The following is a 57,213-nucleotide window of genomic DNA, read 5'->3' on the forward strand; positions in this document are numbered from 1 at the left end:
ACGAACCATTCGCCGGTCGTCTCTTTCTTTATCGTGACTTCTTTGATGTCCGCGTGGTCAGGAATCGGGCGGTGGTAGTGAATCCGTATGTCTCCGACTTTGGAGAGTTCTAACGTTGCACGTCGGCCACTCGTGTTTTTGAGTTCGAAGCCGGACTGCGAGTAAGTCATACTCTGGTACTCGGTCGGAGACTTCCACTTCAACTTCCCAACCTTGTGCCCGTTCTGTTTCTTCTCGGAGAGGTTCGAGAGGTTCTGATAGAACCGCGTGACGGTTCGTTGCAGAGCCTTCGAATTGACCTTGGAGAAGACTGGGAACTGGTCTTTCCAACCGGGGAGTCGGTAGTGGTGTTTGTACGCTGACCCGATATTGTCGGCGTCGACGTTTTCGTACTCGTATCGGGTGTAGTTGTACGCTTGGCGATGAACGTCAATATGGTATTCTAGTCGATCCGCTACTGCTTGTGTCGGATAAGCGTGGTAGCGGTGACTGTATTCCATCGCTGTCTACTGGTTAGAATTGTATCAATTTAATGGTTTGTTTCACAGTTTGTCGGATTCATCCCCGAGGTCAAGTCTTTCGAGAATCTGTGATTCTCGTGATCACGGAAACCAAAGGTTTCCGAACAACCTCGGGGCATTCTCCTTGCACTTCCGTAAAACTGTGGACAACCGATCGGTTGACATCCTCGAAAAGAGGTACGGATCACTCCTTGGGTGCGTATAGGTGCTCCGCGTGGACAGAAGGCAACCGATGACGATCTGTGAGTCCTCCCACGCCTGTTTGATGCCGCTGAAGAAGTCCAGTTGACATTCTGTGCGGTGTACCTGCGAAATTGACTCCCGCCAATAGAGAGTCGGCAAAAGGTTCATTAGGTCCCTCGAAGGAGTTCATATATGACATACCGGAAGGTAAACTACGAAGAAGTCGATCGCGTTTCCGGGGCGATGCATTTTCTCCGCGAGCCACTCGACTCCGAACAGGTTGGTGTGACAATTGCAAAGTGTGAACCCGGCTGGATCGGTCAGCGCCACGATCATACCGAAAACGGCCACGAAGAGATCTACATCCTCATTGATGGGCGCGCAACGGTCGTCGTCGATGATGACCCGGTGAAAATGAAACAAGGTGATGCATTGTGGATTGACCCAACCTCTGATCGACAGATCCGAAATAGCGACCAAGAGAGCACATTTGTGCTTGTCAGTGCTCCAGAGTTGGTTGATGGTGATGGAAATACAGGCGGTAATTGGTCCTTAACCGGATTTCAAGGCTGAGACAGCTCGATTATACACGTAGCTTTGTACGTTGAACATTTCAGCATTGCATACAGGTTATTTTTATCACCAGACGTGTAGATACGAGTATGCTGTCTCTCGGTGGTAACGGTATTTTGCTTTTCATCGACACTATTGTCTCACTTCTTGCGATTCTTGGGTTTCTTTTCGCTGTCGTATCCTATTACATACTTCGTACGACTGTGCTCCCCCGAATTGGCCAGTTTCAGGTCACGTCAGACCCGACAGGGACGATCGTCACGCGAATACGACAAGAGAGACATCCGGGAGAATTTAGCAAACCAACGACTGAACTACACGTGAGCCTTCAAGCACGTAATCCAACACATGGTTCAGTGTATATTTATGCGATTGAGCTCACACTTCCCGAACTAGAGTGGCCAAAACAGCTGCTTGAATCTGAGGTCGAACTTCCGCCGCAACAGCTCTTTACGGAAACGTTTGTCCAACCAATTCACGACGCAAAATCGTTTTCGGGGACCGTAGAGGGTGAGATTAGATTTAAAACATCTGCAGGTGACGCTCGCCGACCGATCCGGTTTTCCAAACATACGATCGACAAATACCAATGACATCCTCCTCGCCGTGAACGGCGAGGTTTCCTCACGCTGGGGGTATCGCTTACCGACCCACGGAGGCAACTTGCGGGTTCGTATGCTCCTCGTTGGGAACTGAGCGTGGTGACTCTGACCATGAATGGTCGTCCCACTTGAGACATACAGGCCGTGCCATCGACCGTGTTACCGTCGTCTGCCGTTGACGAGACGCGAAACGTCTCGTTCGCCAACCAGAACTCGTCGAGTTCTGGTGACGTCGAAGGAACGTCTCTAACGCTGTGAGGTCGGCGTGCCCCTCGAATCCACACGGACACGTCAGCGTGTCGCGGTGACGTGTCGTGTCCTCCGTCGAGCCGCAGTTCGGACACTCCTGACTCGTCCACGCTTCAGACCGTACCTCCACCGATATGCCGTATTCTTCAGCGGTACACGCCAGTCGCTCCACGCACTCGCTTTACACTTGATGTTTTCCCGATGGATGCGAACGGCTTTCGCGCTAAGTGCGAAGCCGTTCGATCCCTCATAGAAACCGCACGTGAGTACGTTTCGATTCGACAGGTCTACCTTGATCGTGGGTTCTATCAAGTTCACGTTGTCTCAGAGCTGGAACAGCTGGGGGTTGATTACATCGTTCGTGCACGTGCGAGTAGTGGGATGAAAGGCCGTCTCAGCGCCGGTGCTGAGACGGTCGTCGATGACTATACGATGCAGCGAAACCGTCCGCCAACAGCGACAGTTGATGTGACGGTTTTCGCGGTTCCTCACCGTTCGAACGATGACGAACACGTGTGGTTTGTCACGAGCTTGGATGTAGATAGTTCAACAGCGAAAGCGTACGCGGCGGCGGCGTTCCGCCGCCGCTGGGGCATCGAAACCTCATATCGGTAGATCGGTGACTTTCTCCCGAGAACGTCGTTGAGGACGTTCTTGGTTCGGTTATTCTACTTTCTGTTCGCTGTTGCGCTGTACAATCTGTGGGTGCTCGCAAACATCCTTGTTGGTGGAAAAATCCAACCGAAGAAACCGCCGATTTCGACGCGGCGCTCCCTCACTCCCTTCGAGTATCTACTGCTGGGAGAAGAGCCACAGTCGGTTCGATTTCGGAGCAAATTCTGTCGTGGCTTGCTTCGGCGAGAATCTGATTCGGCAACTACTGTAAACGGCGGGACTCTCTCCTTGAGTCAGGTAGTCTATCACTGTCGATATTCACGACCGCTTATTTATTAGTAATCGTGACGTTCTGTCTATCATGATCTTCAAGCACCGCCCGTCGTCGACCGAAGACTCGACGTCACGTGGACAGTCAGAGGTGCTTGGATTTGTTCTCCTTATTGGATTGACAATGGCTGTGATCGGTGCAACCGTTGCTGTTGGGTCGGTTGCGTACTCGAGTGCAACCGCGGATGCGGAGTATGCAAGTGTGGAGAATGCAATGTCAAAACTCTCCTCACAAGCAAGTCTTGTTGCACTTGGCAGTCACGAATCGCGATCGTTCGACCTCGGCTCAATGCGGGATGGGAGCGTCCATGTTGACGAGTCACAAGGGTCGATCCAGATGTACTACGATGAAAATGCAACGTCGATCGCAAATGCCACACTGGATGAACGCACCCGATTCTACGATGAGTCTCTTGGTGCAGTTGTCTACCGCGATGGAGAGAGGGAGCTTGCAATGCAGGGTGGTGGCGTTTGGAAACTTGAAAATGGTGTTGGATCGATGGTCTCCCCACCGGAGTATCACTACCGACAGACAACACTGACATTCCCGATTGTCCGTGTCACTGGTGAGGGCTCAACGAGTGGCCGTGTTGGTGGCTCTGTCGAGAAAGTGTCTGCCGATCGAATCACGAATCCAAATGCGCCGTCGAATCCGATCGATAACGGTACCGTTGTGATCACCGTTCAGAGCGACTACTATCAGGGATGGTACAACTTCTTCCAAACGCGATCGGGTGGAAGTGTGAGTATTGACCACGAAAATCAGACAACAACGGTTGATCTACAGTATCCACAAGAACTCTCATTCAAAAGTGAAACTGGGTTGTTACTTCCGTTCGATGCCGAAATTGACGGTGATTCTGGACAAGGAAACGACTGGAGAGACAACGTTGATGGATTTGATCAGACTGCACTTCCATCAATGGAGCCGATAGTATCCTCACAGATTGAGAGTGCACGTAACAACGAAGACACGATCGACCTCACAGAAGCGGACCTCTCTGAGGGGCTTGAGGCCGGAGTCTACTATGCGGATGATGACTTTACGATCTCAGATGAGGTGACAATCAACACAGATGATGGAAATGTAACAATTGTAGTTGATGGCGATCTTACTATTGACTCACCGATCACGGTGACTGGTAACAGCGAAAATGGCGTCCGCTACTACGTTAACGGGTCGTTACAAGGCGGCAATCAAGATATTACCACCGATAACGAGAGCCCAGAGTCACAGAGAAACGTCTTTTTTGTTGGCGGTGATGCATTCACTGATACAAGCGGAACGCTGGGAACAATACATGCCTATCTCATCGCAACGGACGGAACCGTCGCATTTGGACAGGGTGGAGGTAATACCGAGTTTATTGGTGGTGTCGCAGCAAATGAATTTAATCCAGGACAGTCCGCTCAATGGAACCTCCGCGCACCAGCAGATCAGAGTGATGACTTTGTCATTGATTTGGGAGTAAACCCAAACACAATTACGTATCTTCATCCGAGCGAAAACACGGTCCGTATCGAACTTTGATCGGTTTCGATTTTCAACTGGCAGTGCTGAACAGCCCGGATTGAATTATAATTATTATCGTGCTATGGTTCAAGCCACACCCGTGTTGTTTTTCGAACCGTTGTCACGCTTGTTTCTTCAATCGTCACAATGAGAACTTCATCTGACTTCCGCTCCGTCTCAAATCCGTGCGATGTCAGCGTCTCATTCCAGACCCCTACGTGTGATGACTCAATGCGAATGGCGATCGGTTCGTCTGATTCGAGTGTTGTCGTTCTTGATAGCGACGTGGTACTCGCGACCACTCGTGCACTACTGCTTTCGGTGATTCGTTGTTCACCACCTCCCCGAACCATTTGCAGTAACGGTATTGTGACTGCGTCATCTGTGCTAACGATCGGTGGTTCCCGCACGACCCATGACGAATCAGTGCTCTCTTGATAAACTAACCCTGCTTCGTACACCACTTTTCGATCGTCAACCTGATACACAACTGTGCGCGTCGTGATTGTCCGGTTATTCGCTGTGAATGCATCAAACTCTCCATCCGATTCAGTGAACGTTCCAACCGTTATCGATACTGGGTCGCCGATCCGAAGTTCACCGTCTAGCACACGCATCTCGGTGGACCGACTCCGATCGCCATGCCGCTGGATATCTCGCAGGTTATCCGCTAATACGTCAAAGGATCGCTCCACATTATTGAGTTGCTCTGCCTGCTGTCTGTCCATGAGGGTACTCATTCCCAGCACAGTGACAGTGCCAATCGTTGCAATGACAAGCGAGAAAATCAGCACATAGCTCACTAATTCTGTGACACCACGATCATCAGTGCTCAGGGACCGTCTCTCACCAGCAATCATACTGATCGAACCTCCACTGTCGCATCAGTCGTGAGCCGGAGTTGGAGTTCACCACCGGGGAGTTCAAACTCCGTCTCCCCGTCAGCATTTACCAGCGGTAGCTCGCTTCGATATGGAACCACCACAGACAACGGGTCGTTCCGTGGAGAGAGCTCGATCGTATTCTCTGTAATCGAAATTCGATACTGTTCGTCACTGATCCGCTCAGGGAGCCTGACTTGTTTTTGAACAACAGTCTCATCGCCACCAGCTCGTGCAAGGCGATCGACACTCATCACTTCTGCTGCAAGTTGGTTGCCTGCAACGTCCATCTCCGTCGCCGAAACGCTCTGTCGTTCGCTCTGAATAACGCTTCCAGCAGCAGAGATCAGTCCAATGAAAATCACGGTCATAATTACAATATTAATTGTATATCCAATGTTGACAGACACTGCTCGATCTGTCCCGCCGTTATACATCTGGCTCACCTGGGGCAACCCGTATCTCTGTCGCGTATTCAAGCTGGTCAGTAACGTATGTGACCGAAGTGTTAATTGAATAAATTGCGTCAAATGTCGATATTCGATCGTCTGTTGTGTTCGTATCTCCGGACTCGTGTGTTACAAAAGATAGCTCACCAGTCGTTGCCGATCCGTTCACGATCGAAATCGAATGTGTGCCAACAGCGGGCCACTGGACGGTACACTCCTCACCGCTAAACACCCCCGCTGAAATGTCGAGCACTGGCTCTGAAGCGCTGGTTGTACACACTTCATCATCGGATTCAACAACAAACTCTCCCGCTCCATTCTGATAGAGGTTGATCTCCGAGATTGAAGCTGTCTCAGTATCTTCTATCAAAACCCGTGTCTGTTCGCTCTCACTTGGAAGATCAGTCAGCCTGAGTTGAAATGACCGTGTTTCGCTAGTGGCATTGACAATCTCAACCGGATCTGTACTAGCGGTTAGCTGTCCCTCATCTACACTGGTGACTTTTGTCCCATTTGTCTGAGAGAGATATTCAATAGAGAGCGACTGTCCTTGGCGAAGCGATCGCTCTTCATGAGGGTCACGCAACGAGACGAAGTCCGATTCCGCATCCGCTCGCGAATGAGCGCTATTATCCTCTGCAATCGCCTCATTTTTCCGCTCAATGTAAGATGCAACTGTGGACTCCACGGTCGCGTGTATTTCAACTGCTTCTCGCGTATCATCCGCTGTCGATCGTGTTGCAATATTTTCGGTATAAATTGCGGTATTTAATAATAGCACGAGCGCAAGGAGGACGACTGCAATGGCAAACCCTGTGACGAGAATGAGCTGGCCACGGTCTACGTTTTCGTCACCGTCAGACGACTGCTTGCGTAGGGTTCTTACATTCGCCATACAACCACCTCTACTGTCACCTGTGTGGGGTACGACATCTGGTCAGGCCGGTCTTCTTGATACAGGCTCGTCTCATCAAGACGTGTTTGCTCACCTGCCAATACACGATCGTTCGCAAACAGTGGGACTGTTCGGCTTGCAGCGACGGCACTGTCGCTTGGGTCACCCATGCTAATGAGAGGCTGCCGTTTTGTCTGTGCGGTGCTGTTTTGGTAGATGATATGGACCGAGTATGCGATCTGTCGATCGCCAAATGTCTCTTCAAGCATCGCACCAAATGACCCACACCCAGCAGTGCCCTGTTCGATTCCATCACTGTAGGCACCCGTTGGCAGTGATGACCCATTGAATCCCCCTTGGGATTCATCCCAGCAGAGAACTGCCGCTTCTAGATCACCGCGCTCCGCAGCGATCGCTAATACATCGTTCGCCTCTGCCCGTTGCTGGTTCTCAATGTGTTGATTTGAGGTACTTGCAGACAGTGGTGTCACTGCAGTCGCCTGCAGTGCAAACAATACTGCACTCACAAGAAGGAGTGCAGCGACAAACGCTTCAAGCGTGTGTGCTTGGCCACGATCAGTAGTCCGGTTACGTTCACGATCACGATCGGCTGGTGTCCATCTACTCATTACCATACCCTCACAGTCAGTCTGAACTCCGCACTCTCTGAAGCGATACGTGATGTGTCTCCAATTGTGACTACCCGTGAGGAGACGACTGCATCGGATGGTGGATCCGGGTCCCCTCCAGTTAGTGGTTCTCCATCTTCGGTCTCGATCGGTGTTGCTGGACCTGTCGAGAGTTCATGTACGGTGATATTCACCGATCGATCGACCGGTTGGCTTCCATGCACACCAACAACCGCTCCAATCTCGCCATCCATCTCAAACCGACAATCATCTCCTGAAGACTGACTAAAGAAGGCAATCGTACACCCTGCATCCAACACTGCAGGCTCAGATACAGCATATACCAGTGCATCTTCCACAAGGTAGCCCGCTGTTCGATCGGCGACAATAAACAGTGCCCCATCACCACCTCTGAATGGCTCAAACATTGACGGAATAAACGCAACGACAAATGCAACTGCAAGCAAAAACACGCTTGCACCGATCGCAAAATCAAGCGTTGTCTGCCCACGCTGTTCATCTATCATCCAATCACCACCCACGTACCAAGTGCAATCGTCGAGAGGACGACAACAAATTTGACACCGGCAACGATGTCTGCATTTCGAATGTACCCACAGATCAACCCAGCCAGTACCGCTTGGATAGTGACCGCGTGGAAAAACAGCAGTGACAACAGTGCTGGATCAAATCCACCACCAAAGTCAGGACCACCGCCTACGCCTTCCAATTCCGCTTGTGAGCCTTCTCCCGCAATTCCGGTCATTGCCTCAATAAACTGCGTTTGCAAAATTGCCATCACCGCAAGCAATGTTAAATATGTCATAATAATAATCGTTACCTGCATCCGGGTCCGGGAAATCCGCTCTCGTTCAATATCATCTTGGTTTTCGCTTGCTTGTGCTGCTGTTGAGAGTACATCTGTAATCTGGCTGGACGCCTCCTGTGCTTCGGTGATGAGTTTCACTGTCCGTGCAAGCCGTGGGATATGGTATTTGTTGTTAAACTCAACAAGTGCATCCCGGATACTCATTCCATAGTTTACTTTTGCGTACATAATCTCGAACTCATCTGCCAACTTTCCAGATGAGGTATCCGCAACCGTATAGATCGACTCAACAAGCGTTTGTCCGGTATCGTTCGCACTGGAAAGCTTTCTGAGTGTATCAGAGAGTTTTCCAGTTACAGCATGGCGCGATCGCACATTCCATTCATGGAAGATTGCGAGCGGTGTGAATATGAAGTAGATCGGCAGGTAGACCCAGATTAGTGTGCTCCAGATTGGTTGCTCAATCCATTCGCTGTAGGCAATCGGCGCTCTCCCACCAACAATTGCAATCAACAATAACACCATCGTTGCTGGGACGGTCAGTGCAAGCGTAAACAGCGGGTTGTCACGGAAGAAGATGTGTGGCGCTTTGAGTATCTCCGTTGTTTTGTACGTCCCTTCACGTGATTTAATTCGATCGAAAATCTGTTTGTCACCAACAAACCGCTCAACCAACCCAAGGTGAAGCAACCCTTCTTTCGAGACGTCTTGTAGTCGTTCGCTGGCCCCTTCAGCACCAAGATAGCCGTTTCCAGGCTCATCCTGCTTCACCGTCGAAATAAGCACCAAAAATCCGACCCCAACCAACGGAATAAGCGCATAGATCGTTGCATACAGCAACGTTACGTCCGCATCGCCCATCATCCCCATGATCACGAGGATGATGACCAACAGAAGCGGGAACAGCGAGAGCGTCATATACATCTCGCCGAACAGCTCTAAGGTTTCAAGCGTCAGCTCTTGTTGCTGTTTTGCTGTTCGCATATGCGCGTCTTTCTTATCATCAAGAAACGACTCCATATCGCCACCGGAGTTGACGATCGAGAGCATATCCGTGAGAAACTGCGACAGATCGCTGCTTGGAGTTTCAAGCGCCTGCTGACGGATTGCGTTCCGATAATCCGTCCCAAAATACTCCGTCTCTCGGACAATGCTCTGGAACTCACGAGACACCTCCCCGTAGGTATCATCTGCTTCGGCCATTGCTTCGAGAATCTCTAGTTGATTGAGGCCACCAACAGAGAGCGCATACATGAACGCGATTGCATCCGGAAGCAACATATTGATCTCTCGTTTCCGGGTGTCCGCCCGAGAGTACGGAATCGCAAGCAGTGACCCGAATCCAGCCGCAAACCCGATCGATCCAAACACAATTCCGGTAATCCCAATAAACGCCGGCATTGCAAGCGAGCGAAGCAGGGTTCGGATCTCCGGTGACGAAACCGGGATTCCGAGGCTCAATGAGGCAGGATTGACAACCCCTGCCCAGAAGAGTCCATACCCAAGTACAGTCCCGAGGACCCAGAGGATACCGCCTGCAATAACCCCAAGTGCAAGCGATCGGGACATGTATAGCTCAACCGGATCACCCATCCGTGCTTCAGTGAGTTTGCGGTCAATGTCTGCGACAAAATCGCCATCTGGATTAAATACAACGCGAAAGAGCGGATAGAACAGGTCTGAGAGAATATCACTATCAGGGTTCGATCCAGGCCTGTCGAACTGTTCAGACACGATTAGCCCTCCGTTCGATCGTCTGCATCTGTTGAGCCGCGCTCATCCTCACTCTGGCGCTCATCCACATTCGAATCTTCAGCGTTGGCTTCAGCTTCATCAGCAGCAAGATATTCATCAAAAACGCCTGCATCATCCGATGCTACTTCGTCTCTGTCGGCTTCGGAATCGGGCTTCATATCCATATCAGCGTCGGGATCGGGCTCTGTATCCGTAGCCGTCTCGTCACCAGTGGCTCCTTGCTCATCAACCTCTTTTGGTGTAACAGTGATCTCTTCTGCTACCGCTAGCCCTTTGAGTGCGCTTGCAACGGATTCGGTAACCGTTCCACGGTACGACGGGAAGAGTGACTCTTCGGCTTTCTTCAGTATCCGTGTTGCCGTCTCAGATTGGAGCGTCCCAGGGTCTGGCCGTGGCACTAACGCCTCTGTATCCGGGTCAATATCAATGAGAACAGACTCCATCTCCCGGAGGTCCTCTAGACTTGCCTCCAGCTCATCGTTTGCCATGAGTGCCAAAATTGTATCAGGGTCATTCATAAATGCCTGAATCGTCGCTGCAACCTGTGTGTAGGTGTTGAGACCGCGATCGATCAGATATGCAAGTACCACTTCACGCTGGAACTGCTCGCTTTTTAATTCCTCGTGAGTCCACCCGCGATCGAATTTGATGCTCTCTAAGGTGTTTGATGTGCCAAGCCGGAGGAACTCATCCGTTTCCGCCTGCCATTGGAACACATCTTGTACGTTGATTTCGTCATTTTCCGCATCATAGTGATTGATTTCGGTGATCGACTTGTTCCGTCGTACCTTTTTGCCCTGCACCCGCGTCGAGGTCTGGATTGAGACCAGGTCTAACGCGGTAAACATCGTTTTCGAAACGTTGATCGGCTCAGTCGTAAACCGTTTTAAGACCTCGCCAACCGTGTCCGCGTGGAATGTGGTGTATGTGGTGTGTCCCGTGGACATGACCTGAAAGAGCGTTCGACCCTCTTCACCGCGGATCTCACCCATCACGATGTAATCCGGTCGCTGTCGGAGCGCTGCCTCAAGCAGGTCGAACTCATCAACATCGCCTTTGTCATCGTCAGAAAAGGATGGCCGAGTCACTGAGGCAATCCAGTTTCGCTGTGGGAGTTCGACCTCTCTGGTATCTTCGATCGAGACGATCTTTGAATTCGATGGAATGAACAGTGAGACTGCGTTCAGACTTGTTGTTTTCCCGGATGCAGTCCCACCGGCGAAAATGAGGCTTTTGTTGTTCTCGATGCAAAGCCACAGATACGCCATCTCCTCCAGCGAGAACGTGTGCCAATTGATGAGGTCGATCGGTGTGAACGGGACTTCCTTGAACTGCCTGATGGTATAGTTTGTCCCGTGATCCGAGACTTCACGACCAAGCGTAAGCTGTGCACGGGAGCCATCCGGGAGCGTTGCATCCACCTGTGGCCGACGTTTTGAGATCCCCTTCCCCGATCGCTGTGCGAGCTTGACAACGAAGTCGTCCAGCCGTTTTTCTCCGTGGGTAATATTCGAAATAAGCTGCTCGTATTCCGAGTGATAGACAAAGACGGGTGAGTTGTACCCATCACAGGAGATGTCCTCAACATTGATGTCGTGTTTGATCGGGTCAATTCGCTCGTACCCAATAAAGTCGCGTTTGAGAATGTACAGCAGCTTTTCAACTTGGTACTCGGTTAGTGTCTCCGAATTCTCCGCAAGCACAGCAGGCTCCGGGCGAGCAGCGATGCCATCTAGCTGTCCATCATCTTCGACAGCATCTCTGTACCCGATCTTTCGTAGTGCCTTTCCAATGGGCGTGTCTGGCCGTGTATTGAGTGCGAGCTTCGGTTCAAACTCCGCAAATGCCGGTTCCCGATCGAACCGAGCAGCAAGTTGTTTCATCAGCGACAAGAGCTTTTGCCATCCCGTTTCGAGTTGATTGCCCATCGGCTCACTCGGCGTTTGGCTATACAAACTGTATCGCTCCAGCAAGCGGTATGCCTCATCAGTGATGACCCCAAGGCGATGTTGGTCATCGCTTGCTGCTGTCCCCTGCTCGCGGTACTTGATCGCCGTTCTAAGCTTCTCTGTTAGATACTGGGTTACGTCACGCTCGATCGAGTTTTGGTACGGCTCAATAACGTAGTATTTTTTCTCGTTCTCTTTCTGTGAGTGAAAAATAATAATGAACGCATATGGTTTGTTCACCCAGTAGCGTTCGATCTCTTTGAAATGCAGTTTCTTCGCCATGGGGACTGCCTTTTCGAGATCATATCTGTTTGCGACAGTTGTGATCCCGTTTTCATCTGAAAAGAACGTATCCTCATCAATATCATCCTGTATATTGACCGTGCGCTCATCCACTACTTCAGAGAGCTCTTCGGCTCGTGACGCTCCGAGCGAAAGCATCGCTTCGAGATTGTTCGGATCAAATCCAAGCGCTTCCTTTTGTTCAAACCGAATAATCTCGCCACCCTCATCTCGTGGACGGCTTCCATCCGCATTGTAGTAGTAGAGCCGTTTGTAATGCTCCCACATCCAGATATCCTTCACGACTGGTGTCGTGTGTGGGTTACAGAATTCCTCAAAATAGTCGTCTAAGCCGACGATCCGTGGTGCTGCATCATCAACCGCTTCCTGACCGGTAACAAGCCCAATTCCAAGCGCTTCTCGCTCACTGAATGGGAGCACCATCCCATCATCTCTCCGCGGTCGAGTGCCGTCCGCTTCGTAGTAGTATGCTCGCTTATAATGTTCCCACAGCCACTCGCCACGGCGTACTGGTGTTGTATCTGGATCGCAGAACTGTTTGAAATATCGTTCAAGACCACAGGCAGCCTCCGCTGCGGTGGTCGCAACATCGGTTATCTCCGCAGGGTGAAACCCAAGCGTTGATTGGATAGATTTGGTCTTCCCAAGTTGCTCCCACTGTGATCGAGTAAACGGCGGTTTTGACCCTCCCGATCGGATTTGGCTCACCCGCTGGGCAGACTCAGTCTCTCCGATCGTTTTAAAATAGTCTTCCCACGTAAACTCTCCGACGGAAACTGCTTGCTGATCCTTCTCAGTAGACGACACCACAGCGGCGACATCCTCAACGTTACTGGTGTCGTCAGTTGCCATAGGAATATCTTGCTCCTTTTCGTTTAAAGGGTTCCGGGTAAGTTATCATATTTGATATGTTTTGGTCATCTGAACAGTACACTGGTAGTACATGAGTTTTGATTGAGCCGAGAATCATTCACGATAAGTAATATATCATATTCTGTGAGTTTCATATCGTAGAGGGGGGTGGGGCCTCTTGGTTACTAAGTGGCTACTTGCGTTCTAGGCACTTCTTTCTCCCCGTTGTTACGGCAATATGGCTACCTTTGAGCCATACGAGTAGATAACCGGCGATGAGGCGTAGTATGGACGTTTCAAGGGTAAACCTCGCCCTTCAGGGCGGGGAGGATGTCAATAGTACAAAAGAAGCCACAGTGAGCAGACCTGTCTCTTATTGGCCCTCGGGTGGTCGATTGCGATCGGCTCCAATCTCGACATTAGTACCGTGATCGTCCGTCTCAAATTCTATGATATGAAGTATAAAAGCCCCGGGCTGCTGATTTGACGGTCATACATCTGTTTCCTTGAAAATCTTAATTATACACTTCCCGATCAAGGTACTACCATGAGCTCCCGTGTGTTGGTCGCCATGGATCACTCTGATATGAGTGAGAAGGCCCTCAGATATGCACTTTCAGTACATCAAGATGCGAAAATAACCGTCCTACACGTCGTTGGGGAACCCTCTTCGATGTGGGGGCAAGCAGTTTCACTTGCGCTCGAAGATGACATTGAACAGGCTGCACGCGATCGGGCGAAAACGGTAATCGAAACCGCGGAAGCGATCGCTGCAGAATACGACACAACAATCGACACAAAAGTACTGGTCGGTCACCCTGCCAGAGCAATCATCAACCACGCCACAAACTACGACACTGTGATTATTGGCTCACATGGTGGGACGCTTGCAGAACGCCTGTTTGTCGGAAACGTCGCTGAGCAGGTCTTTCGTCGATCGCCAATTCCGGTAACTGTTGTTCGATGAGTGTGGTGTGGCTCCGATCAGAAACCGATCTCAAGTACAGTAAAGAAGGCGTATGAGAGTCCAAGCGAGACAGATGGCCCAATAATCCACATTGAGACGTATTTTGCAACTGCTTTTGGATTAACCAATTCACCTGAGCCTACCACTTCTTTTGGCTCTTCTTCACCAATCTTTCGTACAGGCGCCCCTGCCTCTGCACCGATCGCCCCGGGAACAATTTCTGCATCCACATCCCCAGTCACTACGTCACTCGCTTTGATCGGGCGTGTTGCACGACCCCATCCAAGGCCGACAATTGTCATCACCATTGCCATCACAAGACTGATTGGGATTCCAATGTAGGAGAGCGCTGTTGTGATTGTGGCGGCAGTGAGCATCACGATGAGCGCTGCAAGCAGTGGAATATCGCTTAGTTCGGTTCCAACAGAGTCCATCGTTCGTCGAGCGATGGTAAATCCACCCAATCCGATCGCAAGCGTGGCAATAATAATCGCCGTATTCGGCTCAATTGCACCACTGCTAACAAGCGGGGCAGCGGCGTTCGGGACATTGCTTGCCCCTGCGCTGAACGCCATATAACAACCAATAATCAATACCACAACTGTTGTTCCCATCTCTTTTGAAGTTGTGTTTGGCCCACGCACTGGCGTTGGGATCGTTCGAGTTCGATCGAGTACAAGCAGTGGACCATCAGACGATCTAATAGCAAACCGACGATTAAGTTCAGGATAGAAATAGCGACCAATAATTCCACCAACCCAGAATCCGATTACGGGCGTCACAACCCACCACATGACGATCCGTCCCATTGTCTCAAAATTGAGTGTTCCAGTTGCGAGCCCAAGGCCAGCAATTGCACCAACTGTGGTCATTGACGTTGGTACGGGGACGCCGAAGAGATTTGCGACAAGAATGCCCATACCAATGAAAAATAGTACCGCAACACCCGCTTCAAGCGAGATTGGGGTCGTAATAATCTCACCGGAAAGCGTGTCAATCACGTTTCGTCCAACAGTCCAACCACCAAGAAATACAAAAAATGTCATCGCCACCGCTGCGGCCGTCTTCGAGATGACTCCTGCCCCAACTGCTGGCCCCCACGCAACAGCAGTTGAGGAGCCTCCAATATTAAATCCGACAAAGATAGATGCAAAAATACCGATCGCCAATATTGTCGTAAGAGACATATGAATAATATCGTTACAAAGGCGGAAAAATATTCTGAGAACATTTAAAAATAATTTGAATGACGTATTTATATTATATAATCGCAGTTCTGAGCGGATTTTAACTGGACACGCAACCAACAGGTTTGGACAGTCAGACAGGCAGTTTGATCATAACCCGGCCCAACGGGTTTTGAACTTCAGCAACCCACCTCGTTCGCCCCTCCCTAATTCGAGCCTGCGCCGTTTCGACGAGTCGATTCTGACCGTATGAAAACGGGCGTGACGGGATTTGAACCCGTGATCGAGTGGTTAGGAACCGCTCGCCCTATCCGCTAGGCCACACGCCCGCAGCATTTGGATTTCATCAGTAGTCGGCACTCACGAGCAAGATAAATCCGCAAAAACCGACGGCCAACGGTGATCAGTTAGACTTTTCAGCCGCTTCAGCGGTCTCGGTTTCAGCGTCTGCTTCTGCTTCTGCTTCTTCAACAACTGGCTCGTCTTCAACTGTCGAGTCCGCCGCTGCGGTCTCTGTATCGGAGTCGCTGGATTTCTTTTTGCTCTCGGACATCTCTTTGAGCTCTTCTTCAACCTCTTCACGGCCTTTTTTGAACTCACCCATCGCTTGACCGGTCGATCGCGCAAGCTTTGGAATTTTGTTTGCACCAAACAGGAGCACCAGTACGAGCAGGATGATGAGCAGTTCGGGACCAACCGGCAGGCCGCCGAACAATGGAATCATAGTTGCCATTTCTACTCGTGGATAACCCAGTCGTAATTATAGTCTTTTTGCCTTTGATGGGCTTCGGCGACCATACGACCCAGAGAGATCCGTGATTGACAGCATATTTGCCAGCAATATGCGACAGAATGTAGTGAAATTTGGTCCGTGTCGCCAGTACGCGTCAGTAACTGGGTGGAACCATACGTACAAATCGGTTCAGTCCAACAGTTGATTGTGAGTTTGGTTAATCAACAAGCACCGACCTTTACGGCGCCGATCGCAGATACAGATGGACTGTCAACGATGACGCTGTCTGATGCGCTTGGCGATGGCCCGATCGTACTCGCGTTCTTTCCGGCAGCATTTTCAAGCGTCTGCACGGCAGAGCTCTGTACGTTCAGAGATGGACTCTCAACATTCAACGAGCTCTCTGCAACAATATACGGAATCAGCACAGATCTCCCCTATGCACTTGCGGAATTTCGGACGCAGTTCGAACTTGGGTTTCCATTGATTAGTGATACAAATGGGACGATTATCGAACAGTATGGAGTCACGACTTCATTTGATCATATTGGGCTCCAACCGGTTGCCCAGCGTGCGGTTTTTGTGCTCGATGAGACTGGAAGGGTTGTATACGAGTGGATTGCAGATAATCCGGGGCAACAACCCGAGTATGATGCTGTTGAATCCGCAGTCGCGACGCTTATCGCCGAGCAGTAGGCGGGCAACTGTTTTTACTCACCGCCTCGAATCACAGTCGGATGACTGACACTGCTGAATACTCTCGTAGATACGATCCTGATGCACAACACGCATTTCCGGACGATCGACTCAACGAAATCCTCCCTGAACTGACGTCCGATCCAGAGGTCCGAACGCTACTGGATGCACAGAATGTGAATGCAGTCGTCAGAAAACGATACAACGACCATGGGCCAAAACATATTGAGATTGTACGCAATCAAGCACTCCGGCTCTATGACCTTTTGAAAGCCGCTGGTATCGAATTTAATGGCGCACAAGATCAGGGTCTTGAAGAAGAAGATGAGGCTGTTATTATCGCCCTTGCTGCAACACTACACGACATTGGCCACATCGTCCATCGAGACGATCACTCCTACTACTCGATTCCGCTTGCGGGGTCATTCCTTGATCGGTTTCTCCCACAGTTTTATGAGACTGAAGCAGCCGTCCGTGTAAAGGCAGAGGTACTCCATGCTATTCTGTGCCATCATACAGAAGAAGAACCGCTCACACGAGAAGCGGGGGTGATCCGGGTTGCAGATGGTCTTGATATGGAGCGTGGGCGATCGCGAATTCCGTATGAGAGCGGTGGCCGTGGAATTAACACAATCTCAAGTCAGGCGATCGATCAGGTGACGCTCAAACCAGGGACAGATGCTGCAGTCCTCGTTGAGATTGAGATGGTAAACGCGGCCGGTGTCTATCAGGTAGATAATCTTCTCAAAGCAAAGCTTGAGCGGTCGCTCATCGAAGATGAGGTTCGGATTATTGCCATCAACACAAAGGCGGAAGACCCGCTCGTTGAACGGATCGAATTATAAGCGATGGGTTACTATTCGTCTGCTGATTCGGTCGTATCAATTCCAAGTGCTTGATTTACGCCACAAAAACAGGTTGTCGCATTGAAGCCTAATCCAACCGCCCCAAGCGCTGCAAGGACGCCAATTAGTTTTCGACCACCAGTGATCGACCGAACAGCAACAAGTGTGAGTACTACAGCCCCTGCTGCACGGAGTAGTCGATCGGTTCCACCAACGTTTTGTTCAGATCCCATACACACAGTACGAACGCCCACTACTTGGAATTACGGTCGAAAAGCATCCCAGAATCTGAACCTTGCTCTGCTCCGTCAAAATGGGGAAAAGAGCGATGGCTCGCAGGCTTGTTTCAAGAGAATGCACCGGCCGGGATTTGAACCCGGGCCATGAGCTTGGAAGGCTCAGGTCCTACCACTAGACCACCGGTGCAAGCATACAACACCGCCGTGGACAGTGTCCTCGTGTCAGTGTGTACTACAACGTTTTCCGCGGAGCATTAATTACCTTACTCTTTTGATTGAGAGGGCAAATCAAGTCGCTCGCCCTTCTCTAGCCACTGAAATCCGGCGATTCTCTCGTTTGTTCCTGATTTATTAGCATTGTTTGTGAAGTACCTCGGGGACAAGCCCCGAGGCTTCACCGTTTTGCCCATGCCGTCCAGAAACGGACGGATGGACGCAGGCGAATTTAATTCCCCTCGACCTCCCAGAAATGGGTCGGTTGGAATTAACACCCGAACACCCGTTGTGTCCGTGAGGGCCGGTCGCTCCACCACGACCCGACAACACCCGTCTCACCACGCCAAAAGCGCGGGTTTTGAGAGGTGTCGCATTCCTCGCAACTGCGCGCAGTTGCTTCGGATTAAGGTCTTTAATCCACGTCGCGACTGTACTCGTTAATATGGTGGAACTAGGAATAAAGCTTACGCGATTCACCCTCGGGGTCAAGCCCCGAGGCACTCTCGCTGTATCTCTGTAGATTCAGTCATAACCCTCGAATATGAACTGAAGTCGACTGAGTCATCGAGTTCTTTTGTGAGATCTGTTTTATCTACTACCAGAGATATCTCTAATTAGCTCTGTTGAAATTCTCCTGAGGTGACATATTATGGATTGTTGTGGTCAATACAGCGGATGGGCGTATCGCAACTAGTCGTCATCGCCAAAGGCTTGCGCAGCATCCCGAAGTGTTGCCGACACCGCTGGAACATCTTTGGCATCGACCGCGCCGTTCGCTTCAATTTCTGAGAGCGATCGCGGGAACTCACGAAGCTCTTTGTGAATGGCAAGACCCGCTTTCGCACCGTCCCCCATTGCAACTGGGACTTGATTATGGCCGGGAGCCAGATCACCAACTGCGTAGACTCCCTCAACCGTTGTTTTTCTGTGGTCATCTACAACGACTGTTCCATCGTCGGTGAGTTCACAGCCGAGCGACGCTGGCAACTCGTTGTTGTAGTTGGATCCATACATTGGGAATCCGCCTTTGTACTCTCGGACCGAGCCATCTTCAAATTCAAAGCTCTCAAGCCATCCATCATCGCGCTTGTTCATTCCAGTGATCTCTTCATGGATGACATCAATCGGATGTCCGTCAAGCAGTGTTTGCGTTTCGTCACTCCATGCTGGGTCTTCACCGCGAGTCAACAGATCAACTTCATCAGTGAAGTTGAGCATAATCATTGCCACATATGCAGCGCTATCTCCGGTTCCCATCACATACACGGATTCGTCGATGAACATGTACGCATCACAGTGCAGACAGTAATGTAGCCCCCGCCCGGTTCGTGGAAGCGGTGGCGATGGCCGCTCATCGGAGAAACCAATCGCAAACACGACCCGATCGGCAGTGAACTCACCACCGTTTGTTGTGAGTACAAACCGATCGTCGTCTCTTTTTTCAACGGTAGTGACAAGATCTCGGACAACATCTCCACCATACTCTTTGACCTGTTCGGTTGCGGTTGCTAGAAACTCGTTCCCCGAGACATCTTCAGTCACTCCAATGACGTTGTGCGTATCAAGCATCATCGCTGCTCGGCCACCTCCCCGGTCGATTACAACTGTATCGTGGCCTAGCCGTGTAGTATACAATCCCGTTGTCAGTCCCGCCGGGCCGCCACCGATAACTGCGACCTCATATGATCGAGCAGCGTCACCGTCTGCATCCGTCTCACTCATGTAAGTAATAGTTACCAGTCAAACCGTATAACTTCCCAGTTTATGTGCGCCGAACCTGCACAATAGTGTAGGACTATTACAATTGCGGCTCGACAACTGCGTAACAGTTCCCGCTTGAAATTTCCATCTTCACGGTGTCTAGCGCACTTTTATCAAGATCTGATTGAAATTCATCTGGGTCATAAATATGGTAGTATCGAGGAACCGTCCGTCCACCGGGAAGCGTCCAGTCAACCAGTGTGTCAAATCCCTCTGTCTCGTCAAACCGATCGTGCTCGGTACTCCACGTGCTGACAAGCGCCTGTCCATCTGTGGTGAGGACGCGTGCAAGCTCATCCAGGCTGGCAATGCGGGCAGATCGCGGGCGGAGATGATGAATCGTCGCCACATAGACGCCAGTCGTGAACTGATCCGATCGAAGCGGGAGCCGAGACGCATCTGCGCAAACCCATCTTGCGATGAACTCACGTTCTGACGCACGCTTTTGACCCTCTTTCAAGAGGCCATGGCTCACATCTGCCCCAACAACCGACGCACCGTTTTCTGCGAGAAGCTGCGTATGTCGCCCGTTCCCACAGCCAAGATCGATCGCATTATCCAGCTCCCCAAGCCGGTCGACCTCTGCAGCGACGAACGATCGAACTTCCGGCCATGGATACTCTCGTGTCGTCGCGAAGTGTTCCGCGATATGATCATATGTCTCTCGGACAGATCGATCGGCTGTCCCGTCTGTACCCTCTTTCATACACTGTTTCTGTGAGTCGAAAGCATAGTTCCGGCGATTGGCTCTCTGTTGTGTCCGTTTCTGCAGCAAATTCGCACGACAACATAACGTACAAACACCCAGCTGTCAAAGAGTAGTGTATGACCGATGACTCACAGGCGCCAGTTGAACACCGGCGTTTGATTATTGCTGGAACGGGGATTTCAGGCCTTTCTGCAGCAATCTATGCTGCCCGATCGAACAACGATCCGCTTGTCTTCGAAGGTGACGAACCCGGTGGACAGCTCACACTGACCACCGATGTTGAGAACTATCCGGGATTCCCTGATGGGATCTCCGGGCCGGAACTCATCAACAACATGAAACAGCAGGCCAAGAAGTTTGGGGCTGAAACAAAGAACGGTATCATTGAATCCGTGACCGTCTCTGGAGACGGTGCCGATCGAACGTTCCACGTTGAACTCAAAAACGGGGATGTGTATACAGCTGATGCGTTCATTACTGCTTCCGGTGCATCAGCCCGAACGCTTGATATTCCGGGACAAGAGGAGATGATGGGTTATGGGCTCTCGACCTGTGCGACGTGTGACGGGGCATTCTTCCGCGACGAGAAAATCATGGTCATTGGGGGCGGAGATGCTGCAATGGAAGAAGCAAACTTCCTCACAAAATTTGCTTCGACAGTCTACCTTGTTCACCGACGTGAGGAGTTCCGTGCAGAGGATGTCTGGATCGATCGAACCATGGAGAAAGTTGCGGCTGGCGAGATCGAACTTCTGTTGAACACGGAGGCGACAGCACTCCATGGCTCACGCGAAGATGGCATGAAATCCGTCACACTCGTTCGCCACCCGGACGGTCATCCGACGGCGAAAATTGATGATCCAGAGACCGAGGAGTTTGAGTTCGACGTGGGAGCCGTCTTCTATGCGATCGGACACACACCGAATACAGACTATCTGAGCGATCTTCCAGTCGAGACTGATGAAGATGGGTACCTGATTACTGAAGGTGGCCGCGGTGCTGGACAAACAAAAACGGGTGTCCCCGGACTGTTCGGTGCTGGTGATGTCGTTGACTTCTACTACCAACAGGCAGTGACGGCCGCAGGGATGGGTTCAGAGGCTGCGATCGACGCTGACGAGTATCTCGAAGCGCTTGAACGCGAGAGAGCAAAGGCTGAAGCAGGCGAAACGGCCGTTGCTCAATCAGACGACTGATTCGACTCGCTGTTTTGTCATTCGTTTGCACATCGTGAGAGCAAAGTAGCCGCTTATCCTGCCTGCAGATATGTCTACTTCCGATTCAGCGGACAACAGTTTGATCGATGGTGGGACACACGATGTTCTCGTGATTGGCGGTGGTGTCTCCGGGCTTATGGCTGCGACGTTCACCGCACGAGCAGGATTAGATACGATTGTTGTTAATGACGGAGAGTCAATTCTTCGACGAAATGCACATGTCGAAAATCTCCCCGGATTCCCGGCCGGGGTTAATCCACGGCTGTTTGCAGATATGTTGCAGGCACAAGCGACTGGAAACGGAGCCGATCATGTTTCCGGAACAGTCACTGAACTCACTGGCTCTCTCAAGGAAGGGTTCACCGCGATGGTAGAGACTGAGCATGCAACGAGCAAGCTCAATGCCGATCGAGTGATTATCTCCTCATGGAGTGACGTCTCGTACCTCTCCTCGCTTCCCGTGGATATCAGGGATGCAGGAAGCAAACAGTACATTGAGACCGACGCGTTGGGCCGATCGACAGTTGATGGCATCTACGCCGCTGGGAGGCTCACGGAAAAATATCACCAAGCCGTAATTGCTGCTGGCGACGGTGCAGAGACCGCGATCACGCTTATCCACGATTCAGAAACACCATTCTACAACGACTGGGTTGCTCCGGAGGGGTACTTCACCGATCGGGGACGAGACGTTCCACCGGGCTGTGAAGAGATCAGCGCGACAGAAAAGCGTGCACGGGAACGGGCATCGATGGCTGCGATGCAGGAGTATTTCGAAGAGCCACATTCCGACAGACAGCGGACACATCCAAGCTTAGTTGATGATCCGCTTGGGCGGGTTCCTACCGATGAGTAGGTACTGCCTCACCGATCGGTAGTCGGTGTGTAGCTAACAACTATCAACAAAAATGATTGTCTTGCCCACAAACCGATCAGCAGTACAGATAGTCCGTTTGAGTGTCTGTTGCTGTCTCGGATACGTGTGGTGAGACACCATGAAATCAGACAAACCCACACCAACGTTTGGATTCGGATTCTTAAGTCGCGATGACGATCGAGCTGTATCACCTGTAATCGGAACCATTCTCATGATCGCAATCACTGTTATTCTCGCTGCAGTCGTTGGCACGTTTGTCCTCGGCTTCGGGGACTCTGCGGCTGAAACGACACCGAGTGCATCGTTTGATATGTCGTACAGTGAAAATAGTACTGAAGAGGGATATAATGTGACCGTCGCTCACGCCAGTGGACAGACATTCACCGACTCAAATACAGGTGAACTCCGTGTTGTCGCATCTGATGGACCCACCGATTCATTTGAACTCCCGGTATCAGCCACAGAAAGCGTCACACTTGAAGATGTTGCACCTGGAGAAACTGTCCGTCTCGTCTGGGAATCCCCAAGCGGCGATCGGACATCAACGTTTGAATCGATCACTGTCCCTGAGGTCGAAGAGTAGCAACGAATTGAAGAGCCGAACGACTATGTAGCTGCCCGACCGCATCTATGATGAATGCTTTCGGGGGTTAACGTCGCACTTGGAGTCACGGGAAGCATCGCCGCTGTCAAAGTTGTCGAACTTGCACATGAACTTCGCAGACAGGGCGCAAATGTCCGTGCGGTGATGAGCCACAGTGCAACGAGTATTATTCATCCGTGGGCGGTCGAGTTTGCGACCGAACACGACGTTGTCACCGAAATTACTGGCCGTGTTGAGCATGTTGAACTGTGCGGCCGGGATGGCTGGGCGGATGTTTTTTTGATTGCCCCAGCAACTGCGAACAGCGTTGGAAAGATCGCTGCTGCGATCGACGATACACCGGTTACAACAACCGCAACAACCGCGCTTGGTGCAGATATTCCGGTTGTGATTGCACCTGCAATGCACGAGCCGATGTATGACCACCCCGGTGTGTTGGATGCGATCGACCGAGTCGAATCGTGGGGGGTCTCGTTCGTCGATCCACGGATCGAAGAGGGGAAAGCCAAAATTGCCACCGAAGAGGCCATTGTCACCGATGTTGCCCGTGCAACGACACCACAGACGCTTTCGGACACGCACGTCGTCGTTACAAGTGGTGCCACAAGCGAGTCGATCGACCCAATCCGATTGCTTACCAATCGCGCATCCGGAACCACTGGAAGAGAAGTTGCGAGAGCTTGTTACTGTCGCGGTGCGGATGTAACTCTCGTCCACGACGGACCGGACGTGCCATATGCGACAGTCAAGCAAGTCGAAAGCGGTCAGGAAATGCTCATTGCGACACAGACCGCTTCGACCGATGCTGACGTGCTCATCTCTGCGGCTGCAATCTCTGATTTCACCGTCGAGACAGCTAGATCAAAGATTCGATCGGGCGAGCCAATGACGCTCAAACTGACGCCAACGCCAAAGCTCATCGATACAATCCGAGAACAGCAGCCAACCCTTCCAATTGTGGGGTTCAAAGCCGAAACAACAGGCGATGATGATGCAATGATCGAACAAGCACGTTCGTTGCTCGATCGCGTCTCATTACAGTTTGTTGTCGCAAATGATGCGTCGGTCATGGGTGAACATGAAACAAGAGTGTTACTCGTTTCTTCGGATGATATTGTTGAGCAAACTGGCTCAAAACAGACGGTTGCAGGGCAGATTGCCTCGACACTTGCAATCAATCTATCAGATTCGGATACTGCTAGTAAATAGTACAATCGTTACATTTGTGGCAAATATCGACACATAATTTGAGAAATGAAAACATCCGTGCCAACTAATCGGCCGTCCAGTCGATCGAGATAAGAATAGTTTTGGGTCATCCGCTATTCGTTACGGGTGAGATAACCGTATGATGTCTACATGTGTCATCACACAGGGGGTGGGCTAGTCGTGGGTGACGACGTAGCCCCACCCGGGCTTCTTGTTCCTGTTAAGCGGTCAGTAACACTTCGTAAAACTGTCGCTTACGCAATCGAGGAAGCTGCTCGACACGGAACTGATGAAGATCCGGTTCCGGTACACTTTGTCTTTCTCGCAACGTGGCGGGACGAAGACCCGGGCACTGATGCTGAAAAGAAGGGCGCACAGAAACTACTTGAACGAATAACACTCTGGGCCAACGAGGACCAATCCGAGTTTGGGGCCAAGTCATCTGTTTCGGTCTCTACAACCACACTCGGCGGGGAGGCATATCTTTTTGATCCAGCAGATTACGCCAAGATTCTTGCAACATACGCTTCCGAGCATGAACTCGATCGCGTCATTGTTGATCCAGAGTACTCGTTGGTTGGACACACAACACTTGTCCAACCGCTTGAGTATGAACTGACCCGAACATCCTTGCGTGTCGATGAGGCACCAGTTGAGCGACCAACGCGTCGGAATCGACTTACAGGACGTACAAGCAAGGGGCGATTTATCGCGCTCTTCGGAACCTCGTTCCTGTTCTACCAGCTGCTCGGTGGGTTCACGAATTTCATCGGACCAGGTGTATTCGATATTGTGACCGGTGCGATCACCGCGCTTGTCGTTGCACTCACGCTCTCTAATATTTCGTTCTACCGAGAGCCAACGCTTGCATCTTCACCAAAGCGCCTTGCTCGTGGACTAATTTATGTACCATACTTGCTCTTTGAGATCATCAAGTCGAATCTTATCGTTGCAAAAGTTATTCTCGATCCACGGATGCCGATCGATCCGCGAATGACAAAAGTAAAAATGTACGTCGGAAGTGGGCTTCCGCTGATGACGCTTGCAAATAGCATTACGCTCACACCTGGAACCGTGACTGTTCGAGCAAACGATCAGGACTTATATGTTCATTCACTGCTCCCTGCAGCGAGAGATGGCTTGTTCGATGGGGATTTAGAAAAATGGGTTCGGTTCGTATTCTACGGCCGATCAGCCGCACGGTTCCCATCACCACGGGAGCGTGGTGACACCGAAGTTCTACAGGAACCTGTTGCGACCGATGGTGGCCACATAGAGACAACAGACGATGCGCATACAGACACAACGGAGGATGAACAATGACGCTTGTTGAAACAACGATCGTCGCAGGCTATACGCTTGGTGACCTCATGTTGGTCGCTGCTGCTGGCTTCGTGCTGCTTGCAATCGCCATGCTATACCGGGCGATCAAAGGCCCAACTATGCAGGATCGCGTGCTTGCGGTGAACGTACTTGGAACAAACACAGTAGTCATTCTTGCGCTGCTTGGGGCAGCGCTTGCAGAGCCATGGTTCCTTGATATCGCACTTGTGTACGCGCTGTTGAACTTTCTAATGGCGATCGCAATCTCGAAATTCACCGTCGAGCGAGGTGGTGTGATTTGATCGAATCCATCCGCATTGCAGCAATCTTGCTGTTCATCGTGGTTGGACTGTTCTTCACGCTTGTCTCCGCAGCGGGTGTCATTCGACTCCCAGATGTCTTCTCGCGTGCACACACTGCATCGCAGGCTGACACACTCGGTGCTGGTTTTGCGCTTGCAGCGGTTGCGCTCACGATCGGCTGGGATTCAACTGCAGCAAAGACGGTCCTCTTGCTGTTCTTCATTTTCGTGACGAACCCAACTGCAGCACACGCGATTGCACGTGCAGCATATGAAGAGGGCGTTGAACCGTGGACGAAAGGGGAGGAGCGACGATGACAATGATTACGCCACTTGAGTTGACACTGTTCGTCTTCGTATTGATTACCGCAATAATGACGGCACTGTTCCGTGATGTGCTTGCATCGATCGTCATCTTTGCAGCCTACAGCCTTGGTCTCGCAGTTGTCTACACGTTCTATCGAGCGCCCGATGTTGGGCTTACTGAGGCTGCAATCGGAGCCGGAATCACGACGATTTTATTGCTGTTGACGATTGCGAAAACAACACGACCACGTCACGATGAGACATTTGAAAAAATCAACTGGCCGGCAGCAGGTGTATGCGGGCTCTTTGCACTCGTCCTTGGGGCAACAATGTTCGCATTCCCTGCAGTTGGGGATCCAAACGCCCCTGCAATGACAAATCCGGATGTAACGGTCTACTACATCGAGAACGCATATCAAGAAACCGGCGTTGAGAATGCGGTCACAGCCGTGTTAGCTGCCTACCGTGGATTCGATACGTTCGGCGAGGCGGTCGTTGTCTTCGCTGCCGGTGTTGCAAGCCTCATCGTCCTTGGACGGGAGGTGTTCGCATGAGCACCGACAGCTCGTCCGATCGCCCCGTTCGTGAAGATGAACGACTTGATAGCGATGGCGTTGCCCGACAACGTCCAGCATACACGGAGAGTCAAGTCATTATGACGACCGTGAAGGTCGTTGTGCCGTTTGTGCTCACCTACGGTCTGTATATGATGTTCCACGGTGCTGGCTCACCAGGAGGTAGTTTCCAAGGGGGAGCACTGGTTGCATCCGTTATCATTATGATCGCATTCGCATTCGGAATCGATGCAACACGGATTTGGGTTTCGAACACGATTCTTGTTGGATTAGCAACGGTTGGTGTCTTGATCTTCGGTGGGCTTGCGCTTGCGACGATCGCCCTCGGTGGTGCCTTCCTTGATTACTCGGAGTTGTTGATCCTCAATGCGATTGTTGAGCTTCCTGCAAATGAGTGGGCAAAGTGGGGAATGGAAACGATCGAAATCGGCGGCATTGCATTTATTGTCGCCGGTGTTTTGATGGGACTGTTCTTTTTGCTTGCTTCAGGGTATGACCCAGAGGCAGACTCTGGGCACACAGCGGAGGTGCGAGCAGATGACTGAGGCAACGCTTGTTGATGTCTTTACGACACGACACGCCTACGTCATGTTCGTCCTTCTTGCATCGATCGGACTCTACATGATGATTGCAAACCAGAATCTCGTTAAGAAGCTTATTGGACTCAATATGTTCCAAACTGGCGTCTTCCTCTTCTTTGTAACGACGGCGTTTGTCCAGGGTGGATCTGCGCCAGTTATCCCACCAGACGGCTCTGGTGGCCCGTTTGTGAGCCCGCTTCCACACGTGATTGTGCTCACCGCGATCGTTGTTGGTGTGAGCCTCACAGCGGTTGGGCTTGCGCTGATTATCCGACTCTATACGGAATACGGGACACTTCGCGCTGATTCGCTTCGGGAGGTGATGCAGAATGAGTGATGTTGTGCTTCCACTGCTTGTTGCGCTGCCGATTATGATCTCGGTTCTGCCACTCATCTTCGGCTTAAAATATGAAAACGCAGGGTGGCCGATCGCCATGGGTGGATCGCTTACCGTCCTTGCGCTCGCAGTGTACACGATCACAGAAGTTGCTGCGAACGGCCGGCTGATTCATGCACTCGGAAACTACCCACAGCCGTACGGGATCGAACTTGTCGGTGATGAGCTTTCAACACTGATTGTACTCCTCATCGGTCTCGTTTCCGTACTCGTGCTTGTTTACTCACGCACGCGAGGCCCATACGGCAATGCGTTCCACAGCGGCTACCTCTTACTGACTGGTGGACTGCTTGGTGTTGTCCTTACAGGCGACCTGTTCAATCTGTTCGTCTTCCTTGAGATTACAGGGCTCGTAACGTATGCGCTTGTTGCAAGCGATCGAAGCGGAAAGTCCGCCTATGCTGCGCTCAAATACGTCTTCCTCGGAACGATTGGTGCATCGCTGTACCTCATCGGGGTTGGCTATCTTTACGTGGCAACAGGGACGCTCAACATGCGCGATCTGCAAGGTGCGATCGAAACAGTCGGATACACCGATCCCCTGATTCAGGCAGCCTTTGGGTTCATTCTCGTTGGCTTTGCGCTGAAGGTTGCGCTGTTCCCACTACACACCTGGCAGCCGGATGCGTACGCCTATGCGCCGGACTCGGTGTCCGCATACATCTCTGCACTGGTCTCGACCGCTGCAGCATACGCACTGATTCGGATTTCGTTCGACGTCTTCACTGTTGAGTTCTTCCTTGTAAACGATCTCATCAGCACGGCGATAATGGCCGCCGCATCCGTCAGCATCGTTGTTGGCAGTCTGCTCGCACTGATGCAGACCGAAATCAAGCGGATGTTTGCGTACTCATCGGTCGCACAGTTTGGAATGATCGTTGCTGCGATCGCAGTCGCAAATGAGACTGCGGTTTTCGGTGCAATCATTCACCTCTTCGGTCATGGGCTGATGAAGGCCGGCCTCTTCATGGCCGCAGGGATTCTTGCGGCAGTGTACGGCGCTCGAACAATTGATGAGTATGCTGGATTGGCGAACCGATCGCCGTTCACCGCGGCCTCGATCGCGGTAATTGGAATCGCACTGATCGGAATCCCACCGTCGATCGGCTTCCTTGGTAAATGGTTCATTGGTCTCGGTGCAGTCGAAGCCGGCGAGTGGGGCGTTGCGTTTGTCATCTTCGTCAGTACGATGTTGACACTCGCGTACGTCTTCCGTATCATCGAGAAGCTCTACTTCGATCCACCTGGTGACCCACACGGCCACGGTTCTGACCACGAGCATGAACATGAGCACGATGGCGCTGCAACCGATGGCGGCCACGAACTGGTTGCAGATACCAGTGCAGTGACTGTTGGGATGGTCGTCATGGTCGTGTCGATCACCATTGCGGTCGTCGCACTTGGCTTCTCGTGGGAACTGTTCTTCGACCTGCTTGCCCCAGTACTTGAGAGGTTCTTCCAATGACTGAAGTTATTGATATCCGACCACTTGCAGCTATCTTAGTATCGCTTATCGCAACCGGACTGATCATCGCCTCCTACAAATATCCGAACGTCCGTGAGGGATGGTCAATACTTGCTGCTGTGACGAAGTTCGGTATCGTCGCCAGTATGTTCCCGGGTGTGATGAACGGGACAGTCTATGTCTCGAACATTGGGACAATTCTCCCCGGTGTTGATTTCGTTCTTCGTGCAGATCCGCTTGGAATGCTGTTTGCGACCCTTGCAAGCCTGCTTTGGGTAATTACCAGCTTCTACTGTATCGGCTATATGCGGGGGCTGAACGAACATGGACAGACACGATTCTTTGCTTCCTTTGCGGCATCCGTCTCCGCGGCGATCGGAATTGCGTTCTCCGGCAACCTGGTAACGATTTTCATCTTCTATGAACTGTTGTCGGTTGCCACCTACCCGCTCGTTGCACACGATGAAACCGCAGAAGCACGTGCTGCCGGGCGAAAGTACCTTGGGTACACGTTCTTCGGTGGCGGTGTGTTGGTGCTTGCGGGAACCGCGCTTGTCTACTGGATCGCAGGCACAACAGACTTCACCGCTGGTGGGATCTCTGCGCTTGCAACCGCGGATCCGCTCGTTGCACAGATTACGTTCATCATCCTTGCGATCGGATTCGGTGTCAAAGCCGGACTGATGCCGCTTCACCAGTGGCTCCCAGTTGCGATGGTTGCTCCAACACCGGTTTCAGGATTGCTACATGCGGTGGCGGTTGTGAAATCCGGTGCATTCGGTGTTGCTCGGGTTGTCCTTGACGTGTTCGGACCGGAGTTCCTCTACACGCTTGGAATGGGGCTTGTTATTTCGACGATCGCAGCGATTACGCTCACTGCAGCAAGCCTGATTGCGATCCGAAAAGACCACCTCAAACAGCGACTGGCCTACTCGACGGTCAGCCAGCTCAGCTATATTGTGCTTGGGCTCGGTTTGTTCGGCTGGTATGGGCTTGTTGGTGCACTGTTGCACATTCCAGCACACGCATTCATGAAGCTCACCCTGTTCTTCTGTGCGGGTGCAATCCACGTTGAAACACACACAGACTACATTAGTCAGATGGCCGGGATCGGAAAACGAATGCCGGTTACGTTGGGCGCATTTACGATCGCTGCTGCCGGTATGGCCGGGATACCGCTGCTTGCAGGGTTTGTCAGCAAATACTACATGCTCATTGGCGGAATCCAGATGGGTGCTGAACTCACACCGATTGCGTACTATCTCGTTGGTGCGCTATTGCTTTCAGGTGTGTTGAACATCGTCTACTTCTGGCCGGTTGTCTACACCGCATTCTTTGAGGCGGAAGACAAACATGACGCAAAGCCGCTTGTTGATTTCAAACTCGGTGGCGAGACTCGATCGGTGCTTCCTGCAGCAGACGGTGGCAACGATCGATCGCCACGGACAGACGGTGGAAAACCGGATGGAGATGGAAACGACGCCGAACTCACCGGCGTTGTCGAACCCGATGTTGACCCCGAAGAGATTGAATACGAAGATAGTGAGTTCGACGATAGCAATATTGCAGCTCGACTCAACCCGAGCGACCATACAACGCCTTCGCACAACAATGAAGAACACACTGGTGACGACACACATGCACATGACGATCACGACGACACTGAATCGCATGACGAACATCACCACCACGGTGGCCCACCAGCTGGTGGCTGGGAGCATATCCACGGCCGCGATCTCTGGCTCGGAAAAGAGACAACGTGGTTCATGCTTGGTCCGATCCTCGCAGCCGTGACTGGTGCACTCCTTATCGGTACCATCCCATACAGCGTTGGGTTCCTCGAACTGATCGAGGTCATCGTTGAGGGTGCGGGGGTGAGCCGCCCATGAGCGCGCTTGGAACCCCGCTGCTTGTCGATTCCGTCACAACAATTCCACCATTCGCGTGGATCGCGCTTGCAGCATTCGTGGTGCTGTTTTTGCCACGCCAAGCCGGTCATGCGGTTGCGGCAATCGCAACAGCACTCGTTGGCATCCAAGCATTTCTCATAGACGACGGTATCTATGCTGAGGCTGCATTCCTTGGCTTTGAAGCCGTCTTCCTCAATGTGGATCCCGCCTCACGGACGATGGCGATCGGTGTCGGTATTATCGCCACGGCAGCGGTCATCTACTCGTGGGGATCGGAGGCGTCGAAAGTACAGACTGCATTTGCACTGTCGTACGTTTCAAGCACGCTCGGTGTCATTTATGCTGGTGACTGGCTCTCGCTCATCTTCTTCTGGGAGCTGATGGCCGTCACAAGCACGGCGCTTGTTTGGTACTATGGCGGTGACGCAATCCGTGCAGGGTATCGGTATGCGATCGCTCACGGTATCGGTGGCACACTCTTACTTGGTGCGGTTGTTGTCCACTATGTTGCGGTCGGCTCGTTCCTCTTTACCGCCGAGCCTGGAATTGCAGCAGGTGCAGCTGCACTGCTTGCCGCGCTCGGGATTGGTGTGAACTGTGGATTTATTCTGCTTCACACCTGGATTCCAGATACCTACCCGCGTCCACACATTGCTGCATCCGTCTTCCTCTCCGTGTTTACGACGAAAACTGCGGTGTTAGTCATGTACCGTGCGTTCCCTGAGGGAGCACTCTGGCTTGCATACCTTGGTGGATCGATGGCCGTCTACGGTGTCTTCTTTGCCCTGCTGCAGTACAATCCACGTCGTCTCCTTTCCTACCATATTCAGGCGCAGGTTGGATACATGCTCGCGGGGATTGGGGCTGCAGCCCTTGTAACAAGCGAGCCAAGCAGCTTTGCGAGTGCATCCGGTATCGCACACGCGTTCAACAATATTCTCTACAAGAGTCTGTTGTTCATGGCTGTTGGTGTTGTGATCTACCGTACTGGTGAGAATGATATCCGGAACCTCGGTGGGCTCTGGAAGGTGATGCCGATCACATTTGCTGCGTATCTCATCGGTGCGCTCTCAATTACTGCCGTTCCTGGATTCAGTGGCTTCATTTCGAAAGGGATGGTACTAGATGCGGCCCACGATGTTGATACCGTTCCATTCCTTCTTGGTGAGGACCTCCTCTGGTGGCTCCTCATCATCGGTGGTGTTGGGACGTTCATGTCCTTCATCAAACTTGGATACTACATCTTCTTCCACGGAGAATCGGATATCCAGCCAAAAGATGCGACCACAGGGCAGATCGTCGCAATGTTCGGTGCTGGTGCGGTCTGTCTGTACTACGGAATCGCGTACGGTGGGTTTCTCTCGCTGCTTCCAGGCAGTGTTGAATGGACAACGGACCCGTACAGTACCGGCCACCTAACTGAGGCAGCGGGACTTGCGATCGCAGGCTTTGTTGGGTTTGCACTGCTGAAAAAGCCGCTTGGCAAACTTGCACATGTCATGCGAGACGTTGACACAGTTATCAACCCGGCCGTGTTTTACACTGGTCGTGTGTTCGTCTGGGGAGTTACTGAGGTGTGGGCCGCTGTCGATCGGTTCGTCATGAATACGCTCAGCACGCTCAAACGTCTCGGAAGCAACCCGGAAGCAACAGTCCGAAAAGCAGGATTTGGCACTGAAAGTAAACCGATTTATCTCCGATCGGACGTTGGACGGAGCGTTTTCATCCTGACGACGATTATGTTCGTCGCGCTTGTGGTCCTGCTGTTTGGGTAACTACGGACCACACCACATTTCGTCTGTGAATTCCACAATATGCGGTAGGTATATGTATACCAATATCATACCATATTTATATCCTTTGCTAACGTAGCGTTACTTTGAACAGAAACTGTCGGTTACGATCGACGACTGTTCTGGAGCTACTGATGCACATCAAACAATTCATCACCAGTCAACGCGCTGTCTCGCCAGTTATCGGGGTTATCCTCATGGTCGCAATAACAGTCATCCTCGCAGCTGTTGTTGGGACGTTTGTGATTGGGCTTGGCGATTCAATCGGAACTGCACCGACTGCGAACTTTAATTTCGATTACACGAATGCAACTGGGAATGACACCCTCGTAATCACACACAGCGGCGGTGACACGATCGATGGGAGCCAGCTATCGATCGTTGCCTCTGGTGTTGAACTCTCTCCATCTGATACCACCTGGAGTGGTGGCTATGACGGCGCTGCACGGGTGAATGCTGGACAAAGCATTACTGTTGAAGAGGGCAATCTCAGCGACGCAACGATCCGTCTCGTCTGGACTGACGCAAGCGGTGATCGAAGTGCAACTCTCGCAACGTGGAGTGGCCCGAACGCATAGATTGGGCCGTGATATCAGGCCCACTACAGCGATCGAACCGCCACCTTTTATGTGACACCTCTTGTATCCGCAACATGGATCTGTTGCGTCAATCACTCCTTGATGCGCCAATTATCGAAAAAGGCGAGTACCAGTATTTTGTCCATCCGATCAGCGATGGTGTTCCAATGCTCGAGCCGGAACTGCTTCGAGAGATCGTTATTCGGATTATCCGGAAAGCCGAACTCGAAAACGTTGATAAGATTGTGACGCCTGCGGCGATGGGTATCCACATCTCGACTGCAGTGTCGTTGATGACGGATATCCCACTCGTTGTTATCCGAAAACGAGAGTATGGCTTAGATGGTGAGGTTTCGTTAAGTCAAGAGACCGGCTACTCGGAATCGGAGATGTATATTAATGATGTTGAGGCGGGCGATCGTGTCCTCGTGCTTGATGATGTGCTCTCGACTGGCGGAACGATGAAAGCGATTCTTGATGCATTGACGGGTATTGGTACTGAGGTTGTGGACGTTGTTGCAGTTATCAAAAAAGCAGGCCCAAACAAATTAGACGATACTGAATACCGTGTTAAAACATTAATTAATGTGACTGTTGAAGACGGTGAAGTTGTTATTGTCAATCCGTACGGCGATAATTAGCTCACTTCAGGCGGTAAACCCCCTTCCTCAAGGAGCAATGCAGCGAAAGCCGTGAGCGAGTAGGGTGGGTAGTTCACAACGATCTTATTATCTAGCGTATACACTAAATAAAACTCAAAAAAGGTTTTTTCGGTTATTAAAATTCTCTTGAGATACTCCTTGAAATTATACTAATATTTGTAATTCAAACACTCCAAGGCCCCCCAAACCGCTACACTGGAACGCTATATAATATTCCGAGGTACAAAGCAGTATTTACCGGTAAATAAAGCAATAGATTCATATAGCTAACCCAGATAGAGTTTAGTATGTCACAGGACACCAAACGATCAAGTAAGGTCCTTAATCGACGACGACTCCTCCAGGGTGCAGGTGCCGCAGGTGTTGCTGCACTTGCTGGCTGTTCAAGTAACGGCGGTAACGGCAATGGTAACGGTGGTAATGGTAACGGTGGTACCGATCAGATTCAGTTCCCACTTGAAATACAACTCGAAACAAATGCCGATAACGACGACCGTGTCCAGCTTGTTGAGCTTATTGCAGAGTCAATGGAGCAAACGGGCTACTTTGAGACCTCTGTTGAAACATACGAGTGGAACACATACTCTGGTCGCGTTTTAGACACCGAATACGCTGATGAAGGGCATATTCCATGTATTGGCCTTTCAGGAACATTCAATCCTGGAAGTTTCTGTGATGCGCTTCACCACAGCTCCAACCACGGCCAATGTTGTAACCTCGTGGGTGTCAGTAACGCCGAACTTGACGACATGATCGACTCTGCGCGATTCGGCAGCACAGAGATTGCTGAAGACCCAGAAGCACGTGGTGCTGCATATGATGAAGTATGGCGTATGCTCGCTGATGAACGTTACAGTTCGATTACGCACTTCGGTCTCAACACTGCAGTTGCAAACATGAATGTGCACGGATTTGCCTCGTACCCATTCGACGAGACTGTATACAGCTATGCACTCCATGCACCGTTCGACGAACAGGTTGCGTGGCTCGATGAAAGCGGTGCATCACCAAATGATACGGATCTGAGCGATCTTCAAGAGGGCGGAACGCTTCGTGTTGGCGTTGGTGCAAACATCGACTCCTTTGACCCACCATACAGTACAGATACCACGTCGACGATGGCTCAAGGGTTTATTTTTGAGGGGCTTACTGCTACGGATGCAGAAGGTATTGTCTACCCATGGCTTGCAGAATCGTATGAGCTAGTCGATACGAACGACATCGAGCGAGTCGCATACGAAGATTACATGATCACCGTTGATGCCGATGAAGACGGTGTAATTGACACTGAGGAGCAAGTAATTGTCCAACATCCAGAAGATGATCCAGTCGCAGACGACGAAGTCCGCGTCTTAACCCCTGAAGAAGCAGCCGATGCTGTTGCTGATGATGTCTTTGGCATGCAGTACCGATATGAGCTTCACGAGGGTGTTGAGTTCTCGAATGGCGAAGAGCTCACCGCAGAACACGTTGTCAACTCCCTTCGACGGTACGAAAACTCCGACCTCTCTGCGCAGACGTTCGACTCAGTTCTTCATATTGAAGAAGTTGATGAGTACACCGTTGACATCTTTGGTCAAGTTGTTGACGCAGAAGGTGAACGTGAACTTCCTGGATTCCTTATATTCACTGAAGAGCAGGCCCAAGCAGAAGGTGGCGAAATCGATCCACGACAGGAGTTCACCCCGATCGGAACTGGGCCATACGTGCTTGATGACTTCTCCGATGAGCAGTTCGCTGAGTACGAACGTAACGATAACTACTGGTTAGAAGACATTGGTGTAGAGAATCTCGAATGGTTCGATGGACCGTCCGACTTCCCAAACGCACCTGTTATTGAGCGGCTCGAGCTCGAAATCATTCCAGACAATGCAACACGATCGGCTGCACTCCAGAATGACGAGATCGATGTAACAACAGGGCTTACATCCGCAACACTCGATGACTTCGACGAATCAGATGATTTCTTTGTGTACAGCGTTGAAGCAGGTGGATACGATTACATCCAGTACCCACTCGATGTTGAACCATGGGATGATAAACGCCTCCGCCAAGCGGTGAATCATCTCGTTCCACGTGAAGCGATTGTCAGTAACATCTTTGCAGGGTGGGCAAGCGAAGCATGGACGGATATCCCAGAGCTCGCACGTGGCGCAGGTACCGCTGACTTCGACGCACTCGAAGATGAGATCCGCCCAACCAACGAGTTTGACCCGGAGCGAGCAGCTGAACTCATCGAAGAAGTTATTGAAGACCGCGGCTACCCGATGAACTAAAATAATCTCTCTCTCTTTATTTGAATTACGTGCTAGGTACTCCGATAACACAGTAACATGAGCTTAAGAAGATTTATACTCAAGCGATTATTGGCAATTATCCCAATCCTGTTTGGGGTCTCCGTAATTACCTTCGCAATGGTCCATCTAACTCCGGGGGACCCGATCGATCAGATGATCGGCTTAAACCCGGATATTACTCCCGCAGACGAAGCCCAGATACGGGCACGATATGGGCTTGATGGCCCAATTTACGAGCAGTATCTCACATGGATGAGCAATGTGCTTGTTGGAGACTTTGGGGAGGTTGTCTACAGCGGTCGAGATGTATCGACAATCGTTATTGAACGGCTTCCAGAGACGATCGCACTTGGAATATTTGGATGGGTATTTGCGCTTGGAATTGCAATTCCAACCGGAATTTATGCCGCCGTGAATAAAGACAAATTCGGTGACACAGTAAGCCGATTCGTTGCGCTCTCCGGGATTTCGATTCCGAATTTCTGGCTTGGATTAATGTTGATCCTTGTCATGGCGCTATGGCTCGGGTTGTGGCCCGTCCTTGCACCATCTCGGTTACCGCTGTATCACCCTGAGATGTTGTGGTTCCTTATTCTACCTGGTGTCACAATTGGGACCGCGGCTGCAGCGAGCATTATGCGTGTCATGAGAACTGCAATGGCAGAAGAAATGAACAAAGAGTACGTCACTGCAGCACGGGCTAAGGGCCTTCCAGAGAGAAAGGTTGTATTAAAACACGTTCTCCGAAACTCACTTATTTCAGTTGTCACTCTTGCAGCAACACTCACTGCTGGTATTGTTTCCGGCTCGATTGTTGTTGAGGTCGTGTTCAATTGGCCTGGACTTGGACGAGAATTCATTAATGCAATCGACCGTCGTGAGGTGAACCTCATTATGGCTATCACGCTATTTACTGGGGTCGCGATTATCATTGCGAATTTGATTGCAGACATACTGTACGCAGTACTTGACCCACGAATTAGATATGACTGATACACAAAATATTTCAGCCGGTCGCGGACGTATCCAGATCACAGGGTTCGACCCAGAGCGTGTTACGGAGCGAGAGCCCCTCTCTGACTGGACTGAAGAGACAGGAACAGGCACACAAAGTAGATGGAAACGTGGCTTCAAACGGTTCGTAAGAAATCGATCCGCCATGATCGGCGTAATTGTCGTTTCGATAATGTCGCTGCTTGCGATCTTTTCGCGGCCGATCGAATTCTTTGGATTCGTTGTCCAACCGTTTGCGATCGCACCATACGACCCGACAACAATTCTCTATCTCCAGGATCCGACAGTAAATGTGTACGATCCACCATCAAGTGCGCATCCAATGGGAATCGATGGGTCTGGGCGTGACTTGTTCTCACGTATCCTCTATGGGGGCCGATACAGCCTTTCGATTGGTTTTGTTGTCGTGGGACTTACCGCGAGTGTCGGTTTGGTCTATGGTGGTATCTCTGGATACTACGGTGGCTGGGTTGACGAACTGATGATGCGCATTGTTGATACAATCTACGCCTTCCCGGGTATTGTCCTTGCACTCATCATTGTTGCAATTCTTGGTGGGGGCTACTGGCAGCTTGTCCTTGCATTCTCCTTATTTGGATGGAATGGATACGCGCGTCTTGTCCGCGGAGAGGTGTTGAAAATCAAGCAAAACGAGTACGTACTTGCAGCCAAAGCGCTTGGTGCACGCGATCGATCTGTTATCTTTAAACACATTCTGCCGAACGCAATGCCACCATTGCTTGTACTTGCATCACTCAGTATCGGTACGGTCGTGATTGGTGTTGCAGCACTTGGCTTCCTTGGATTGGGAATGCCACCAGGAACTGCAGAGTGGGGTACGATGCTTGACGCAACCCGTGAAACGCTAATCCAGGGTCCAGATGGACAGATTCCATGGTGGGCAACGATCTACCCCGGAATGGCAATCTTCATCTTTGTTATGTCAATGAATATGATTGGTGACGGTGTAAACGATGCATTGGATGCACAGGAAACTGGTGCTGGTGAACAAGCAGGTGGCGTCTAATGGCACTACTTGAAATAAAAGATCTCACGGTGAGATTTTATACACAAGAAGGTGTTGTGACTGCAGTTGACAATCTCTCCTACCAGATCAAACGTGGTGAGAAGTTTGGTGTTGTTGGTGAAAGTGGCGCAGGCAAAAGCGTCACAGCACTCTCTTTGATGCGGCTTATTGACTCACCAGGACGCATCGAAAGCGGGGAGATCCTATTTAAAGGACAAAACATCTTGGATATGACTGAAAAAGAAGTCAGAAGCCTTCGTGGAAACGAGATCTCAATGATCTTCCAAGATGCGCAAACTGCTTTGAATCCAGTGTACACTGTTGGTGAGCAGATCTCAGAAGCGATGCGACATCACTTGGGCTATAGCAATGAGGAAGCTCGCGAACGTTCAATCCAACTACTCGATCAAGTTGGAATCCCAGAGGCAGAGACAAGGTACAGTGATTACCCACACGAATTCTCAGGAGGAATGCAACAGCGTGCGGTGATTGCGATGGCACTGTCATGTGACCCGGACCTACTGCTCTGCGACGAGCCAACGACGGCACTTGACGTGACCATTGAAACACAAATTCTTGATCTTATTGAGGAGCTTGCAGATGAGTTTGACACTGCAGTTCAACTGATCACACATGATCTAGGAGTTGTTGCTGACATCTGCGATCGTGTAATGGTGATGTATGCTGGCAAACCAGTGGAGAAAGCTCCTGTAGAGGAGCTGTATTATGATCCAAAACACCCATACACCGTCGGATTGATGAGCTCGATTCCACGTGTTGGTGATACTAGAGATCGACTGCAGACAATTCCGGGGACGATGCCAGACCTCGTTGAGCTTCCACCAGGATGCAGCTTCCACCCTCGGTGTCCATTTGCAGAAGACGCCTGTACAACAACAGAGCCCGCACTGATAGATATCGAATCCTCAGATGAAGCAACAGTAGACAGTTCTCGTGCTGCTGCCTGTCTGGAGTATACTGATCAGTTACAAAATGGACTTGATTACGAGGTGCGTGTTGTTGATGAGAACACCGGTTCGGAGATGAACCCGACACAAACAGGAGGGTCGCAAAATGTCTAACCAAACTGATAGCCCGATCTTGCGGGCGGAGAATCTGAAAAAATACTACGATACTAGTGGTGGGTTTGTTGAGAGTTTACTCAACCGAGGGAATACTGTCAAAGCAGTTGATGGCGTTAGCCTCGAACTTCGCGAAGGTGAAACACTCGGTGTTGTCGGTGAGAGTGGCTGTGGAAAAACGACGCTTGGTCGGAGTTTGATCAGGCTTATTGAACCAACGGATGGGTCTGTGTACTACCGAGGCGATGATATTACTACCATCTCAAAAAAGGAACTCCGATCGCTTCGAAAAGATATCCAGTATATCTTCCAAGACCCATTCTCAAGCCTTAATCCACGATTGACAGTCGGTGATATCATTGGAGAGCCACTGGATATTCATGGGCTTGCAAGTGGACAGGAACGTGAGGAACGAATATATGAACTGCTCGAAATTGTCGGGCTAAATCCAAGTCATGCACGTCGATATCCACACGAATTTTCAGGGGGACAACGACAACGGATCGGTATTGCCAGAGCACTTGCAGTTGATCCAGAGGTAATCATTTGCGACGAGCCGGTGAGCGCATTAGACGTGAGTGTCCAAGCCCAGATCCTCAATCTACTTGAGGACCTTCAAGATGAGTTTGGACTCTCTTATATATTTATTGCACACGATCTGAGTGTTGTTGAACATATCTCAGACCGTGTTGCAGTGATGTACCTTGGTAAAATTGCGGAAATTGGACGCACTGAAGAGGTATTCACACCGCCATACCACCCATACGCTGAGGCGTTGCTCTCTGCTATTCCGGAGCCAGACCCGCTATGGGAGGGTGAACAGATATTCTTGTCAGGAACGGTGCCATCGCCGATCGATCCGCCGTCAGGATGTTCATTCCATACGCGATGTCCACGTATCATCCAGCCAGAGAGCTACGAGATGGAACAGGCCACGTGGCGGTCGATAATGGATTTCAAACAGCGTGCTGCAGGTGCGGATTCACTTGAGGCACTTACTGCGGTTAATACCGATGCAGACACATACACCGATCGCACTGACCCACGTGAACTACCATTCGGCGAGTTTGAGACGCTCGTTAGAAACGAATTCTCTATCCCAGACCCAATTTCGGACTCTCAAGCTGAAGCAACTTTCGTCGATGTATTAGAAACACTTCACAGCGATTCGCTTGCTATCGGGATTGACCGTGTGAGAGAGGCATTTATTTCACCGTGTGAGGAGCAATCACCTGAACTAATCGCAAATAGTGAGACACATCACATTTCTTGCTTACTCTACGATGATGAACTCGGTAGCGACACAGGATATCAGACAGAGACAAATGGGCAGGACAATGAAACTGCACTAAGCAATTAGTGTATCTAAAACGACAGTAGATGTATAAATCATATAGAACGACGTACTGTTTATTTGAGGTGAGTGAACCCAACGTTTTAACGGCTACACTGCTGAGAGGGTACTAATGCGTCGGATTTATGAGTCAGATGCTCTTCGCCGCGATGATGGGCCCTTTTCTCCGACAGAAGTGAAACGGCAAAAACGACCACAGCGAAACGGAACTGGTGAGCCATCCTTTTTGAGCAAGTTTATTCCACAAGCAATGGCTAATAAAGCAGTGTACGTGTCAGTCACGACACCGCGTAAAACATACCCACGTGGTGTACCGATTCCATTTAGCGTTCATTTTAAAAACTCGATGCCATTTTCAGTATCGATTCCAACGAAATCGCCGCTACTGTGGACCTGGAACATTGATGAGATTATAGAAGCGTCGCACGTTTCGGTCCGTGACCCGCCCGATGAAACCGATCGGTTTGGATTCAATCGCGGTGAACGCAAAACGTTCACGCGTCGGTGGTCACAATCATTTCGGCTAACTGACTCAACATGGGAACCCGCAGCCACTGGTAGGTACACAATTGGTGTCGGTATTAATGTCGACGATCCTGTGTCGGCTGGGTTGTATGATGAGGTAACGATCGAGATTGTTGATGAGTAGTCGCTTACAATTCAGTAGGTAAGAGCCTCGTCTCTATTCTATTCCGGTTTTTAATTACGTGTACCACATAAATGCTTAAATTCCGTCTTGACATCCTCCACACGACTTCAGTCGTGGGATTCCTTGCGCTTGGGGTCGGGCGTTCCGACGCCAACGAAGGCAACTTTCCAACCTCAGTGGTTGGTCTCGGTTTGTAGGTTGTGCGTCGGGTGGTGAGCGCGTGGTGATGCCAGTCCGTTCAGACTCCCTCTGCTAACACCGTAGGATCGTGCCATCGACCCGGCTCGGACTCTTGTCCGAGCCTCACTTGGGCAGGGTTGCTTTTTGTTAGTGGAGACCCCAATCCAACTCCAATTTTCCCGAGCGAGTTATGGAAACATCCGACCCCATTCGGGCTAAGTATTGCGGTTTTTACGGAGATTCGTCGGATTCATCCTACGTCCACAAGAGCATTGCTCTTGTGCAGCCCACCAGAACGCAGAGCGTTCTGGGGACGACTAAAGTCGTGCGGTTTCTCCTTGACTTTGTGTAATACCGAGTTATGCGGTTATCCCGCTATCTGTTGGTGCAGATTCAATGACTTCCGGGTCAAGTTCCAGAAGCCGCTCAGTGCAGTCCCCACATTCGACTGCAACTATCTCATATGTATGACAGCATGATTCTGCAGTTGTCGATCCGATCGAGATTTCTCCACCACATGCAGGACATAATTCATGGAATGAGCGCAATGATTTGAGGATGTTCAGCCGCTGTGAGAGTGGCACATCCCCCCACTGTGCTGTTGTTTCGGATAACAGTTCATGGGTTGATACGTCTGCAATAAGTGCTGCATCACCCGGCCATTTCTGTACCCGTCGGTTTACGGTCACTGCAGGATACGATCGATCCTCGATGGTGAGGTCGTCTTCAGACACATCAAATAATGCCGCAAGTGATTCATTGCTAACACCAGTAGACCGATACGTTTCAAATCGATCCGCAAGGTTTCCAGCAAATGACTCTGTGAGACAAATATCCATTCCATCCATACATGGCTCCACCGCACCAACCTCAATCAAAAACTCTTCTGGATTAATTGCGTTCTCTTTTGCGTACTCCATTCGTTCGATCGTTTCCCAGGTTTCGGTGTCTTCAGGTGCTTTCCCAAAGAGCTCAAGCACCGCTGTTGGCAGGTACCGCTTTGTTAATTCCGGTGTGCCGGGAACGAGATAGCCTCGCACATAGATTGCTGCAAGCGACCCAGCCACAACCGGAACTGCAGCAAGCGGACTGATAATTGCAACGGCGACGGTGAGTGCACCTGCAATCATAATATTCACTGCAGTACATGGGAGACATCGATTCTCACCAGTGTACTCTGGCTGGTGTATCCGTTCATAAAACGATGAGAGAGCCGACATAGCTGTCAGCTAGTACAAGCTACCGTTGAATATATGTGTTGCTCGTCAATGGGGTTATCGAATCGTAAACACTGCCTCGTCAATCGACTCGCTTCGACAGTCCGGGCAGCGAGAGGGCCGATTAATAGGCTCGTCAAACCGTGAGAAGCCGCAGTTTCGGCATTCCGGTGGGGCAACAAGAAGTTCTTCATCAGTATCTTGCCCGGAGACGGATTGTGCGACGTGCTTGAGATCGTGGTACACCGTTGATCGTGGAAGTGATAGCTCCTCGGAAAGAACTGTTGCGGTTGCCGGCGATTCTCGAAGTCGCATTGTAATCCGCTCACGTGTCGTTGCCTCTGGCATGTGATGCAGTATGTGCAGGAGGGAAAAAGACCTTACCCCAGTAACCTAATACGCACACATGAAAGCTATTGTTCTTGCTGGAGGGTACGCAACCCGACTGTGGCCAATCACCAAGCACCGCCCGAAAATGTTTCTCCCAGTTGGAGATCGCACTGTTATCGACAAAACGTTCGAAAATTTAGAGGAGGACGATCGGGTTGATGAAGTATTTATTAGCACAAACGAACGCTTTGCAGAGTCGTTTGAAACGTATATTGATGAGCACGATTTTGAGAAGCTAACACTCTCTGTTGAAGATAGCGAAGCAGAAGGTGAGAAGTTCGGTGTCGTTGGTGCACTTGAACAGCTTGTTCGACGCGAAAACGTAGATGACGATCTTTTCGTTGTTGCTGGTGACAATCTGATTGGATTCCACCTCTCAGAGTTTCTTGATTTCTTCGATGAAAAAGGAAACGCCGTCCTCGCGGCGTATGATGTTGGCTCAAAAGAGAAAGCAAAGTCGTACGGTCTTGTCACACTCGACGGTGACACAGTTGTTGATTTCCAAGAAAAGCCGGAGGAACCGAACAGCACGCTTGTTTCGATCGCTTGTTACTGTTTCCCACAAGAAAGCCTTCCGCTGTTGGAAACCTACTTGGACGACGGCGAAAACCCCGACGAACCCGGCTGGTTCATCCAATGGCTCCAACAACAAGAGACCGTGTCTGCGTTCACATTCGACGATGCATGGTATGACATTGGAACTGCCCAGAGCTACTTAGATGCAGTTGCGTGGGCGCTTGATGGTGGAAATGTTGTGCACGAGAGCGCAACCGTTACCGACTCAGAACTTGGCTCAAACGTCCAGATTATGGCTGGTGCAACAGTCGAAAACTCGGTTATTGATGAATCTGTTGTGTTCCCGAATGTCACGATCACGAATGCAGAGATCAAACGGTCAATCATTGATGAGGAGACATCAATTGATAACTTAGACTTCGCGGGCGCACTTATTGGTGCACATACGCAGATCGACGGACAGTAACGCGCGACTCAGTTCGGCTCACCAAGCCACGCATCCGTAATTTGTAGTTTTCCACGACCAGCAGCGCCGTCCCATTCCGTCTCATACTCAAGTTCAATTGGTTGTGACATATGTGGCCCATTCGTCACAAGCGTTTCGAACTCGCCACCCTCCCCGAGAATGTGGACTCCATACGCTTCATTGAGCGTTTTGAGTTCCGAAATTGCCTCTGAATCAAGCGTTCGGCCAAGCCACGATTCATCCAGCCCGTATGCTGCGACTTGGACGATCGTAATCTCAAATCCAGCATCCAACATCTGTTCAGCTAGGTGTTCTGGATCCTCCTGCCACAGTGGTGCAAACAGATCTATCTCGAGTCGATCGCACATCCCCTGAATGCGGCTTGTTTGAAACTCGCTTTCGATTGCTCCTGCCGTGACGCCTGCAAGTTCGATTTCCGTTGATAGTTCAGTAAGCGCTTCCTCAAGGGGCTCTAATTCCGAATCGCCTTGCACACCAGAATCCACTGTTGACTCTGCATCGAGTGCTCCCGGATCGACCTCAATCAATTCGATGTCGAGGCTCTCAGCAGCCAACTGTGCGAGCTGGGTTGCTGGCACATGGTACATGTATGAGTCTCCTCGTGGGTGAACGGTAAGAAGTCGAGTGACATTGAGTCCTGACTCTAAAGCCTGATACAGTGCCCACGAAGAATCTTTTCCGCCTGAAAAAAGACAAACCCACTCTGCTGTCATACCAGATGATGGCAGTGCAGGCGCTAAAACAGCGTTGGTTACTATTCAAAAATGCGCACGAACGGTTTTACGTCTCTTACATATAGCCGAGGTCGCGAAGCCGCTGCATCAGGTTCTCTTTATCCTGTGCGCGACCTGCGCGCTCGGTTGTATTCTCAATGTCTTGGAGCCATGCTGGCTGTTCGTCGCTCTTTTTGGTCGAGATTTCGCTGCCGAGCGATCGGAACCCCTCGAAATACTTTGGTGACACTGGGATGTCTTCCTGTGTGATACCACCTGGGAGATCATCAAATGCTTGTGGAACGTAGCCATCCTCCGGGTAGCCTTGAACCGTATCCGGAACGACAAAGTGCCAGAATGCATCCCACACCGATCGTTCATCAAAGTGTAGTATCGGTTGAATCCGATCGTGTGGTGGGTAGATCTCTGGATTATGACGTGGGCTGAAGAAGGTCTCTGTCGCACGGGCTTCCTGTTCGTCCCAGCGAACGCCGGAGATTACGCCGTCAATGTTGTGCGATTCGAGTGCATCGTTGAGTGCAACTGTTTTCAGCAGATGGTTGCCAACGTATGTATCCAACAGGAACGGGAACGTCTCTTCTTCATATTCGAGAATATTGCGAACGTGGTGTTGATTGTGTTCTGAGAGCGCACCGATCTCGATATCATCGCCTGGTTGTAGGCCATGTTCGTCTACGTATGCGCCGACGTCTTCATTGCGGGCCCAGATAACGTCAAGATCCCACTCATCGGCCCAGTGACGGACAAACGATTTGATCTCCTCGAAGTGTTGGTAGTGGTCAATAAAGACCGCGGGTGGGGTTTCGAGGTCGTACCGTTCTGCAACTTCTTTGATGAAATAGAGGACAAGCGTCGAGTCCTTTCCACCAGTCCACATGACTGCGGGATTCTGATACTGTTCGAGGCCGATTTTTGTAACCTCGATCGCTTTCTCTATTTTGTGCTCGATGGAGGGGTAATCAGTTGGCTCTTCACCTTCACCGTCGGTGTAGTCAACTGAGAGATACGATGGGAAGTTTTCTGACATCTTCGTAATTATATATAATTACCAGCGTAAAAGCTCTTATGTCACCGTTGATGATTGTCTCAAGTTTTGACTGACGGCAACAGTTGCAGCAGCTGTGGACAGCTGTTGCTCTCATAGAGCGAATTCTGTCTTAGCCACTAATAGTATAGAGTTGTTACTCGTCTCAAATAGGCACTATCCGCGCTGTTGGAACGTCACGACTGAACCAACATCATCAGTTGCGTTTTGCTCTGTTGTCACATTCAGTCCAAAAAACCCGTCCGCACCAACTGCTTCTTCAACGATCGCGCGCAGCGCTTGCGCATCAGCATCCGCTTGCTTGACTGACAGCCGAACTGTCTGTCGATTCACTGTGACATCGAGTAGATCGTAATCAGTGTACTCAAACGCAGCTTCCAACGAGGGAGTCATCTCACTCATATGTCTACTGTACACAGCCATGTGCTAAAAATTCGAACGTCTGTCAGCTGACCAACTACTTATGAGATGAACTTGTTATCGCGCCAGTTGACACCGCTGTTTTCCTGTTTGTTCTGTCGAGGGCTCTCGACAACTTCTACTGTTGCTGGGCGTTCTTCGCCCTCGACAATACGGGTCGCCGTTAGGGAGCCGCCTTCTTCCGTAATCGCAGTCAGATTTCCTTTTTCGGTTTCCATTGCGAGGTCCCGAAGAACCAAGAACATTGGATACTGCAGCGCTGAGTTTTGCAAGACCGTCTCACGGTCACCTTTGAAGCAGGCAAACTCAACAAGCTCGGATGGAATCTCCTCTTCTTCATCTTGAACCCACTGTGGCCCGCCTGCGCGAGGTGGTTCTTCTTCGTACACGCGTGTTTCAGTAACACTTGCTTTCAGCTGTGCTGTCGGTGTGTACTTACTGAGATTGTCATCAGTTGAGACCGCTTTGATAATGAGCGTGTTATTTCGTCGTGTGATGTCTACGTCCTCAATCTCCGGTGGGAGGTTTGGATTCGTATCAAAATACGTTTCAACATCTTCGAGTGGCAGTTCTAGCGTCGAGTGAAGGCGGAATACGCGACCTGTCATGGTAAGTGGTTGGGTTTGGTGTTTCGGGAGTCAGTTTCCCGTGACTGCGGCGATACCTACCCTATATTGGTTTGGGAGACATATATGGCCTGCCCTTCCAATCAGTAACGATCTGTTTGAAATAAGGGGGTAGTTATTCGTCAGTAAGTGTTGCTTTGAGGTCTCCACGTTCATCTAATTCGGCGAGTATGTCGCTTCCACCGATGAATTCGCCGTTAACATATGTCTGTGGAATGGTCTCCCAACCGCTCTGTCCGTTCAATGCTGCTCGATAATGGTCAAGCGCGGGGAGCACATCAACAGTCTCAAACTCTTCTTGGTACTGACCAATGAGCTCAAGGGCACGGGCTGAGTAGCCACACTGCGGCATTAGTCGGTTACCTTTCATAAAGAGGACAACATCATTTGACTCAATGGTTTCTACAACGCGGTCTTCGATCTCATCTGCGCTGAGATCACTCCCTGGTTGGAATGTCATACATCCTATTATGCGCGTCGCTCGGAAATGTATTGCGTCACGCAGCGAAAATATGATTAAAAGAGTGACTGTTATTCGTCGCGTTCGACTTGGACAACGTTGATCAACGAGTACACCGGAACGCCATCAATCTCATCCACACCTTGTTTATCGACAAGCACCACACAGGCAACAGGGTCGCCTCCCTGTCCGCGAATTGCTTCGATCGTCTCTCGTAGCGTCGTCCCGCTCGTAACCGTATCGTCTACGATGTAGCACTCACGGTTACGGATTGCAGCGAAGTTTCTGGAAAAGCCCCCACCGAGATCTTCGATATCACCCTCCTCCCACTGATGTTTTGCGGGTGCATAGGTTCCAATATCCGTCTCTAGTTCCTGTGCAACAACGGTTGCAATCGGTGCACCTGCTTTTTCAATCCCGATCGTGAGATCAACATCATCCCCTTCTTTCGATAGGAGGTCCGCCATTGCAAAGCCAATGTGCGTCAATCGTGCGCTATCGCGGCCGATCGCGCTCCAATCAACGTGAATATCGTGTGGGCCAGTTTGTGATGTAGTTTCGGCTTTCGGTGTGCTTTTTACACCGCTTCGTTCAACGAGCCAGCTTGCGGTTTCTCGCGAGACATTAAGCTCATCTGCAATCTCTCCTTTCGCAAGCCCTCGATCGGCCAGCTCTTTTGCGCTCTCGATTAGGTCATCAACGTTCTTCATATCTACTGAATTGTACTGCCGTTTTAATAGTCGTGTCGTCATTAACGAATGCATCCGCAAACGAGTCCAACTCGTAGACACCCGTCACCAACGCATCTATAAATTCGTCATCCATCCTTTGTAGCGAGTCGACAGCCGCTTCAAAATGATGGACGTGTGAGTTGACACTGCCGATTATTGCTTTATTATGTAGGACAATCTCGCGGTGTATTTTCCCCCCGTTCACCTCAAACTCCCAGTCTCCGGGGACGCCGAGTAGTGCAGCAACACCGTTTGGTGCCAGCGCCTCTACCGAATCGAATGCGTGTTTCGCGTATCCTGTTGCTTCATAAATAAGATCCGGGGCCCCATACACATCCGGAATCGCTGCAACAGGCGTCTCATTTGAGTTGATGTACGTTCCCCCGAGCGATTCAATGATGTCGATCGTAATATCCGGCCGTTCGCGGCGGCCCAAACAGTAGGCACGATCGAATGAGTCGACAAACATTGCAAGCGTTAACAGTCCAAGACTTCCGTTCCCAAGAATAACTGCAGAGCTTGGATTCCACTCAAATGCCGATCGACTTGCACGTGCGTGCTCAACTGCCTTCTCAGTGATTGAAACAGGCTCAACAAGGAATCCGATCTCTGCAAGCTCATCCGGAATTGGAACCAGATACTCCTCGGGGCTTGTGAAGTATTCGGACATAAATCCGTGTTTTCCGACAATCCCTCGCTCATGATACTGGCCATCTGGGGCCATGTCCGGCTCACCGCGTTCGAAGTATTCATTTGGTCCGTTCGGTGCCCGTCGAACGGTTGGAACCACAACGTCGCCTTCGGACAGAGACGTTCCATTTGGATCCGCAACGACGCCAACCGCCTCATGGCCCAAAATAAGATGATCTTCGCCTTCTGGAGTTCCGCCGTGTCCCCCGGCAATGACCTCATGATCCGTCCCGTCAACACCGACACGGAGTGTCCGAACCAACGCTTCCCCGTCGTCTGGCACCGGATCAGGGACTTCAATGAGCTCTGGTTTTCCAGCGCCCGATTTGACAGCGATTGCTTTCATGTATTGATACAGAATCTATACCACCAAAAGATTTATTCTACAACGAGTAAAGGTTAACATGTCGACGAGCGCCCGTCGAGGACGGTCCAGCCCCCGTTTTCGACCAGATGCGCGTCAGCGTTCTGTCCAGCCACCCAGTCTGCGCTCGTCGCATCGTATGATTGCGTTTCTTTTCGGGCAATTACCGCCCGACCTTTTGTCTTTGAACACATATTGTGTATCGTGTGTACCTTAGCAATCGCTTGGCAATGCCTCCCTGAGACGCCGATTGCTGTCGCTGCAAACCGTGATGAGCGATTCGATCGACCCGCAAGCGCACCAACAACGTACCGCGAAACCCCATTAGTGATTGCACCACGAGACGAAACTGCGGGTGGCACGTGGATCGGGTATAACGAGTTCGGCCTTTTTGTTGGGATTACGAATCGATGGGTCGACAGGGAGGGAGTACGATCGCGTGGAGCACTCGTTGCAGATTGTCTCTCTTACAGTACCGTTGAGGAAGCTTCGTCCTTCGTCGCTGATACCGTTTTGAAACACCGCTATGCTGGGTTTAATCTCATGCTTGCGGATGCGACTGATGCAATCTTGTTCGAGTATGATGGAACACTTCGAAAAACGGTGTTTGATCCGGGTGTCCACGTTGTTGTCAACGTTGGTGCAGATGGGTCACGATTTGAATCAACATCCCATCCCGATCGTGGAACGGCCCAAGCAGCAGCTGCGACGATAGTTCGAAATGAGCTCGCAGTCAAAACGGGTGAAACCACAGAAGCGTGGCTCAAACGTGCAGGTGCTGTGCTTGGTGATCACGAGTTCGGAGTCTGCATCCACGGCGATGGATTTGGCACCCGATCGTCGTCCCTTATTAGCCTTCAAACGGATGGCGATCGGATCAGAGATAGATATCTCTTTGCGAGTGGTCCACCGTGCCAAACGGCATTTGAGCCTATTTCAGAAACAGACCGTTTGTACTGAGTTCTCAGCTGAAACGCCCGGACAGAAAGCCACCTTTATGCAAGTTGCGTCCTCTCGATAGTAGTATGAGTGTGTCCGAGATTGAGGCAGAACTGTCGGACGACGAACGAGCTGGGCTGGAGCTCATCCGCGAGACCGGAGGAATCCACCAAAGTGACTTCTGGAAAGAGTTGGACGTCTCTTCTAGAAAGGGAAGCCGAATCGCAGAGGCGCTTGTCACCTCCGATCTGATAAAACGAGAGAGTGCGGTATACAAAGGTCACACGACGTACTATCTTGAGCCTGCAACACGTGATCTCAACTTCGAACTACTGATGGCCGGCGACATGCTCTCTCCATTTATTGGCGAGGAGGATATTGACGCCCAAAGTGATGCATTCTCACAGTGGCTGATGAACCTCGCATACAGCCGGTAGGCCATGTCTCCTCCGGCTGAAGCAGATCAGTTCTGTTTTTCGCTGCATGGGCATGAGTTAGTAATCGATCGTTCACGGATCACGACTGCGGGACCACCAATTGAAACGCAGATTGACGCGTATGCGAACGGTGACCGTCGATCGTTCGATGTGACAATAACATATCCTGATGGCCTTCTCGGGACGGTACTGCGTGAGCTTGTTGAGATCCCATACGGTGAGACTCGCACCTATGCGGCAGTGGCTTCCCAATGTGATACTGCTCCCGTTGCGGTTGGGACGATGTGTGGCCAGAACCCGCTTCCACTGTTTGTTCCTTGCCACAGAGTTGTTGGAAACGAATGGGAGTGGTGGCTTTTCTGCTGCAGGCGGTGTCGAGCAGAAACGATCCCTGCTGCAGTTTGAGGCAGCGACTGCTGGTGTCGATCGGCAAACCACATTCGAATCATTTCTTTAGATCGTACGGTCTACCCTGCATGGACGCAAACCACTATCATGATTGCTCATAACATGGGTATATGGATCTCCAAACTGCACTCCGTGGTGTCACACCACCACTTGTAACGCCGTTTACTGCTGATGGGTCACTCGATGAGACTGCACTCTCCGAGTTGGTGTCGTTTGTTGTCGATCGTGGTGTCTCAGGGCTCTTCCCATGTGGAACAACCGGTGAGTTTGCAAGCTTGACGTTTGATGAGCGACTGCAGACGATCGAAACGACCGTGTCACACGCTGAGGGGGTACCCGTACTCGCCGGTGTTGCGTCCCCAAACGTCCATGATACCGTTGCGCAGATTACGGCCGCAGCAGATGCTGGTGCGGATGTTGCGGTTGTGACACCGCCGTATTTCCACACCGCAAATGCACCCCAAGGCAACCAAGCCTACTTTGAGCAGGTTGCAGCGGATTCCGAGCTCCCACTGCTGTTGTACAATATCCCATCCTGTACCGGTGCACCGATCGATCCAGAGACCGTTGTCGCGCTCTCAACACAGGAGCAATTCATCGGACTCAAAGATTCAAGCGGCGACTTTGGCTACTTTTCACAACTGCTTCGTCAGACTGCTGACCCGTTTCTGTTACTCCAAGGATTCGATAATCTCCTCTTACCATCGCTCCGTATTGGTGCCGATGGTGGGATTCACGCCCTCTCTAATGTGTTACCGAGCGTCTTTGCTGAATTAGCTGGGGCTCCACAGAGCGATCGGGCAGCCGAACTGCAGCAGACGTCGATCGCACCGCTTTTTGAGACGTGTCTTTCGGTTGGGTTTGCACCAGCAACAAAAGCGGCACTCTCGCATCGATCGGTTATTCCAACAGACGCGGTCCGGCCTCCACTCGTTGAAACGGATGCAGAAACTGCAGAGACGATTACTGCACTCGTCGATCAGGCGACCAGTATCTAATTCAATTCAGGTTGGTGGGCGAATATACTGGTCTCCTGGTCCTGTTTCTGGCTCACGGTCGGCTGGTGCTGTTCCCTCAGCAAACACGTCTTTTCGTACCTCTCCATCCATATCGTCTGGAACTGCGTGACCATGTAGGTGCAAAAGCGTCGGCGCAAGATCAAGAATCGAAAGCGAACCAATGTCCTCGTCTGAGAATGCTGGCCCATGGGCACAAAAGAGCCCTTCACGGCGATTCACGCCTGCCCACGATCGATCGCGCGCTGCGAATACTCGTCCCGTTCCAAGCGTTTCTCGGATATTCACCTGTGGAGCTTTATCAATGACTATATCTGGAGCTTCATCAGCAAATCGGCCACTGTATACCTCTTCTCCACGATATACGTCTCTTGCGATCGGCTGTCCGTCAGCACCTGTCAGCGACGTGAATGCATCTATCAGTTCAGTTCGAAGGGATTCGTACTGTGGGTCAGAGGAAGGAATGGTGAGATACACTGGCCCTTGTGCGCTTGCCAATGCAAGGGTATCATCCCATTCAACTATTCCGTGTTTGCTACCACCAAGTCCACCGCGATCGTCTGGCAGTCGATTTAACAACCACTGTGGGGCAACCGATGCAGCAACCGATTGGAGATCAATCTTTGAGAGCCGCTTATCTGCAGGAGTCAACAGCCGCTTGATCCGATCGGTTGTGATCCCTGCGGAATGAAGCGTTTCTGCAACGTCACTCTCGTACGATAGGTAGCCTTGTTCTCCGAGCCACTCGTTGATATAAAATACGGATTCGATTTTGGCATGGCCGTGGTCGCTCATGAGGACAATATTTCGATCCTCATCAGCAAGGAACTCCGAGAGATGCTCATCAATCAGTTTCCAGCCACGTTTTACGTACTCGTCGTTCCACCGATGGTGGTGTAGTGAGTTGATATAGAACGTTGTGACCTGCAGAAAATCAAGCGAGTGTTCGGCTGCGAGATCCTTTGCAACTGTGAAGCGAAGGTCAATAAGCTCCAATACGTCCTCAAATGCGTCCGGGTCGCCATCGCTGAGGGAGCCGTGTTTTGTCACTCGATACTCGTAGTTCGATCGAAGCGTATGCTCCAACGATTTTGGATGCGTAAACCCGGTGTTTTCACCATCTGGTGGCCCAGAAACAAGGAATTCACCAACGGACTTTGGTGGGTACGTTGTAGGCACATTTAAGACTCCAACACGGTGATCTGTTGCCAGCAGTTCCCAGTATTCCGTATTGTGCTGATATCGTTCCGCGGGGAGCCACACTCGACGGTTTTTGACATCCACATTCTGCCACCAAAAGACGCCAATCTTTCCAGGATTTTTCCCTGTTGCATACGCCTTCCAATTTGGCGATGTCACTGGGGGGAGCACGGATTGTAGCTCTCCAGTTACGCCATCAGCAAAGAGCCGCTCAAACGTTGGTAATGTTCCATCAGCCACCCAGGAATCGATCAATCGTCGCGTTGCACCATCGATACCGACAACGACAGTTGCGGTCATGTTATATGTACTTGTCAAGCACTGTCAAGAACACCACACACTGTTTCATGATAATCCGATCTTACGCGCGTTGCAACAGACGATGCCCGTACAAAAACCATTTTGAATAGACAACAGCATTGACTGTTGTTCGGATAGGTAACCGATCGAAAAAAGGTATTACCGTATTATAGAATTTCAAGGAGAATACCCGCGCCTTTAGGCGCGGGAGGATGTCAATGGTCTCTCTTTTAATTATCAAGTAGTAAGCCAATATCTGCACGCGCAGAGAGCAACTCGCTCATAATCTCCACAGTTCGCTCATCACGCGTTCGGCCGCTTCGGACGATCTCTTCGGCCCGATCGACAGCTGTCAACGTATCTGTGTTGAGTGCCAGTACCGGTTTTCCTTCCTCTTCTGCACGACCAAGCACAGCTGATGATGGGCGGTGTCCACCTGTGAGGATCAGACATTTCACACCAGGTGCTTCGATCGCTGCGGTGTGAATCTCTGAACGGTCACCACCAGTGATGACTGCGGCATCGCGGGCACGTCGGAAGAAGCGAAGTGCCTCATCTCCGCCCATTGCACCGACAAGGAACCGCTCAACGAACGCGTCAGTATCAACGCTCGTGAGTGTCTTTGCACCGAGCTCTGTTGCAAGCTCGGAAACGGTCACGCCTGCAAGCTCCTGCTCGTACGGAATTGCACCAAGCACTGGGATGTCTCGACTTTCGAGGAACGGAATTACGTCGGTATCCAACTCATCAAATGCCGTGTCGGAAACACGGTTGAAGAGTACTCCAGTGAGCCGATCGCCGATATCATCTGCGGCAGCTAGGATTTCGTCGATATCTCCGGGCTGTGTGTAGTCTGCGACGAGAACAACCTCCGAGTCGAGAACGTCTGCAACCTCTGGATCTGTGAGGCCAACAATACCTCCAGTCGTGAGCGAGCCACCACCTTCGACGACCATCAGGTCTTTGTCTGCTGCGAGTGAGTCATATTCCTCTTTGATTCGTGCACGCAGGTCGTCTGGGTTCTCCCGACCACGGATCGCACCATCAATGAATGTTGGTGAGTAGACGATCGGTTCGAGTTCGTGCATCTCTGCATCAAGCCCCAATAGCTCACGGGCAAGCATTGGGTCTTGGTCGAGTGTCTTCCCGACATTGCTCTGGAGTCGGGTTCCTTTTGGTTTCATGTAGCCGACCGACTGGCCGCGTTCGTTTGCAAGTGTCGCAAGCGCCAGTGCGATCGCCGTTTTGCCGGTACTTTCCTTTGTTGCGGTAACGAGTATGGATTTCATAGGCTTTCTGGATCAACGGTGAGTCTAATATCGACGGCCTTGACACCTGAATCTTCGTCTGGGCCGACGGGCGTTGCGACAAGTGGATTAATATCGAACTCCATGATTGCCGGGAAGTCCGTCACCAGCTGTGAGAGCCGCTGAATTGTCTCAACAACTCCATCGACATCAACTGGCTCTTGTCCACGTGCCCCCCGAAGCATTGGGGCTGTTTTGATCTCTTCTGTCATTTCGCGTGCTTCGCTCTCTGCGACCGGAGCAACGCGGAAGGTCGTGTCTTCGAGGATTTCCACGAAGATGCCACCAAGTCCGAACATCATCAATGGACCGAACTGTGGATCTCGGTTCATTCCAACGATCGTCTCGACGCCAGTGTCGAGATCGACCATCTCTTGAACTTGAACACCCAGCAGATTTGCATCCGGCTGATAGTTGCGGGCTCTGGTGATTAAATCTTCGAACGCATCTTCGACATCTTCGTCTTCAACACCGACTTTTACGCCACCGATATCCGATTTATGGAGGATATCTGGGCTGACAATCTTCATAACAACTGGGCCGTCGATCGACGCTGCAACCTCACGGGCATCTTCTGGATCGTCAATGATCTCTCCCTGTGGTGTTGGTATGCCGTAGGCGTCAAGCAATCCCATTGCCTCGACTCCAAGTCGATTGTCGCCTCGCTCTTTCACGCGGCTAAGGATCTTGTGTGCTTTTTCTTTATCAACGTCAAATCTGGTTGGCTCGTCATATTCACGGGACTGAATGTCGTTGTACTCTGCAAGCGCATCCAGTGCGCCGATCGCACGCGATGGATCGAAGTAGTTCGGAATCCCTGCATCCTGTAGAATACTTGCTGACGCATTCACTCGCTCGCCGCCCATGAAACACGCTGCAACCGGTTTCTGGTGTTTTTCTCGAAGTTCGACAGTCGCCTCCGCAAGCTCTTCGTAATTGAGCACCGCTGTTGGACACGACAGCACAAGCGCCATCCCAACGTTTTCGTCTGCGAGCGCAATGTCCAGTGCGTCAGTGAAGCGATCGATATCCGCATCACCGACAATGTCCACCGGATTGTAGATATTTCCTTCAACCGGGAGCTTCTCAGAGAATTCATCAAGCGTCTCCTGACTGAATGATGCCATTGAGAGATCAGAGTCACCAACCGCATCTGTCGACATCACACCCGGGCCACCAGCGTTGGTGACGATCGCGACATCTTTGTTCTCCGGCAGGGGCTGATTGGCAAGCATCTGTGCTGCATCAAACAGCTCTTGGACCGACTCAGCACGAAGGACACCCGCTTGGTCAAGACCGACCTCATACGCCTGCTCGCTCCCTGCAAGCGTCCCTGTGTGTGAGGATGCAGCCTGCGCGCCAGCGTCCGTTCGCCCTGATTTTACGAGTACGATCGGTGTGTCTTGTGTCGCCTTTCGTGCAGCGTCGATGAAGGCTCGACCATCCGAAATACCTTCGAGATAGCCAATAACGACGTCCGTCTCCTCATCATCGCCCCAATGGTCAACAAAATCAGTCTCATCAAGTACTGCTTTGTTACCCAGCGAGACGACATCTTTGAATCCAACGCCCTCGTCGTTTGCCCAGTCAAGGACTGCAGTAATGAACGCGCCTGACTGGCTCATGAACGACATGCCGCCAGGGAGTGCGTTATCCGGTCCGAATGTGGCGTTCATGCCACCAGTCGTTGACATAATTCCCAGACTGTTCGGACCAACAACGTTGAGATCGTATTTGTCTGCAATTTCACGGAGTTGTTTTTCACGCGATGCACCTTCGCCGCCTGTTTCGCCGAAGCCCGCAGTGATGACGACGACGTTCTGAACGCCGGCTTCGCCGGCTGCCTCAACAGCGTGCAGCGCAATCTGTGGCGGGACGACGACAACAGCCATGTCTGCGTCCGCCTCGGAAATGTCTGCAACACAAGAGAGGCCCAGCACCTCGTCATATTTGGGGTTGACCGGGACGATCTCACCTTCGTAATCTGCAATGAGATTCGTGGTGACCGCTCGTCCGATCGACCCCTCACGTGCGGTTGCACCAA

Annotated in this window: 59 protein-coding genes, 2 tRNA genes and 1 pseudogene (1 of these 62 only partly in view); 33 read left to right on the forward strand and 29 right to left on the reverse strand. The window is 51.1% G+C overall.

Annotation, left to right across the window (positions count from 1 at the left end; translation table 11 throughout):
• The coding region (locus AArcSt2_RS15750; protein WP_425493679.1) for an RNA-guided endonuclease InsQ/TnpB family protein at positions 1–500 on the reverse strand (500 nt) is incomplete at its 3' end.
• A 396-nt stretch (positions 501–896) separates the two neighbouring features.
• Between AArcSt2_RS15750 and AArcSt2_RS15755 the strand changes: the two genes are divergently transcribed.
• Positions 897–1,277, forward strand: coding sequence for a cupin domain-containing protein (locus tag AArcSt2_RS15755; protein ID WP_174653424.1), 381 nt, complete (start codon positions 897–899; stop codon positions 1,275–1,277).
• Between the two features lie 89 nt (positions 1,278–1,366).
• Positions 1,367–1,870 carry a hypothetical protein gene (locus AArcSt2_RS15760; RefSeq protein WP_250586079.1) on the forward strand — a complete coding sequence of 168 codons (504 nt, stop codon included), beginning with the start codon at positions 1,367–1,369 and terminating at the stop codon, positions 1,868–1,870.
• A gap of 49 nt (positions 1,871–1,919) precedes the next feature.
• On the opposite strand, the pseudogene AArcSt2_RS15765 reads toward AArcSt2_RS15760, so the two are convergent.
• A pseudogene (locus tag AArcSt2_RS15765) lies at positions 1,920–2,300 on the reverse strand (transposase); the annotation flags it as partial.
• A gap of 29 nt (positions 2,301–2,329) precedes the next feature.
• Between AArcSt2_RS15765 and AArcSt2_RS15770 the strand changes: the two are divergent.
• Both AArcSt2_RS15770 and AArcSt2_RS15775 read left to right on the forward strand, forming a co-directional pair.
• Positions 2,330–2,743: a transposase gene (locus AArcSt2_RS15770; protein ID WP_250586081.1), complete on the forward strand. Its 414-nt coding sequence runs from the start codon at positions 2,330–2,332 to the stop codon at positions 2,741–2,743.
• Between the two features lie 361 nt (positions 2,744–3,104).
• The gene (locus tag AArcSt2_RS15775) at positions 3,105–4,604 is read left to right on the forward strand and encodes a DUF7289 family protein (protein WP_250586083.1); all 1,500 of its coding nucleotides are present in this window, start codon (positions 3,105–3,107) and stop codon (positions 4,602–4,604) included.
• A 62-nt stretch (positions 4,605–4,666) separates the two neighbouring features.
• On the opposite strand, the gene AArcSt2_RS15780 is transcribed toward AArcSt2_RS15775, so the two are convergent.
• From AArcSt2_RS15780 to AArcSt2_RS15810, 7 genes are read right to left on the reverse strand one after another with little or no spacing between them, the layout of a single operon-like run.
• On the reverse strand, positions 4,667–5,446 hold the full coding sequence (locus AArcSt2_RS15780) for a DUF7289 family protein (RefSeq protein WP_250586085.1): 780 nt from the start codon (positions 5,444–5,446) through the stop codon (positions 4,667–4,669).
• Positions 5,443–5,904 carry a DUF7266 family protein gene (locus tag AArcSt2_RS15785; protein WP_250586087.1) on the reverse strand — a complete coding sequence of 154 codons (462 nt, stop codon included), beginning with the start codon at positions 5,902–5,904 and terminating at the stop codon, positions 5,443–5,445. Before AArcSt2_RS15785 ends, AArcSt2_RS15780 begins: the two co-directional genes overlap by 4 nt.
• Positions 5,897–6,811, reverse strand: coding sequence for a DUF7261 family protein (locus tag AArcSt2_RS15790; RefSeq protein ID WP_250586089.1), 915 nt, complete (start codon positions 6,809–6,811; stop codon positions 5,897–5,899). The genes AArcSt2_RS15785 and AArcSt2_RS15790 overlap by 8 nt, the downstream gene beginning before the upstream one ends.
• Positions 6,799–7,440 (reverse strand): DUF7288 family protein, encoded by a 642-nt coding sequence (locus AArcSt2_RS15795; RefSeq protein WP_250586091.1) that lies wholly within the window; start codon positions 7,438–7,440, stop codon positions 6,799–6,801. The genes AArcSt2_RS15790 and AArcSt2_RS15795 overlap by 13 nt, the downstream gene beginning before the upstream one ends.
• The gene (locus AArcSt2_RS15800) at positions 7,440–7,967 is read right to left on the reverse strand and encodes a DUF7287 family protein (protein ID WP_250586093.1); all 528 of its coding nucleotides are present in this window, start codon (positions 7,965–7,967) and stop codon (positions 7,440–7,442) included. The genes AArcSt2_RS15795 and AArcSt2_RS15800 overlap by 1 nt, the downstream gene beginning before the upstream one ends.
• Positions 7,964–10,003, reverse strand: a complete 2,040-nt coding sequence (locus tag AArcSt2_RS15805; protein WP_250586095.1) for a type II secretion system F family protein — start codon at positions 10,001–10,003, stop codon at positions 7,964–7,966. Before AArcSt2_RS15805 ends, AArcSt2_RS15800 begins: the two co-directional genes overlap by 4 nt.
• Positions 10,004–10,005: 2 nt before the next feature.
• Positions 10,006–13,128 (reverse strand): type II/IV secretion system ATPase subunit, encoded by a 3,123-nt coding sequence (locus AArcSt2_RS15810; RefSeq protein WP_250586098.1) that lies wholly within the window; start codon positions 13,126–13,128, stop codon positions 10,006–10,008.
• Between the two features lie 547 nt (positions 13,129–13,675).
• Here AArcSt2_RS15810 and AArcSt2_RS15815 point away from each other — a divergent pair.
• Positions 13,676–14,095, forward strand: coding sequence for a universal stress protein (locus tag AArcSt2_RS15815; protein ID WP_174653433.1), 420 nt, complete (start codon positions 13,676–13,678; stop codon positions 14,093–14,095).
• 17 nt (positions 14,096–14,112) lie between these two features.
• Here AArcSt2_RS15815 and AArcSt2_RS15820 read toward each other — a convergent pair whose 3' ends face one another.
• From AArcSt2_RS15820 to AArcSt2_RS15830, 3 genes are all read right to left on the reverse strand, one after another.
• The gene (locus tag AArcSt2_RS15820; RefSeq protein WP_250586100.1) at positions 14,113–15,282 is read right to left on the reverse strand and encodes an inorganic phosphate transporter; all 1,170 of its coding nucleotides are present in this window, start codon (positions 15,280–15,282) and stop codon (positions 14,113–14,115) included.
• A 256-nt stretch (positions 15,283–15,538) separates the two neighbouring features.
• Positions 15,539–15,611: transfer RNA gene (locus AArcSt2_RS15825), tRNA-Arg, on the reverse strand.
• A 74-nt stretch (positions 15,612–15,685) separates the two neighbouring features.
• A complete protein-coding gene (locus AArcSt2_RS15830) occupies positions 15,686–16,015 on the reverse strand; it encodes a Sec-independent protein translocase subunit TatA/TatB (protein WP_174653435.1) in 330 nt (109 codons plus the stop codon).
• A gap of 207 nt (positions 16,016–16,222) precedes the next feature.
• Here AArcSt2_RS15830 and AArcSt2_RS15835 point away from each other — a divergent pair, with 207 nt between their 5' ends.
• Positions 16,223–16,711 carry a redoxin domain-containing protein gene (locus AArcSt2_RS15835; RefSeq protein WP_425493680.1) on the forward strand — a complete coding sequence of 163 codons (489 nt, stop codon included), beginning with the start codon at positions 16,223–16,225 and terminating at the stop codon, positions 16,709–16,711.
• Positions 16,712–16,752: 41 nt separating this feature from the next.
• Entirely contained in the window at positions 16,753–17,556 is an 804-nt protein-coding gene (locus AArcSt2_RS15840) for an HD domain-containing protein (protein ID WP_250586102.1), read from the forward strand.
• Positions 17,557–17,567: 11 nt separating this feature from the next.
• Here AArcSt2_RS15840 and AArcSt2_RS15845 read toward each other — a convergent pair whose 3' ends face one another.
• From AArcSt2_RS15845 to AArcSt2_RS15860, 4 genes are all read right to left on the reverse strand, one after another.
• Positions 17,568–17,789 carry a YgaP family membrane protein gene (locus AArcSt2_RS15845; RefSeq protein ID WP_250586104.1) on the reverse strand — a complete coding sequence of 74 codons (222 nt, stop codon included), beginning with the start codon at positions 17,787–17,789 and terminating at the stop codon, positions 17,568–17,570.
• Between the two features lie 122 nt (positions 17,790–17,911).
• Positions 17,912–17,982, reverse strand: a tRNA-Gly gene (locus tag AArcSt2_RS15850).
• Positions 17,983–18,701: 719 nt separating this feature from the next.
• Positions 18,702–19,733: an NAD(P)/FAD-dependent oxidoreductase gene (locus AArcSt2_RS15855; RefSeq protein WP_250586106.1), complete on the reverse strand. Its 1,032-nt coding sequence runs from the start codon at positions 19,731–19,733 to the stop codon at positions 18,702–18,704.
• 76 nt (positions 19,734–19,809) lie between these two features.
• Positions 19,810–20,478 carry a class I SAM-dependent methyltransferase gene (locus AArcSt2_RS15860; RefSeq protein ID WP_250586108.1) on the reverse strand — a complete coding sequence of 223 codons (669 nt, stop codon included), beginning with the start codon at positions 20,476–20,478 and terminating at the stop codon, positions 19,810–19,812.
• Positions 20,479–20,597: 119 nt separating this feature from the next.
• Between AArcSt2_RS15860 and AArcSt2_RS15865 the strand changes: the two genes are divergently transcribed.
• From AArcSt2_RS15865 to AArcSt2_RS15965, 21 genes are all read left to right on the forward strand, one after another.
• The gene (locus AArcSt2_RS15865; protein ID WP_250586110.1) at positions 20,598–21,677 is read left to right on the forward strand and encodes an NAD(P)/FAD-dependent oxidoreductase; all 1,080 of its coding nucleotides are present in this window, start codon (positions 20,598–20,600) and stop codon (positions 21,675–21,677) included.
• A 70-nt stretch (positions 21,678–21,747) separates the two neighbouring features.
• The gene (locus AArcSt2_RS15870) at positions 21,748–22,554 is read left to right on the forward strand and encodes an FAD-dependent oxidoreductase (protein ID WP_250586112.1); all 807 of its coding nucleotides are present in this window, start codon (positions 21,748–21,750) and stop codon (positions 22,552–22,554) included.
• Positions 22,555–22,693: 139 nt separating this feature from the next.
• Complete coding sequence (locus AArcSt2_RS15875) at positions 22,694–23,158, forward strand: type IV pilin domain-containing protein (protein ID WP_250586114.1); 465 nt, start codon at positions 22,694–22,696, stop codon at positions 23,156–23,158.
• A 54-nt stretch (positions 23,159–23,212) separates the two neighbouring features.
• Positions 23,213–24,388 (forward strand): bifunctional phosphopantothenoylcysteine decarboxylase/phosphopantothenate--cysteine ligase CoaBC, encoded by a 1,176-nt coding sequence (gene coaBC / locus AArcSt2_RS15880; protein WP_174653444.1) that lies wholly within the window; start codon positions 23,213–23,215, stop codon positions 24,386–24,388.
• Between the two features lie 180 nt (positions 24,389–24,568).
• Positions 24,569–25,711, forward strand: a complete 1,143-nt coding sequence (locus tag AArcSt2_RS15885) for a monovalent cation/H+ antiporter subunit E (RefSeq protein ID WP_250586116.1) — start codon at positions 24,569–24,571, stop codon at positions 25,709–25,711.
• Entirely contained in the window at positions 25,708–26,013 is a 306-nt protein-coding gene (locus tag AArcSt2_RS15890; protein ID WP_174653446.1) for a cation:proton antiporter, read from the forward strand. Before AArcSt2_RS15885 ends, AArcSt2_RS15890 begins: the two co-directional genes overlap by 4 nt.
• A complete protein-coding gene (mnhG, locus tag AArcSt2_RS15895) occupies positions 26,010–26,330 on the forward strand; it encodes a monovalent cation/H(+) antiporter subunit G (protein WP_174653447.1) in 321 nt (106 codons plus the stop codon). The genes AArcSt2_RS15890 and mnhG overlap by 4 nt, the downstream gene beginning before the upstream one ends.
• A 2-nt stretch (positions 26,331–26,332) precedes the next feature.
• Complete coding sequence (locus AArcSt2_RS15900; protein WP_425493681.1) at positions 26,333–26,872, forward strand: DUF4040 domain-containing protein; 540 nt, start codon at positions 26,333–26,335, stop codon at positions 26,870–26,872.
• On the forward strand, positions 26,869–27,438 hold the full coding sequence (locus AArcSt2_RS15905) for an MnhB domain-containing protein (RefSeq protein WP_174653448.1): 570 nt from the start codon (positions 26,869–26,871) through the stop codon (positions 27,436–27,438). The genes AArcSt2_RS15900 and AArcSt2_RS15905 overlap by 4 nt, the downstream gene beginning before the upstream one ends.
• The gene (locus AArcSt2_RS15910; RefSeq protein ID WP_174653449.1) at positions 27,431–27,811 is read left to right on the forward strand and encodes a cation:proton antiporter subunit C; all 381 of its coding nucleotides are present in this window, start codon (positions 27,431–27,433) and stop codon (positions 27,809–27,811) included. The genes AArcSt2_RS15905 and AArcSt2_RS15910 overlap by 8 nt, the downstream gene beginning before the upstream one ends.
• The gene (locus AArcSt2_RS15915; protein WP_250586120.1) at positions 27,804–29,336 is read left to right on the forward strand and encodes a monovalent cation/H+ antiporter subunit D family protein; all 1,533 of its coding nucleotides are present in this window, start codon (positions 27,804–27,806) and stop codon (positions 29,334–29,336) included. Before AArcSt2_RS15910 ends, AArcSt2_RS15915 begins: the two co-directional genes overlap by 8 nt.
• Positions 29,333–31,225 carry a cation:proton antiporter gene (locus tag AArcSt2_RS15920; RefSeq protein ID WP_250586122.1) on the forward strand — a complete coding sequence of 631 codons (1,893 nt, stop codon included), beginning with the start codon at positions 29,333–29,335 and terminating at the stop codon, positions 31,223–31,225. The genes AArcSt2_RS15915 and AArcSt2_RS15920 overlap by 4 nt, the downstream gene beginning before the upstream one ends.
• Positions 31,222–33,021, forward strand: a complete 1,800-nt coding sequence (locus tag AArcSt2_RS15925; protein WP_250586124.1) for a Na(+)/H(+) antiporter subunit D — start codon at positions 31,222–31,224, stop codon at positions 33,019–33,021. Before AArcSt2_RS15920 ends, AArcSt2_RS15925 begins: the two co-directional genes overlap by 4 nt.
• Positions 33,022–33,173: 152 nt before the next feature.
• Positions 33,174–33,617: a type IV pilin domain-containing protein gene (locus tag AArcSt2_RS15930; protein WP_250586126.1), complete on the forward strand. Its 444-nt coding sequence runs from the start codon at positions 33,174–33,176 to the stop codon at positions 33,615–33,617.
• A 74-nt stretch (positions 33,618–33,691) separates the two neighbouring features.
• Entirely contained in the window at positions 33,692–34,258 is a 567-nt protein-coding gene (gene hpt, locus AArcSt2_RS15935; protein WP_250586128.1) for a hypoxanthine/guanine phosphoribosyltransferase, read from the forward strand.
• Positions 34,259–34,566: 308 nt separating this feature from the next.
• Positions 34,567–36,555, forward strand: a complete 1,989-nt coding sequence (locus AArcSt2_RS15940) for an ABC transporter substrate-binding protein (RefSeq protein WP_250586130.1) — start codon at positions 34,567–34,569, stop codon at positions 36,553–36,555.
• 57 nt (positions 36,556–36,612) lie between these two features.
• The gene (locus AArcSt2_RS15945; RefSeq protein ID WP_250586132.1) at positions 36,613–37,569 is read left to right on the forward strand and encodes an ABC transporter permease; all 957 of its coding nucleotides are present in this window, start codon (positions 36,613–36,615) and stop codon (positions 37,567–37,569) included.
• The gene (locus AArcSt2_RS15950; protein WP_250586134.1) at positions 37,562–38,617 is read left to right on the forward strand and encodes an ABC transporter permease; all 1,056 of its coding nucleotides are present in this window, start codon (positions 37,562–37,564) and stop codon (positions 38,615–38,617) included. The genes AArcSt2_RS15945 and AArcSt2_RS15950 overlap by 8 nt, the downstream gene beginning before the upstream one ends.
• Complete coding sequence (locus AArcSt2_RS15955) at positions 38,617–39,699, forward strand: ABC transporter ATP-binding protein (protein WP_250586136.1); 1,083 nt, start codon at positions 38,617–38,619, stop codon at positions 39,697–39,699. The genes AArcSt2_RS15950 and AArcSt2_RS15955 overlap by 1 nt, the downstream gene beginning before the upstream one ends.
• A complete protein-coding gene (locus AArcSt2_RS15960) occupies positions 39,692–41,059 on the forward strand; it encodes an ABC transporter ATP-binding protein (protein WP_302929202.1) in 1,368 nt (455 codons plus the stop codon). Before AArcSt2_RS15955 ends, AArcSt2_RS15960 begins: the two co-directional genes overlap by 8 nt.
• A gap of 106 nt (positions 41,060–41,165) precedes the next feature.
• Positions 41,166–41,702, forward strand: coding sequence for a DUF7974 family protein (locus AArcSt2_RS15965; protein WP_250586138.1), 537 nt, complete (start codon positions 41,166–41,168; stop codon positions 41,700–41,702).
• A gap of 539 nt (positions 41,703–42,241) precedes the next feature.
• Here the strand turns inward: AArcSt2_RS15965 and AArcSt2_RS15970 are convergent.
• Positions 42,242–43,102 (reverse strand): DUF8054 domain-containing protein, encoded by an 861-nt coding sequence (locus tag AArcSt2_RS15970; RefSeq protein ID WP_250586140.1) that lies wholly within the window; start codon positions 43,100–43,102, stop codon positions 42,242–42,244.
• Positions 43,103–43,156: 54 nt separating this feature from the next.
• On the reverse strand, positions 43,157–43,447 hold the full coding sequence (locus AArcSt2_RS15975) for a transcriptional regulator (protein WP_174653462.1): 291 nt from the start codon (positions 43,445–43,447) through the stop codon (positions 43,157–43,159).
• A 58-nt stretch (positions 43,448–43,505) separates the two neighbouring features.
• Between AArcSt2_RS15975 and AArcSt2_RS15980 the strand changes: the two genes are divergently transcribed.
• Positions 43,506–44,471, forward strand: a complete 966-nt coding sequence (locus AArcSt2_RS15980; protein ID WP_250586142.1) for a nucleotidyltransferase family protein — start codon at positions 43,506–43,508, stop codon at positions 44,469–44,471.
• An 8-nt stretch (positions 44,472–44,479) separates the two neighbouring features.
• Here the strand turns inward: AArcSt2_RS15980 and AArcSt2_RS15985 are convergent, their stop codons facing one another.
• From AArcSt2_RS15985 to AArcSt2_RS16020, 8 genes are all read right to left on the reverse strand, one after another.
• A complete protein-coding gene (locus tag AArcSt2_RS15985) occupies positions 44,480–45,205 on the reverse strand; it encodes a diphthine--ammonia ligase (RefSeq protein WP_250586144.1) in 726 nt (241 codons plus the stop codon).
• A gap of 76 nt (positions 45,206–45,281) precedes the next feature.
• Positions 45,282–46,253: a phosphoadenosine phosphosulfate reductase family protein gene (locus tag AArcSt2_RS15990; protein ID WP_250586146.1), complete on the reverse strand. Its 972-nt coding sequence runs from the start codon at positions 46,251–46,253 to the stop codon at positions 45,282–45,284.
• 174 nt (positions 46,254–46,427) lie between these two features.
• Positions 46,428–46,673 carry a hypothetical protein gene (locus tag AArcSt2_RS15995; protein WP_250586149.1) on the reverse strand — a complete coding sequence of 82 codons (246 nt, stop codon included), beginning with the start codon at positions 46,671–46,673 and terminating at the stop codon, positions 46,428–46,430.
• Positions 46,674–46,732: 59 nt separating this feature from the next.
• Positions 46,733–47,299, reverse strand: a complete 567-nt coding sequence (locus AArcSt2_RS16000; RefSeq protein WP_174653467.1) for a DUF7110 family protein — start codon at positions 47,297–47,299, stop codon at positions 46,733–46,735.
• 133 nt (positions 47,300–47,432) lie between these two features.
• Positions 47,433–47,777, reverse strand: coding sequence for a glutaredoxin family protein (locus AArcSt2_RS16005; protein WP_250586151.1), 345 nt, complete (start codon positions 47,775–47,777; stop codon positions 47,433–47,435).
• 71 nt (positions 47,778–47,848) lie between these two features.
• Positions 47,849–48,487 carry a transcriptional regulator GfcR gene (gfcR, locus tag AArcSt2_RS16010; RefSeq protein WP_250586153.1) on the reverse strand — a complete coding sequence of 213 codons (639 nt, stop codon included), beginning with the start codon at positions 48,485–48,487 and terminating at the stop codon, positions 47,849–47,851.
• Entirely contained in the window at positions 48,474–49,544 is a 1,071-nt protein-coding gene (locus AArcSt2_RS16015) for a glucose 1-dehydrogenase (protein WP_250586155.1), read from the reverse strand. Before AArcSt2_RS16015 ends, gfcR begins: the two co-directional genes overlap by 14 nt.
• Before the next feature lie 53 nt (positions 49,545–49,597).
• Positions 49,598–49,756: a hypothetical protein gene (locus AArcSt2_RS16020; RefSeq protein ID WP_250586157.1), complete on the reverse strand. Its 159-nt coding sequence runs from the start codon at positions 49,754–49,756 to the stop codon at positions 49,598–49,600.
• A 10-nt stretch (positions 49,757–49,766) separates the two neighbouring features.
• On the opposite strand from AArcSt2_RS16020, the gene AArcSt2_RS16025 reads away from it, so the two are divergent.
• The 4 genes from AArcSt2_RS16025 (at position 49,767) to AArcSt2_RS16040 (ending at position 52,344) form a co-directional block, all read left to right on the forward strand.
• Positions 49,767–50,522, forward strand: coding sequence for an NRDE family protein (locus AArcSt2_RS16025; RefSeq protein WP_250586159.1), 756 nt, complete (start codon positions 49,767–49,769; stop codon positions 50,520–50,522).
• A 65-nt stretch (positions 50,523–50,587) separates the two neighbouring features.
• Positions 50,588–50,938: a helix-turn-helix transcriptional regulator gene (locus tag AArcSt2_RS16030; RefSeq protein WP_250586162.1), complete on the forward strand. Its 351-nt coding sequence runs from the start codon at positions 50,588–50,590 to the stop codon at positions 50,936–50,938.
• A gap of 3 nt (positions 50,939–50,941) precedes the next feature.
• Positions 50,942–51,343 (forward strand): methylated-DNA--[protein]-cysteine S-methyltransferase, encoded by a 402-nt coding sequence (locus AArcSt2_RS16035; protein ID WP_250586163.1) that lies wholly within the window; start codon positions 50,942–50,944, stop codon positions 51,341–51,343.
• A gap of 113 nt (positions 51,344–51,456) precedes the next feature.
• A complete protein-coding gene (locus AArcSt2_RS16040) occupies positions 51,457–52,344 on the forward strand; it encodes a dihydrodipicolinate synthase family protein (protein WP_250586166.1) in 888 nt (295 codons plus the stop codon).
• A 6-nt stretch (positions 52,345–52,350) separates the two neighbouring features.
• Here the strand turns inward: AArcSt2_RS16040 and AArcSt2_RS16045 are convergent, their stop codons facing one another.
• The 3 genes from AArcSt2_RS16045 to AArcSt2_RS16055 all read right to left on the reverse strand — a co-directional run.
• A complete protein-coding gene (locus tag AArcSt2_RS16045; RefSeq protein ID WP_250586168.1) occupies positions 52,351–53,862 on the reverse strand; it encodes an alkaline phosphatase family protein in 1,512 nt (503 codons plus the stop codon).
• A 230-nt stretch (positions 53,863–54,092) separates the two neighbouring features.
• Positions 54,093–55,151 carry a phosphotransacetylase family protein gene (locus tag AArcSt2_RS16050; RefSeq protein ID WP_250586170.1) on the reverse strand — a complete coding sequence of 353 codons (1,059 nt, stop codon included), beginning with the start codon at positions 55,149–55,151 and terminating at the stop codon, positions 54,093–54,095.
• Positions 55,148–57,213, reverse strand: the 3' portion of a protein-coding gene (locus tag AArcSt2_RS16055) for an acetate--CoA ligase family protein (protein WP_250586172.1). It continues 46 nt past the right edge of the window; only the last 2,066 of its 2,112 coding nucleotides appear in the window; its start codon lies off the right edge, out of view; the stop codon is at positions 55,148–55,150. The genes AArcSt2_RS16050 and AArcSt2_RS16055 overlap by 4 nt, the downstream gene beginning before the upstream one ends.

The sequence above is a fragment of the Natronocalculus amylovorans genome, from assembly GCF_023638035.1.
Taxonomy (GTDB): domain Archaea; phylum Halobacteriota; class Halobacteria; order Halobacteriales; family Haloferacaceae; genus Natronocalculus; species Natronocalculus amylovorans.

Coding starts and splice junctions, on each gene's coding strand:
- AArcSt2_RS15900 (WP_425493681.1), top strand. CDS start 26,333: ATGATTACGCCACTTGAGTTGACACTGTTCGTCTTCGTATTGATTACC.
- AArcSt2_RS15905 (WP_174653448.1), top strand. CDS start 26,869: ATGAGCACCGACAGCTCGTCCGATCGCCCCGTTCGTGAAGATGAACGA.
- AArcSt2_RS15770 (WP_250586081.1), top strand. CDS start 2,330: ATGGATGCGAACGGCTTTCGCGCTAAGTGCGAAGCCGTTCGATCCCTC.
- coaBC (WP_174653444.1), top strand. CDS start 23,213: ATGCTTTCGGGGGTTAACGTCGCACTTGGAGTCACGGGAAGCATCGCC.
- AArcSt2_RS16020 (WP_250586157.1), bottom strand. CDS start 49,756: ATGTGTTCAAAGACAAAAGGTCGGGCGGTAATTGCCCGAAAAGAAACG.
- AArcSt2_RS15775 (WP_250586083.1), top strand. CDS start 3,105: ATGATCTTCAAGCACCGCCCGTCGTCGACCGAAGACTCGACGTCACGT.
- AArcSt2_RS15755 (WP_174653424.1), top strand. CDS start 897: ATGACATACCGGAAGGTAAACTACGAAGAAGTCGATCGCGTTTCCGGG.
- AArcSt2_RS15995 (WP_250586149.1), bottom strand. CDS start 46,673: ATGAGTGAGATGACTCCCTCGTTGGAAGCTGCGTTTGAGTACACTGAT.
- AArcSt2_RS15915 (WP_250586120.1), top strand. CDS start 27,804: ATGAGTGATGTTGTGCTTCCACTGCTTGTTGCGCTGCCGATTATGATC.
- AArcSt2_RS16050 (WP_250586170.1), bottom strand. CDS start 55,151: ATGAAATCCATACTCGTTACCGCAACAAAGGAAAGTACCGGCAAAACG.
- AArcSt2_RS16005 (WP_250586151.1), bottom strand. CDS start 47,777: ATGACATTCCAACCAGGGAGTGATCTCAGCGCAGATGAGATCGAAGAC.
- AArcSt2_RS15875 (WP_250586114.1), top strand. CDS start 22,694: ATGAAATCAGACAAACCCACACCAACGTTTGGATTCGGATTCTTAAGT.
- AArcSt2_RS16000 (WP_174653467.1), bottom strand. CDS start 47,299: ATGACAGGTCGCGTATTCCGCCTTCACTCGACGCTAGAACTGCCACTC.
- AArcSt2_RS15910 (WP_174653449.1), top strand. CDS start 27,431: ATGACTGAGGCAACGCTTGTTGATGTCTTTACGACACGACACGCCTAC.
- AArcSt2_RS15790 (WP_250586089.1), bottom strand. CDS start 6,811: ATGGCGAATGTAAGAACCCTACGCAAGCAGTCGTCTGACGGTGACGAA.
- AArcSt2_RS15845 (WP_250586104.1), bottom strand. CDS start 17,789: ATGGGATCTGAACAAAACGTTGGTGGAACCGATCGACTACTCCGTGCA.
- AArcSt2_RS15810 (WP_250586098.1), bottom strand. CDS start 13,128: ATGGCAACTGACGACACCAGTAACGTTGAGGATGTCGCCGCTGTGGTG.
- AArcSt2_RS15975 (WP_174653462.1), bottom strand. CDS start 43,447: ATGCCAGAGGCAACGACACGTGAGCGGATTACAATGCGACTTCGAGAA.
- AArcSt2_RS15955 (WP_250586136.1), top strand. CDS start 38,617: ATGGCACTACTTGAAATAAAAGATCTCACGGTGAGATTTTATACACAA.
- AArcSt2_RS15840 (WP_250586102.1), top strand. CDS start 16,753: ATGACTGACACTGCTGAATACTCTCGTAGATACGATCCTGATGCACAA.
- AArcSt2_RS16035 (WP_250586163.1), top strand. CDS start 50,942: ATGTCTCCTCCGGCTGAAGCAGATCAGTTCTGTTTTTCGCTGCATGGG.
- AArcSt2_RS15940 (WP_250586130.1), top strand. CDS start 34,567: ATGTCACAGGACACCAAACGATCAAGTAAGGTCCTTAATCGACGACGA.
- AArcSt2_RS15960 (WP_302929202.1), top strand. CDS start 39,692: ATGTCTAACCAAACTGATAGCCCGATCTTGCGGGCGGAGAATCTGAAA.
- AArcSt2_RS15815 (WP_174653433.1), top strand. CDS start 13,676: ATGAGCTCCCGTGTGTTGGTCGCCATGGATCACTCTGATATGAGTGAG.
- AArcSt2_RS16030 (WP_250586162.1), top strand. CDS start 50,588: ATGAGTGTGTCCGAGATTGAGGCAGAACTGTCGGACGACGAACGAGCT.
- AArcSt2_RS15785 (WP_250586087.1), bottom strand. CDS start 5,904: ATGTATAACGGCGGGACAGATCGAGCAGTGTCTGTCAACATTGGATAT.
- AArcSt2_RS15950 (WP_250586134.1), top strand. CDS start 37,562: ATGACTGATACACAAAATATTTCAGCCGGTCGCGGACGTATCCAGATC.
- AArcSt2_RS15970 (WP_250586140.1), bottom strand. CDS start 43,102: ATGTCGGCTCTCTCATCGTTTTATGAACGGATACACCAGCCAGAGTAC.
- AArcSt2_RS15925 (WP_250586124.1), top strand. CDS start 31,222: ATGAGCGCGCTTGGAACCCCGCTGCTTGTCGATTCCGTCACAACAATT.
- AArcSt2_RS15920 (WP_250586122.1), top strand. CDS start 29,333: ATGACTGAAGTTATTGATATCCGACCACTTGCAGCTATCTTAGTATCG.
- hpt (WP_250586128.1), top strand. CDS start 33,692: ATGGATCTGTTGCGTCAATCACTCCTTGATGCGCCAATTATCGAAAAA.
- AArcSt2_RS15870 (WP_250586112.1), top strand. CDS start 21,748: ATGTCTACTTCCGATTCAGCGGACAACAGTTTGATCGATGGTGGGACA.
- AArcSt2_RS15980 (WP_250586142.1), top strand. CDS start 43,506: ATGAAAGCTATTGTTCTTGCTGGAGGGTACGCAACCCGACTGTGGCCA.
- AArcSt2_RS15990 (WP_250586146.1), bottom strand. CDS start 46,253: ATGTCAGAAAACTTCCCATCGTATCTCTCAGTTGACTACACCGACGGT.
- AArcSt2_RS15930 (WP_250586126.1), top strand. CDS start 33,174: ATGCACATCAAACAATTCATCACCAGTCAACGCGCTGTCTCGCCAGTT.
- AArcSt2_RS15795 (WP_250586091.1), bottom strand. CDS start 7,440: ATGAGTAGATGGACACCAGCCGATCGTGATCGTGAACGTAACCGGACT.
- AArcSt2_RS15985 (WP_250586144.1), bottom strand. CDS start 45,205: ATGACAGCAGAGTGGGTTTGTCTTTTTTCAGGCGGAAAAGATTCTTCG.
- AArcSt2_RS15855 (WP_250586106.1), bottom strand. CDS start 19,733: ATGAGTGAGACGGATGCAGACGGTGACGCTGCTCGATCATATGAGGTC.
- AArcSt2_RS15800 (WP_250586093.1), bottom strand. CDS start 7,967: ATGATAGATGAACAGCGTGGGCAGACAACGCTTGATTTTGCGATCGGT.
- AArcSt2_RS15890 (WP_174653446.1), top strand. CDS start 25,708: ATGACGCTTGTTGAAACAACGATCGTCGCAGGCTATACGCTTGGTGAC.
- AArcSt2_RS16015 (WP_250586155.1), bottom strand. CDS start 49,544: ATGAAAGCAATCGCTGTCAAATCGGGCGCTGGAAAACCAGAGCTCATT.
- AArcSt2_RS15830 (WP_174653435.1), bottom strand. CDS start 16,015: ATGGCAACTATGATTCCATTGTTCGGCGGCCTGCCGGTTGGTCCCGAA.
- AArcSt2_RS15820 (WP_250586100.1), bottom strand. CDS start 15,282: ATGTCTCTTACGACAATATTGGCGATCGGTATTTTTGCATCTATCTTT.
- AArcSt2_RS16045 (WP_250586168.1), bottom strand. CDS start 53,862: ATGACCGCAACTGTCGTTGTCGGTATCGATGGTGCAACGCGACGATTG.
- AArcSt2_RS16040 (WP_250586166.1), top strand. CDS start 51,457: ATGGATCTCCAAACTGCACTCCGTGGTGTCACACCACCACTTGTAACG.
- AArcSt2_RS15965 (WP_250586138.1), top strand. CDS start 41,166: ATGCGTCGGATTTATGAGTCAGATGCTCTTCGCCGCGATGATGGGCCC.
- AArcSt2_RS15760 (WP_250586079.1), top strand. CDS start 1,367: ATGCTGTCTCTCGGTGGTAACGGTATTTTGCTTTTCATCGACACTATT.
- AArcSt2_RS15865 (WP_250586110.1), top strand. CDS start 20,598: ATGACCGATGACTCACAGGCGCCAGTTGAACACCGGCGTTTGATTATT.
- gfcR (WP_250586153.1), bottom strand. CDS start 48,487: ATGAAGAACGTTGATGACCTAATCGAGAGCGCAAAAGAGCTGGCCGAT.
- AArcSt2_RS15860 (WP_250586108.1), bottom strand. CDS start 20,478: ATGAAAGAGGGTACAGACGGGACAGCCGATCGATCTGTCCGAGAGACA.
- AArcSt2_RS15780 (WP_250586085.1), bottom strand. CDS start 5,446: ATGATTGCTGGTGAGAGACGGTCCCTGAGCACTGATGATCGTGGTGTC.
- AArcSt2_RS15945 (WP_250586132.1), top strand. CDS start 36,613: ATGAGCTTAAGAAGATTTATACTCAAGCGATTATTGGCAATTATCCCA.